The following is a 56,276-nucleotide window of genomic DNA, read 5'->3' as shown; positions in this document are numbered from 1 at the left end:
TCGGCGGCGGACCTGAGGAAGTAGCCGCAGACCAGGGCGAGCAGGCGGTCCACGTGCTCGGCCGGCACGTCGCGCAGGAGCCGGCGCTCCGCGATCACGCGCTCGACGTCGACGCCGTCGCCGCGGGGTCCGATCAGCAGGATCAGGGAGTCGACCCATGCCGCGCCGGCGACCGGCCAGTTCCAGTCGCAGAGCAGGGTCCGGCCGTCGGAGGTGAGCAGCAGGTTGTCGTCGCGGACGTCGGTATGCACGACCGTGTCTCCGATCGCCCCTTCGGCGAACGCCGCCGCCAGCGCGGCCGCCTCGTCCGCGTGCGGCAGCTCCTCCTGCCCGCGCACGTCGTCCCAGAACGCCGGCCAGGTCGCGAGCTCGGCCGCGATCGGCTCCAGCTCCATCTCGTCCGGGACCGGCGTCAGCACGTCCGCGACCAGCTCCAGGGCGTCCAGGCAGCGGTCCAGCTGTCGGGGTCGCCAGGGTCGGCGCGGTGCGGTCGCCTCGACGTGCTCGAGACCGAGGACCACCCAGTCGGCGTCCTCGACCCAGAGCAGCCGTGGGGCGGGCGCCGAGTCCGGGAGGGCACCGAGCTTGCGTGCCTCCTCGCGGTAGGACCGGGCGAACATCGCCTGAGCGGCCGTGGACGCGGCCTTCACGAAGTGCCGGGAGCCGTCGACACCGGTCAGCACCGAGGCGAAGCCGGGGGTGAACCCCGCCCCTTGCGACTGCGCCTGTACCACGGTGGTGCCGCAGCGCTCCTCGACGAGCCGGCGCACAGGGGCCGGCAGATGCTTCCACTCCAGCCGTCGCGCCGTACGTCCGTGAGGGATCGTCGAAGGAGTGGCAACCACCCCGACATCCTGGCTCATCGGCTCCGGGTCACGCCTCCCTGGTAGCGCCGACACGCCCTAGCCTGGCAGCCATGAGCGAGACCAACGTCGAGCGGGAGCGCGCCCGAGACCTGGACCGGTTCCTCACGTTCGTGGACGCGATCGTGGCCATCGCCATCACCCTGCTGGTGCTCCCGCTGGTCGACCTCGCCAGGGAGCTGAACGACGGCGGCTCGGTGTCGGCCCTGGTCGACAAGAACCGGCCACTGATCGGTGCGTTCTTCCTCAGCTTCGCGGTGATCGCCAACCTGTGGCTGACCCAGCACGGGATGCTGCGCCACCTGGTCGCCGCCAACCAGACGATCACCCGCTTGCTGACGCTCTGGACGGTGACCATCGTCTTCCTGCCCTTCCCGACGGCGCTGGTCTCCGCCCGAGGCGGGGTGAGCGACCAGCCGCTGACCAAGGTGCTCTACGTCGGGACCATGGCGCTGAGCTCCCTGCTCCTGGCCCTGGTCTGCGTGCAGGTACGGCGGGACAGGAGCCTGCGGGACTCCGAGGAGTCGCCCGATCCGCTCCGCTCCTTCGGCGTGTGCCTCACCTTCCTGGTCGCGCTGGGCGTGATGTTGCTGGTGCCCGCCCTGACCTACCTTCCGCTCCTGCTCCTGGTGGCCACCGACCAGGTCGTGAACGTGATGAGGAGCCGGCTCGACCGCCGGGCCGGCGTACGGTGAGGTCATGACGACACGCGAGGACGAGCTGGCCGTGCTGGCGCGCGGCCTGGACCAGGCCGCCGGCATCGTGGACACCGTCGACGAGTCCGACCTGGCTCGCTCCACCCCGTGCGCCGACTGGACTGTCTCCGCCTTGGTCGACCACCTGGTGGTCGCGCCGGAGAGGTTCGCCCAGATGGTGCGTGGCGAGGAGGTGGACTGGTCTGGGCCCGCGCCGTCCCGCGGTGACCACAGGGGTGAGGAGCTGCGCCGGGGCGCCGCCGACTTGATGGAGGCCTGGCAGGGCGTGGGCTCGAACGACACGCCGATGGGTCCGGACTGGCAGTCGGCCGAGGTCGCCATCCACACCTACGACCTCGTGGCAGCGCTGGGGCGGCCCACCGACGGGCTGGACCAGGAGGTCGCGGATCGCGGCCTCGCGTTCATGCGGGCCAACCTCAAGCCGGAGATGCGAGAGCCGGCATTCGGGGCCGAGCACACCGCGCCCGAGGACGCGGACGCCTACGAGCGCATCGCGGCCTTCGCCGGGAGAGCGGTAGCAGCAGGCTGAGGGTCCAACGTCAGGCAGAGCGTCGGGTGAGCGCCAGCTTGTCGCCGATCACGATCCGGCCCCGCCCGACGCCGATCACGCCCTCCTCGACGAGCCGGCGCAGGATCTGGTTGACCGTCGGCCTCGCCCCGCCCACGAGCTGGCTCAGCTCGTCCTGGGTGAGCGGGATCGTGATCGGACCGCTCGAGGAGGTGTAGGTGTCGGCCAGCCTGATCAGCCGGTGCAGGACGCGGCTCTCGAGCGAGTCGTACATCGCCTCGACCAGCTGGGCGGAGAGCTCGTCGACGCGGCGGGCCAGGATCGCGGAGACCAGCTGCTCGAGGCGGGGGTTGCGCTCGCGAAGGTCGCGGAAGATCCCGGCCGGGATGCTCAGCGTCCGCATCGGCTCCAGGGCGACGATGCTCGCCGTACGCCGTGGGTCCTCGAGCCCGATCAGCGACACCTCACCGAAGTGGTCGTCGCGGCCGAGGATGTTGACGATGGCGCTCTCCCCGGTGGGTGTGGTGACCCGGACGGCGGCGCGGCCGTCGAGAACGATGTGGAACGAGTCGGCGATGTCGCCCTCGTGCACCAGGACGTCGCGTCGCGCGTAGTTGTTCACCTTCCCGGCACGGAGCAAGATCTTGGCGTCCGAGTCCGGCAAGGACTGCAAGACCTTGGGGACGTTCACATGGACAGTCATATCAGGGGAGAGCGGCCTCCAAGTGTCACGTGAGCAACAGAATCTCTGGGAGTGAGCGGACGTACCTCCCACCCCCCGGTCGTCCTGCTCATCGGAGCCAGTCCGGCGCAGGGACACCCTCTTGCCCTCGTCAGTACGGTGCCGCTATGACGACCGCACCCGACGTCGATCCGGCCCTGGGCCGCTGCGTCGAGGCGACCCGTGCCCTGTTCGGGGCCGCGGCCTGCTCGATCGCCCTGGTCGACCCCGAGGGGGAGACGCTCGCCTTCGTCGCCTCGGACGGTGCGGGGTCGGAGGAGATCGTGGGCGTGAGCATCCCCGTGAGCCGCGGCATCGCGGGCTGGGCCGCGATGTCCGGTCAGCCGATCGCCGTGCGCGACGTCGTGTCCGACGCGAGGTTCGCCCGCGACGTGGCCGAGTCCACGCACTACGTGCCGACGGCGATCCTGGCCGCGCCGATCGTCGATCCCGGCGGGGAGGTCCTCGGCGTCCTCTCGGTGCTCGACCCGGTCGTCGACGAGGCCAGTGACTGGACCCTGAACGTGTTGGGCACGATCGCGGGGCTCCTCGCGATGCTGCTCGACCGGATGAACGCCGCGGGAACCCTCGCCGAGGGTGAGCCGCTGGCCCGCCTGGGCAGCGAGGTGCTCCGCCTCGTGGAGTCGTGGGGGTCGAGACCGGGCGGTCACCGGTGACGCTGGTCCCCGAGTGGTCTCGCGCGTTCGACCGGGCTGCGCTCGAGGAGGTCGTCGCGCTGCCGATCGACGGCGTGCGCGAGTGGGCCTTCGCCGGTGCCACGGGAGCCGGGGTCAAGGTGGCGGTGGTCGACAGCGGGGTGGACGCCGGCCATCCGCGAGTCGGCGGCATCGCCGGCGCGGTGGCCTTCGAGCTCGACCCGGACACCGAGCCGGGGTTCGCCGCCGTCGAGGGCGAGCACGAGGACCTCGTCGGCCACGGCACGGCGTGCGCCGCGATCGTCCGGGCCCTCGCCCCGCAGGCGCTGATCTACTCCGTCCGTGTGCTGGGGGCCAACCTCAAGGGACGCGGCGCCCTCCTGCACGCCGGGGTCCTGTGGAGCGTCGAGCACGGCATGCACGTCGCGAACCTCTCGCTGTCCAGCAAGTCCGACGCGATGTTCGGGCCGCTGCACGAGGTCGCCGACGAGGCGTACTTCGCCGGGACCGTGCTCGTCTGCGCGGCCAACAACCTCCCGGGTCCCACGTACCCCTCGCAGTACGCCTCGGTCGTGTCGGTAGCCGCGCGGGCCGGGGGCGACCCGATGGGGCTGGCCTACAACGCCCGTCCCCCGGTGGAGTTCGGTGCGCGCGGCATCGACGTCGACGTCGCGTGGGCCGAGGGCGGGTCGATCACCGCGACCGGGAACAGCTTCGCCGCTCCGCACGTGGCGGCGATGGTGGCCCTCATGCGCAGCAAGCACCCCTGGCTCACGCCGTTCCAGGTCAAGGCCGTCCTCCAGGCGGCGAGCGTCAACAGCTCCGCTCGCTGAGCGCCCTCCGCGCACCTGACCCGGACGCCGTCGTGCGCGATGGAGTGCGTGGTTCTTCGCCTTCTGTCACGCGCGTGACAGACGGGGCGCCCCGGCCGGCGGCAGGGTGGGACCTGTCGCACGCAGCAGGCGACACCACGGATGTCTCGTCGCTCGACCGGGGGGATCGGACGGCGAGCAGCACGGGGAAACACGGCGGGGAGGCTCCCAGGGGGGTGCGCCTCCCCGCCGTACCCGTGCGTCCTCCTGCGATGGCCCTCGACGAATCCGGGCCGGCGGGGACCGCGTGGAACAATCGTCGAGACCGATCCCACCCGTTTCCCGCAGAGGTCCGCCGTGCCCAACCCGCCCGTGCCCGTGCCTGGTGGCACCGACCCCGCGGTCCTCCGGAACTTCTGCATCATCGCCCACATCGACCACGGGAAGTCGACGCTCGCCGACCGGATGCTCCAGCTCACCGGCGTCGTGGACGAGCGGAGCGCCCGGGCGCAGTACCTCGACCGCATGGACATCGAGCGCGAGCGCGGGATCACGATCAAGAGCCAGGCAGTGCGCATGCCGTGGACGGTCGAGCAGGACAACGACCAGGACACCGCGCCGGGTACCTACGTGCTCAACATGATCGACACCCCGGGCCACGTCGACTTCACCTACGAGGTCTCCCGGTCGCTCGAGGCGTGTGAGGCGGCCGTCCTCCTGGTCGACGCCGCCCAGGGGATCGAGGCCCAGACCCTGGCCAACCTCTATCTCGCCCTCGGCGCCGACCTCCACGTCATCCCGGTGCTCAACAAGATCGACCTGCCCAACGCCAACCCGGAGAAGTACGCCGCGGAGCTCGCCCACATCATCGGCTGCGACCCGGCGGAGGTGCTCCGGGTCAGCGCCAAGACCGGCGAGGGCGTCGCTGCCCTTCTCAACGAGATCGTGCGGCAGACCCCGCCCCCCGTCGGCGACGCGGACGCGCCGGCGCGGGCCCTGATCTTCGACTCCGTCTACGACACCTACCGCGGCGTCGTCACCTATGTCCGCGTGATCGACGGCAAGCTCAGTCACCGCGACCGGATCAAGATGATGTCGACCGGCGCGGTGCACGAGATGCTCGAGGTCGGCGTGATCAGCCCCGAGCCGGTCAAGGCCGGCGACCTGGGGGTGGGCGAGGTGGGCTACCTCATCACCGGGGTGAAGGACGTGCGCCAGTCGCGCGTCGGCGACACCGTGACCAGCCAGCACAACGGCGCGACCACGCCCCTGGGCGGCTACGCGCACCCCAACCCGATGGTCTTCGCCGGCCTGTACCCCATCGACGGCGACGACTACACCGACCTCCGCGAGGCGCTCGACAAGCTCCAGCTCAACGACGCCGCGCTCAGCTACGAGCCCGAGACCTCCGGTGCGCTCGGCTTCGGCTTCCGGTGCGGCTTCCTGGGTCTGCTGCACATGGAGATCGTCCGCGAGCGCCTCGAGCGCGAGTTCGGCCTCGACCTGATCTCGACCGCGCCCAACGTCGTCTACCACGTGACGATGGAGGACGGCACGGAGCACGAGGTGACCAACCCCAGCGAGTATCCCGACGGCAAGGTGGCGGCGGTCCGCGAGCCGGTCGTGCGGGCGACCATCCTCAGCCCCGCCGACTACATCGGCACCATCATGGAGCTCTGCCAGCGCAAGCGCGGATCGCTGCTGGGCATGGACTACCTGTCCGCCGACCGCGTCGAGCTGCGCTACTCGCTGCCGCTGGCCGAGATCGTCTTCGACTTCTTCGACCAGCTGAAGTCGCGCACCAAGGGCTATGCCTCGCTCGACTACGAGCCGACCAGCGAGCAGCTCGCCGACCTCGTCAAGGTCGACATCCTCCTGCACGGCGATCCCGTGGACGCCTTCAGCGCCATCGTGCACCGCGACGAGGCCTACGCCTACGGCGTCATGCTGGCCGGCAAGCTCAAGGAGCTGATCCCGCGGCAGCAGTTCGAGGTGCCGATCCAGGCTGCCGTGGGGGCGCGCGTGATCGCCCGCGAGACCGTGCGCGCGATGCGCAAGGACGTGCTCGCGAAGTGCTACGGCGGAGACATCACCCGCAAGCGCAAGCTGCTGGAGAAGCAGAAGGAGGGCAAGAAGCGGATGAAGATGGTCGGCCGCGTCGAGGTGCCCCAGGAGGCCTTCATCGCGGCGCTGTCCACCAGCCCGGTCGGGGAGAAGGCCGGCAAGAGGTGACCGCGCGGATCCCGCTCGGGGGACCGGGGGCCGGCCCGCGGGCCGTCGCGGTCGTCGCGCGGGGTTCGAAGGTGCTGGTGATCGCGCGCCGCCTCGACGGGCGTGCGTACGCCGTGCTGCCGGGAGGTCGCGTCGAGCCGGGGGAGACGCCGGCCGAGGCGGCCGTACGGGAGCTCGCCGAGGAGTGCACGCTGGCGGGCACGGTCGTGCGTCACCTCTTCGACGACAGCCGCGGTGGCCGCCCCGCGTCGTACTTCGAGGTGGACGTGCCCGAGGGCGATCCGGTGCTCGGGGGCGAGGAGGCCCGCGCACAGTCCGAGCACAACCACGTCCAGCCACTCTGGGCGACCGCCCGAGAGCTACCGATGCTCGGCCTGCTTCCCGACGGGATCGCTGAGCAGGTCGTCGAGGCCGTGTGGCCCCTGCACGTCGAGGCGGCCGCCGAGCCTGACTGGCCCCTCGTCGAGCGCTTGTGGCAGCTCTACCAGCATGACCTCTCGGAGTTCCGACACAGCGCTCCCGGTGCCGAGGGCACCTTCCGCGCGGACCGGCTCCCGGCGTACCGCGGCAACGACGACGCGGTCGCCTACCTCGCCCGGCTCGGCGATGTGCCGTGCGGCTTCGCCCTGGTGCGTGGGCTCGGCCGTGACCAACGGCTGATGGGGGAGTTCTTCGTGACCCGGTCGGTCCGCGGAGGCGGCACCGCCGCGGCGTTCGCGACCGAGGTCCTGCGCCGGCACCCCGGACCCTGGCTGGTCCCCTTCCAGAACGAGAACGCTCGGGCCGCCGCGTTCTGGCGCAGGCTGGCCGCGGTCGTTCTCGTGGACGTCGCGGAGTCGACGCAGGCGATCCCCGGCAAGCCTCACCTCCCAGCGGACGTCTGGCTCACCGGCACCTGCGCAACCATGCGCAACTGATCGCCGACAGCGGTCGTCACAGTGGCAGTTCGTCCCTACCTCGGAGGTCACCATGCGCATCGTCCTCAAGGTCGCCCTCGCCGCCACGCTGGCTGCCGGCACCCTGGCCGCCGGCTCCGCCTACGCCGCGCACGGCGGCTCGTCGCCCGACACGTCTGCCAAGACCCACGTCGTGGTCGTGCGTCCCGTCGACTCGGCCGGGCACCCGGAGTCGGGCTGGGCCGTGCACCGGATGAAGGGCGTGCAGGCCGACTGCGACGCCAGCGCCGCACCGTCCGCCGTCGACGACGGGATCTACGAGTGCTTCCCGAGTGCGGCGTACCTCCCGGCGTGCTGGCCCTCGCGGCACCACACGGTGCTCTGCCTGCGTGATGCCCGGACCAAGAAGCTGGTCCGAGTGAGGTACCACGGGGGGCTGGGCACCGCGACCGCGCCGGCGACGCCGAGCCCGATCGACATGGTCCTCGGCAAGCAGGACTGCGCGCTGCGGGTGGGCGGAGCGTGGGGCACGATCGCGACGCACCCGAAGTGGGTGGGCTTCTACTCGTGCACCCACGGCAGCGTCTACGGTCCGCCGAGGGGCGACGGCGTGGACCGGGAGTCCCAGCCGTGGCGCGTCCGCCTGTGGAAGAGCGGCACCAAGCACACCGTGGTCCGGCGGTCGGTCACCCTGGCCTACGTGGTGGGCACTCACTCCTGAGCCGGACTGTTCGAGGCCGAACCTGCGGGGGAGCCGGGTCCGAGTGCCAACAATCTCTGGGGCTCGATCGCTCGGGACGACCCGTTCTTCCACGATTCTCGTGACACGGTGGCGGCGCCGCCCGGGACTCCGGACGCGCTCGCACGGCACGAGGATGGCCATGACCCACGAGACCGACCCGGGCGCGTCCGGCACGACAGCGCGACGGACCGTCGTCCGGGTCTGCGCGACCACCGCCTGGGTCACCCCTCTGGTGACGCTGGCGGCAGCCGCCCCGGCAGCCGCGGCGGTCTCCGGGGCCACGCTCGCGGTCACCACGGCGACGTACTACGGCGTGTCCCGGAGCCTCGCGCCGCTCGGGCAGGTCTACGAGACCTTCCCCGTCATCACGGTGCGCAACGACGGCTCGGCCGCGGCGACCGACCTGGTGGTGAATGTCGTCTACCCCTCCGCCTACGTCGGTGTCTCGAACGGCGCCCCCTTGATCGGCGGCGACCGGGGCGTCGGCTGGTCGGAGTCCGCCATCTTCAGTGGCAGCGACGGCAGCTTGACGATGCGCTACCGGTTCAGCTCACCCTTGGCAGCGGGCCAGTCGTCCACGATCAGTCCCTCCGGAAGCTACTGCCTGGTGTGGAAGAACCAGGTCACCGACACGGTGCCGCTCACCGCCTCTGCGACCGGATATCCGACGGTCGCGGCCGTGCTGGCCCGCGTCGCCGCACCCACCCCGTAACGCGCGACCTCGTCAGGCGCTGTTGACCGATGCGTAGGGCAGGCCGAGGCCGAGCGCCGTGGCCAGCGCGACGCTCGGCTCCTCGAGCTCGGCCTTGCGCGGCTTGCGCGACCCGGCGAACACCGAGACCGCGAGCGTGCGGTCGTGACCCGCGCCCTCGATCCGCCAGTGGCCGCCGACCCGGCCGTCGACGAGCAGCGGCGCGAGCATGAAGCCGTTGCTCGTGCTCCACAGGAGCGCGTGGTCGGCGGGGGTCACGAAGCGCTCCCGCGCCTTGGGGTCGTAGCCGCAGAGCACGGCGTCGAACTCCGGCAGCAGGCGCACCCCCGGCAGCTCGCTCGGCGGCGGCGCTCCGGGTACGTCGGCGTACGCCGCACCGCCCGGCCCCTCGTGCCAGACCGGGTCGAGCCGCTCGAGCAGCGCGTCGACCTGCCGGAGCCCCAGCCCCGACCACCACGCGACGTCGCGCCGCGTGGCCGGGCCATACGACGACAGGTGCAACCACAGCACGTCGAGCAGTGGGTCGTCCCCGGCCGGCCGGCCGGGGACGAGGGCACTGGCGGTGCGGTAGCCCGCGCCACCCTGTCCGGACCAGTCGCCGCGCAGCGGGCGCCGGACCAGACCGCCGTGGCCGAACCCGAGATAGCGCCCGAGGCCTCGGTCGATCCCGGCGGGCACGGCCTCGCCCCGGGCGACGAGCCAGTCTCCGAGGTGCTCGAGGAGCTCCTCGGGGGTCCGCCAGGCGTCGGCGGCGAACTCCTCGGTGGCCCGCCACACCTCCTCCACCTCGGTGTGCTGGAGAGGCAGGTGGCGCGCCCACAGCGCGCGCTGGCCGACCCGGGTGGCGGCGTCGAGGAGCGGATGGTGCTCGGCGCTGGAGGTGTGCACGGTGCCGCGGATCGTGCTGCCGCGCACGATTCCCCACGTCTCGTAGGCCTCTGACACCGTGTCGTGCGCGACCCCCGGCCGGCGCGCGCCCATCGCGACGTACGGCGAGCGCGCGGTCTGCGACTGGATCGGCCCGATCCTGCGCACCGTCTCGACCACGGCTTCACGGCCGACACCGGGGACCTCCGGGAACTGCCGCGAGAGGGTGAGTGCTCTGAGGTCGTCCCAGTCGTACGCCGCCACGGCACCACCGTAGGGCGCACGTCGGAGGCTCGCCGACCCCGTGTCACGATGGCGGCACCATGCCCGAGCCGCTCATCGTCCTGCCGCCCGGGCTGGACGAGCAGCGCGGGCTCGGGCCGGACTGGGCGCGCTGGCTCGACGGCCTTCCCCGGCGGTTCCGCGACGTCCTCGACGACTGGGCGCTGCGCCGAGACGGCGACGACCTGTGGCACGGCTTCTGCTCCTTGGTGGCGCCGGTGCTCACCGACGACGGCACTCGCGCCGTGCTGAAGGTGGCCTTCGACGAGGACGACGAGTCGCTGCACGAGGCGCTCGCGCTCCAGCAGTGGCAGGGCCGCGGCACGGTCCGGCTGCTGCGCGCCGACCCCCACCGTCGGGCGATGCTGCTGGAGCGCCTCGAGCGCCGCGACCTCCGCGAGCTGGAGGAGTCCGAGGCCTGCGCGGTGGTGGCGTCGCTCTACGCCGAGATCCACGTCCCGGCGCCGCCGCAGCTGGCCGAGCTGGCGTCGTTCGTGGGTCGCTGGCTCGACGACCTGGCCGCCCAGCCCCGCGACATCCCGATCCCGTCGCGCTACCGCGAGCAGGCCCTGTCACTGGGGCGTGACCTGCTCGCCGACCACCCCGCCGCCGGACGGATGATCCACGGCGACCTGCACTACGAGAACGTCCTGGCCGCCCCTGCCGACACCGAGCCCGAGCGTGGCGCGTGGCTGGTGATCGACCCCAAGCCGATGTCGGGCGACCCTCACTACGAGCCCGCTCCGATGCTGTGGAACCGGTACGACGAGCTGGCCGGCGACGTGCGGGCGGGACTGCGGCGACGGTTCCACGCGCTGGTCGACGGAGCCGGACTCGACGAGGACCGCGCTCGCGACTGGGTGGTGGTGCGGATGGTCCTCAACGCCAACTGGTCGGTGCAGGACGCCCAGCGTGCCGGTCGCGACCTCGATGCCGAGGAGCGCGAGTGGATCACCCGGTGCATCGCGATCAGCAAAGCCGTCCAAGACTGATCTGCGAGCCCGCCCGCGCGGCACTAGAGTTCCGGCGACCGAAGGAGGACGGTGAGCGGCGACACCACCCCGGACGCCGTGGTGCTCGAGAAGCGACCACGGTCGCTGGTGCACATGTTCCTCCAGCGCGTCGAGGACACGCCCGACGCCGACGCGTTCTACTACCCGGTCGAGGGCGGCTGGCAGGAGTCGACCTGGACGCACGCCCACGCGCTGGTCGAGGGGCTGGCCGCGGGGCTGCTGGCGCTCGGAGTCGAGCCCGAGGACCGGGTGGCGATGCTGGTGAGCACCCGCTACGAGTGGGTGCTGGGCTACCTCAGCACGCTCTGGGCCGGGGGAGCCGTGACCGCGATCGACCCGTCGGCCGACGACGAGACGATCGCCCGGGTGCTGGGCGACTGCGGTGCGCGCGTCGTCCTGGCCGAGGACTTCGAGACCGTGCGGACCCTGTGGCGGATCCGCGCCGACATCCGCACGGTCGGCAAGGTGGTGCAGGTCGACGGCGACTACCCCGACGAGCGGGTGCTCTCGCTGGAAGGTCTGCTGGCACTGGGTCACGACCATCTCGCGGCCAACCCGCGGGCGCTGTCGCAGCGCCTCTACGCGGTCCGGCGAGACGGCCTGGCCGCGCTCGCCTACACCCGCGACCGGGACGGCGTGCTGCGCGGCGCCCGGATCACGCACGCCGCCCTGAGCTACCGCGCCACGGCCGTGAGCATGCTGGGCCGGCTGAGCCGAGACGACCTGGTCTACCTCCCGCTGCCGCTCACCTCGCCGTACGCCCAGGCGGTGCTGGGGGTGCAGCTGGCGACCGGCTTCGCGCTCGCGGTGGAGGGGCGCGCCGAACGAGCCGTCGACTCCATGCGGACCGTCCATCCCACCGTCGTGACCGCGGGCGTCCGGTTGCTGGAGCAGATCCGCGCCCGCGCCGAGCAACAGGGTGGTGACGGGCGCCTGCGACGGCGCACGACGGAGCGTGCTCTCGACGTCGCCCGGCAGGTGCACGAGGCGCGTGCCGGCGACGAGCCGGTCCGGGGCCGGCTGGCCCGTCAGCACCGCTCGCTGGACCGCAAGGTGCTCGCCGGCGTGCGCGGCCTGTTCGGGCAGCGGCTCCGCTTCGTGGTGGTCTCGGGCGGCGGGGTGGATGCCGAGCTGGCCGACTACCTCGACGTCGTCGGCGTGACCGTCCTGGAGGCCTACGGTCGTGCGGACTCGGGTCCGGTGAGCGTCGCCCTGCCGGAGGACGCCGACAGCCGGACGGCGGGACGGCCGATCCCGGGCACCGAGGTGGCGATCTCCCGCGACGGGGAGATCGAGGTACGCGGGCCTGGCGTCGCCGAGGGCTACCACGGTGTCCGCAGGGCTGGTCCCGAGCTGCTCCGAGACGGCTGGCTGCCAACCGGCGACGCCGGGCTCCTGGACTCCGAGGGACGTCTGCGCGTGCTGGGCCGGCTGGTCCGACGGGGCTGAGCCGCCGGATCGATCGGCTACTCGGGGGTGACGTCCTCGACCAGCGCGGGCCTCCCCGTTCGGCGCCGTAGCGAGCTGGATCTCGCGCCGATCCGGCAAGGCGGACGCGCGACGGCGGGCTGGATGCCCGTCGAGCGCTGAGGACGCAGCCAGATCGGATGCGAAATCCCGCGCAGCAGGCCCCCCGAACTGGGAGACACGGCCTAGGGTGAAGCGGGCTCTGACCGCGCCCCCTTCCCGCTCCAGGAGACCCCGTGCCCGACACCATCGACGCCGGCTTCGTCGACCACATGGCCGCCAACGTCGCCTTGCAGTTCCTCGACCGGGTCGACCTGAGCCCGCGCAGCGAGGCGTTTCGCTACCCCCGCGGCGAGGCGTGGGAGTCGGTCACCTGGGCCGAGACCGGTGCGCAGGTCTCCCGGGTGGCCGCCGGGCTGCTCGCGCTCGGGATCGAGCCGGAGCAGCGCGTCGGCATCGCCGCGGGCACACGCTACGAGTGGATCGTGGCCGACCTGGGTGTGATGTGCGCCGGCGGTGCGACCACCACCGTCTACCCGTCCACCAACGCCGAGGACACGGCGTACATCGTCGGCGACTCCGAGTGCCGCGTGGTGTTCGCCGAGGACGACGAGCAGGTGGCCAAGCTCCGGGCCCACCGCTCCGAGCTGCCCCACCTCGCCAAGGTGGTGACGTTCGACGCGGCCACCTCGTCGGACGACGACTGGGTGATCTCGCTGGCGGACCTCGGCACGCTGGGCGACACCTTCCTGGCCGACCACGGCGGCGTGATCCGCGCGACCGCCGAGCAGATCCGCCCCGACCAGCTCGCCACCCTGATCTACACCTCGGGCACCACCGGACGTCCCAAGGGCGTCCGCCTGCGCCACTCCTCGTGGGTCTACGAGGGCAGCGCGATCCAGGCGCAGGGCATCTTGAGCGAGGAGGACCTGGAGTTCCGGTGGCTGCCGATGGCCCACTCCTTCGGCAAGGTGCTGCTCTCCACCCAGCTCGCGTGCGGATACCCCGCCGCCATCGACGGACGCGTCGACAGGATCGTCGACAACCTCGGCGTCGTACGACCGACGTTCATGGGTGCCGCTCCGCGGATCTTCGAGAAGGCGCACGCCCGGATCCTGACCACGCAGGCGGCGAAGGGCGGCTTCGAGGAGTCGGTCTTCACCTGGGCCATGAGGGTCGGGCTCGCCCGTGCCGCCCTCAAGGCGCAGGGTCGTCAGCCCGGGCCGCTCCTGCAGATCAAGCACTTCGTCGCCGACGCGATGGTGTTCGGCAAGATCCGGCAGCGCTTCGGCGGCCGGGTGCGGTTCTTCATCTCCGGCGCGGCCGCGCTCAACCAGGACATCGCCGAGTGGTTCAACGCCACCGGGATCTTGATCCTCGAGGGCTACGGGCTGACCGAGTCGTCGGCGGGCTCGTTCGTCAACCATCCCGACGACTACAAGATGGGCACGGTGGGCCCGGTCTTCCCCGGGAGCGAGGTCCGGCTCGGCGACAACGACGAGATCCAGATCAGGGGCCCGGGCGTGATGGAGGGCTACCACAACCTGCCCGAGGAGACCGCGAAGACCCTGACCGACGACGGCTGGCTGCGCACGGGCGACAAGGGCGAGCTCGACGCCGACGGCTTCCTCCGGATCACCGGCCGCATCAAGGAGCTGTTCAAGACCTCGGGCGGCAAGTACATCGCGCCGCCCGCGATCGAGTCGAAGTTCAAGGCGATCTGCCCCTACGCCAGCCAGTTCGTGGTGTTCGGCAGCGAGCGGAACTTCTGCGTCGCCCTGCTCACCCTCGACCCCGACCCGCTCGGTGACTGGGCGAAGGAGAACGGCGTGGACGGCGACTACGCCGCCATCGTCGCCTCCGACGCGTGCCGGGCGATGGTGGAGGGCTACGTCACGGAGCTGAACAGTCACCTGAACCGCTGGGAGACCATCAAGAAGTGGACGCTGCTCGACCACGACCTCTCGGTCGAGTCCGGTGAGCTCACTCCCTCCATGAAGGTCAAGCGCAACGTCGTCGAGGACAACTACGCGGACACGATCGATGCCTTCTACGCCTGACCGCCCGGCCGCTCCGGGTCGTCCGCTGGACGGCGGTCTGTAGCCCGGCCTCGAGCGGACGACTCTCTCCGACGCCGCCAGCGAGGATGCGGCAACGCGCTCGGGGACCACGGTCCCGCCGTGGCGCGGCGTCTGCTGGTCGGGCAGCGGGAGGCCGTGCGCCTTGCGCATCCGCACCACGCGGCTCGGCCAGAGAGTGTGCGCCTTCGGCGAGCATCCCGAGCGTCCGCTTGAAATGGCGTCGCCAGCGCAGCGGCCGCAGCCGGCCGATCTCGCGCAGCAGACGCTCAGGAGTCGTCAGGCGCTGCTGGACCACCGCTGCGAGCGGTCCGTGAGCGGCGCATCCCGGCCGCGGCCGGAGCCGGCGACCAGGAGAGCTGCCGGCTCGGTCCGCCAGGTAGGCAACGGCCCGGTCGCGAACAGCCCGACCGGGCGGCGCGTCCCCACGAAGCGGACGCCGGCCAAGGGCGCGAGGTTGTGCGGCTTGGCGAGCAGGACCGTGATCTCCTCGCGGTGCCAGTGCGCCAGTCCGCGACGCTCGAGGGCCGACAGGCCCCCGATGGCGCGGCCCGGCCCGGCGTGGAGCACCCCCACATCAGCCGGTCTCGCGAAAGAGCCGTGTCGTCGACGTGGTCGCTGTCCTACCTCGTCGCCAGCAGCCGACGACCTGGGAGCAGCCCCCGCTGCTGGCCGGCCAGCGAACGCCACGTAGCGGCACGTCGGGCAGACATCACAGAAGAGTGCCCGAACAACGCCGTCGCCGACCCGGAAAGGCCTTACGCTGGCGCGGGCTCGGGCTCGACTGGGACGGGGGAGTGCCGTGAGCGAGAGCGTGGCCGCCGGGGCCAAGGTCGGCGTCGGGGGTGGTGTCGTCGCCTCCTTCGTGCGCGAGACGACCGGCTCGCTGAGATCGGTCTTCGTCAACCGCGACCTGCGGCGGCTCCAGCTGGCCTTCGCCGGCTCCCTGGTCGGCAACTGGGCCTATGCCACCGCGGTCGCGGTCTGGGCGTACGGCGTGGGCGGGCCGAAGGCGGTCGGCATCTTCGCCGCCGTCCGGCTGGCGCTGATGGCGTTCGCGACGCCGTTCGTCTCCACGTTCGCCGACAGGTACCCGCGCAAGCGGGTCATGATCTTCAGCGACCTGTACTGCGCGACGCTGATCTCGGCGGCGACCATCTGCCTCTACCTCGGTACTCCGGCCTGGTCGATCTTCGCCCTCGCCGCCGTCACCTCCTTCGGCAGCTCGTCCTTCCGCGCCGCGCAGGGTGCCCTGACACCGCAGCTGGCCAACACGCCCGACGAGCTGACGGCATCCAATGCCACCGCCAGCACCTTGGAGAGCATGGCGATCTTCGTCGGGCCGGCCATCGGCGCGGGACTCCTGACGATCGCCGACGTGGAGGTCGTGTTCCTGCTCAACGTCGCGTCGTTCCTGTTGTCGATGACGATGGTGTCGGGGATCCGGGTTCCGGTTCGCTCCCCGTCGCCGGGCCCGAAGCCGCACGAGGGGGACGACAGCGGCGAGGTCGGCGACGTGCTCGCCGAGGCGGAGCAGAAGGCGGAGGGGTTCGTCGCCGAGACGTCGGCCGGCTTCCGGACGATCGGCCGCGACCGCGACCTGCTGCTGACCGTTCTCGAGGGCTCGGCGCAGACCGTGCTGGCCGGGGCGACGGCGGTGCTGCCGTTGGTGATGGCGGTGGAGATCCTGCACACGGGCGCGAAGGGCGTCGGCCTGCTCGACTCCATGTCGGGACTGGCGGCCGTGGCCGGCGGCATCTTCGCGATCTCCCGGGCGAGCCGGCATCGGCTCGGCCAGGACCTCACGACCGGCGTCCTGCTCTGGTCGGTGCCGCTGCTCCTGGTCACGATCTGGCCCGCGCCGGTGATGGCCTTCCTGGTGATGGCCTTCCTGGGGTTCGGCAACCCCTTGGTCGACGTCAACGTCTTCACCGTCATCCAGCGCCTGACGCCGGACGCCGTGCTGGGCCGCGTCTTCGGCGCCTTCGAGACGTGCCTGATCGCCACCATGGCGCTCGGCTCGGCGATTACCCCGGTGATGCTGCACGAGTGGGGGCTGCGGACGACGATGGCGGTGCTGGGCCTGGCCGTCGGCGCGGTCGCACTCCTCGGTCTGCCGCGGATGCGCCAGCTCGACCATCGCCTGGAGGCCCCGGCCGGTCTCGCGTTGCTCCAGGCCGTCTCGATGTTCGGGCCGTTGAGCCCGGTCACCCTCGACGCACTGGCGCGCGGGCTGGTGCGCGTGCCGGTCGCGGCCGGGGCGGTGGTCGTCCACGAGGGAGACGAGTCCGACCGGTTCTACATCATCGAGTCAGGCACGGTGCGGGTGACCGCCGCCGACGGCCACGAGCTGCGCGAGGAGGGTCCCGGTGACCACTTCGGCGAGATCGGCCTGCTGCGCGACGTTCCCCGGACGGCGACCATCACCGCCGTCGACGACGTGGTCCTGCTGGCGCTGGCCCGCGAGGAGTTCCTCGAGGCGGTGACCGGACAGGGCGAGGCACGCCGACTCGCCGAAGACGTCGTCACCCGCCGCTTGCGCACGTAGGGGACACTGCCCCTTGACATGATCGCGTGCACGGGCTGCGGCAGCTCCCAACCGGACGGCGCGAGGTTCTGCGGGCAGTGCGGCACCTCGCTGGCCGCCGGCTGTCGCGCGTGCGGCGAGTCCCTGCCACCCGGCGCCCGCTTCTGCCTCGAGTGCGGCACGCCCACCGGTGCGCGGGCCGCCGCCCGGCCTCCGGGTCCTGACTCGCCGGAGTCTGGCTCTCCGGGGTCTGGCTCCCCGGGGTCTGGGCACCCCGAGCCCCGAGCAACGCCGGTGGCGTCGCGGCGGATCACCAGCGTGCTGTTCGGCGACCTCGTCGGCTTCACCTCCTTGTCGGAGACCCGAGACCAGGAGGACGTCCGCGAGCTGCTGAGCCGCTACTTCGAGGAGTGCGCGACCATCGTCGAGCGCTACGGCGGCGTCGTGGAGAAGTTCATCGGCGATGCCGTGATGGCCGTGTGGGGAGTGCCCACGACCAACGAGGACGACGCCGAGCGGTCGGTGCGCGCCGGGCTGGAGCTGATCACCGCGGTCGCCGCGCTGGGTGCCGAGATCGGCCTGGACGAGCTGGCGATGCGCGTCGGCATCGTCACCGGCGAGGTCGCGGTCACCATCGGGGCGCAGATGCAGGGCATGGTCGCCGGCGACCCGGTCAACACCGCCAGCCGGGTCCAGTCCGCCGCGGCACCCGGCCAGGTCTGGGTCGACGAGACGACCCGCCTGCTCACGGCGGCCGCGATCTCCTACGCCGACGTCGGCTCCCACGCGCTCAAGGGCAAGGCCGAGCCGATGCCGCTGTGGGCGGCGCGTGCCGTGATCGCGACCGCCGGCGGCGCCCAGCGCGCCGACGGGCTGGAGGCGCCCCTGGTCGGGCTCGACCGCGAGCTGCGCATGGTCAAGGAGGCCTACCACCGCTGCGAGGAGTCCGAGCGGGCCGCGCTGCTCGTGGTCGCGGGCGACGCCGGCACCGGGAAGTCGCGCCTCGGCTGGGAGTTCTCCAAGTACACCGACGGCCTGAGCACGCCGTGCCGGTGGCACGCCGGCCGGTGCGTCTCCTACGGCGAGGGCGTGGCCTACTACGCCCTCGCCGAAGCGGTGCGCAGCCGCCTCGAGGCCGGATGCGGGCTGGAGGAGCCGCCGGCCGACATCGAGACCCTCATCGACGTCGGCCTCGCGGCGTACGTCGCTTCCGCCGAGGAGCGCGCCTGGCTGGCCCCGCGGCTCGGTGCGCTGCTGGGCACCTCGGGTGCGGCGAGCTTCCAGCGCGACGACCTCTATGCCGCCTGGACGACGTTCTTCGAGCGCGTCAGCGACGGGTCCGAGGTCGTGGTGATGCTCGTCGACGACGCGCACTACGCCGACGATGGGCTGCTGCGGTTCGTCGAGCATCTGCTCGCCGTCGCGTCGTTCCCCTGCTTCGTCGTGCTGCTCACCCGGCCCGAGCTGCTCGCCGAGCATGCCGAGCTGGTGACCAACCGGCGGAGCACCGTGCTCCACGTCGACCCCCTGACCGACCGGGAGATGGCCGGCCTCGTCGACGGCCTGGTGCAGGGCCTGCCGACCACCGTGCGCGACGAGCTCGTCCGCCGCGCCGAGGGCATCCCGACGTACGCCGTCGAGACCGTCCGAGCTCTCATCGACCGCGACCTTGTCGTTCCGCGGGGCGGTGCCTACGTCCTGGCAGATCCCGACGCGCTGGACTTCGACAGCATCGGGGCCCCGACCTCGCTCCAGGCGTTGATCTCCGCGCGGCTGGACCGCCTCACCTCCGACGAGCGCCTCGTGGTCGACCGGGCGAGCGTCGCCGGCGACTCGGTCGACCCCGGCGTGCTGGCCGAGCTGTGCGCCGACATCGCCGACCTCCACCGGGTCCTCGGCGACCTCGTGCGCGCGCAGATCCTGACCGTCGACCACGACCGGCTGAGCAGCGAGCAGGGCCGCTACCAGTTCGTGCAGACCGCCGTGCGGCAGGTCGCCTACTCCACGTTGTCGCGGCGCGAGCGCAAGCAGGCCCATCTGCGGGTCCTCCAGGCCCAGACGGGTCCCGGCTCCGAGGAGCAGGCCTCGGTCGCCGCCCAGCACGCCGTGGCCGCGATCGAGGCGGCCCCCGACGACCCCGACGTGCCCGACCTGACCGCGCGGGCGATCGCGCTGCTGCGGCAGGCCGCGGCCCGCGCGCGATCCCTCGGCGCGCCCGGCGAGGCGGCCGGTCATCTGCGCCGCGCGATCGAGCTGGCCAGTGACGAGCTCGTGCGACCGGTCCTCGAGCTCGACCTGGCCCGGGCGTGCCACGACGCGGGCCACTACGACGAGGCGCTGGCGCACGCCGGAGCAGCCCGGACGGCGTTCCACGGGCTCGGCGACGGCGACCAGGAGGCGGAGGCCGCCGCGGTCGAGGCCGACGCCGTCGTCCGCGGACCCGCCGACTACGACGCCGCGGTGGCCCTGCTGCGGCCCTACTACGACGAGCTGCGGCAGACCCGCCGGCGGTCGCGGGTCTTCGCCGTCGTCCTGGGCTCCTACCAGCTGGCGATGGTGCGGGCCGGCATCGCCGACATGGATCTGATGGCCGAGGCGCTCGCCGTCGCCGACCTGGTCGGAGACCGCTCGATGGTCGCGCGCGTGCTGGGCAACATGTCGTTCCTGATGGCGCGCGCCGACAACCCGATCCTGGTCGACCTCTTCCTCGAGAAGTCCATCGAGGTCGCCCGCGAGGCTCACGACCCCCTCACGATGGCCGTCGGGTTGACCAACATGTCGACCGGCGTCCTCGGCGCCGACGTCCCGCGGGCGCTGGGGCTGCTCGACGAGGCCGTCGACTCCACCCGCCGGCTCGGCAACGTCGAGTGGATCAGCCTGGCCCACGCCAACCGCACCCTGGCCCATTACCTGATGGGTCGCTGGGACGACGTCGAGGCCGCGCCGGGCTACGAGCTGGTCCAGCCCGACCACGCCGCGCTCGTGGTGGCGATGGCCGCGCTCGTCCGCGCCGCACGGGGACACGACCCGGCTCCCACGCTCGCGGCCAGGGGCGAGCTGCGCCAGCAGACCAGCGACTACTGGCACCTCGCCGACCTGCTCGCGCTGTGGAGCGACCGTGACCCCGCCACGGCGAGGCGGCTCGACGAGGTCCTCGACCTGGCCCAGCGGCTCTACGGCGTGAGCGACGACTTCCACATGACCTACGGCGTGGCCGTCGACATCGCGTTGGCGCTCGACGACCGCGAGCTCATCGGCCGCCTGGAGCAGATCGTCGACCAGGCCAGCACGGTCCCGCAGGAGGGTCTGCGCGGGCATCGCGCGCTGCTCGGTGCCGTGACGGCATCCAGGCTCGGGTCCGACGAGCGCGCGGAGGGGCTCTTCGTCGAGGCGGTCCGGTGCTACGACGCGTGGGGCTCGCCGGTGCACGCTGCCCGCGGCCGCGCGGCGTACGGCGCGTGGCTGGCGGGCAACGGCCGGACCGACGAGGCCGCGCCGATGCTCGACGCCGCTCGGGCGACGTACGCATCGCTGGGTGCCGGCGCCTGGCTCGCCGAGCTCGACGACCGGCTGGGTGGCCGGCCGGTGCGCCAGCCGGTCGGTTCCTGATCGGACGAATTCCCCGTAGTGTCAGCAACCTGACAGACGCCGGCTGCGCCAAGGCACACCATGGAGCTGCACGCAGCTAGGGAGAGGACACTGCGATGACCGAGAACACACCCGAGATCGTGTTCGGCAACGAGACCGACCCCACCGACGTCGAGGGCCACTACCTGCCCCTGGACGACGAGGGCAACGTCGACTTCACCCCCCACCGCAACGACGAGGACGTCGAGGGCCACGTGCTGGACCTCGACATCGAGCGCAAGCGCTGAGGCAACCGCGGCTGGCCCTCTCGGGGGCCCCGCTGATGCTTGGATGGGCAGGTGCCCTCCTCGCTGCCCTCGGGCGACCCGGCGCCCGCTGACGGGGCGCTGCCTCGGAGCGCGCTGGCCGAGCTGGGCAGCAGGTCCTTCGGCGTCTACGTGCATGTGCCCTTCTGCACCGTGCGCTGCGGCTACTGCGACTTCAACACCTACACCGCCGCCGAGCTCGGTGACCAGCCGGGCGCCTCGCGCGCGTCGTACGCCGAGGCCGCGATCAGCGAGATCCGGATGGCGCGCAGGGTGCTCGGCGACCGCGACCTGCCCGTGGACACCGTCTTCTTCGGTGGTGGCACGCCGACGCTCCTGGGCTCCGGCGACCTCGCCGCCGTCCTCGCCGCGGTGGCCGCGGAGTTCGGGCTCGCCCCGGACGCCGAGGTGACGACCGAGGCCAACCCCGACAGCGTCGCGGCCTGGGACCTGGAGGCCCTGCGGGAGGCGGGGTTCACCCGGGTCAGCTTCGGGATGCAGTCGGCGGTCGACCGGGTGCTGCGCACCCTCGACCGGACCCACGACCCGCTGCGGGTGCCCGCGGTCGTGGACTGGTCGCGGGCGGCCGGCTTCGCCCAGGTCAGCCTCGACCTGATCTACGGCACGCCGGGGGAGTCGATGGCCGACTGGGCCACCTCGCTGGAGGTGGCGCTGGGCTGCGAGCCCGACCACCTCTCGGCGTACTCCCTGATCGTCGAGCCCGGCACCGCGCTGGCCCGACGTGTCTCGCGCGGCGAGCTGCCGATGCCCGACGACGACGACCTCGCCGACAAGTACCTCCTGGCCGACCGGCTCCTCTCCGGGGCCGGGCTGGAGTGGTACGAGGTGTCCAACTGGGCCCGGGACCGCTCGGCACGATGTCGCCACAACGAGCTGTACTGGACCGGCAGCCACTGGTGGGGGGTCGGGCCCGGCGCCCACAGTCACGTCGGCGGCGTGCGCTGGTGGAACGTCAAGCACCCCGCGGCGTACGCCGAGCGGATCGCGAGCGGGGTCAGCCCCGCCGCGGCGCGCGAGACGCTGGACCCGGAGTCTCGTCGGGTCGAGCGGGTGCTGCTGGAGATCCGGCTCCGCGACGGGCTCCCGGTCCTCGCGCTCGATGCCCACGGTCGCGGCGCGGTCGCCGACCTGGTGGCCCGCGGCCTCGTCGAGCTGGCCACCGAGCGGCTCGTGCTCACCGCCGAGGGCAGGCTGCTCGCGGACGCGGTCGTCCGCGACCTGCTGCCGTAGACCCCCCTCTCGCCGAACGCTCGAGATTTTACGTTTCCCGGACACCGGGCGTGGTGCCGTCCTAGCCTGACTGAGTCCCTTCTCGCCAGGCCGGAGACCATGACTCAGCCCCTGATCAAGCTGCTGCTCCTCGCGGCGATCGCCCTCGTCGGCCACTACGCCGTGCGGGGCGGTCGGCGTGCGCTGCACCGGGTCGTCTGGCGCGGCTTCGTGGTCGCGGGGCTCGCCGCCGCCGTGGTCGTGGTGCTCTACCCCAACTCCTTGACCTGGGTGGCCAACCGGCTCGGAGTCGGCCGTGGTGCCGACCTGCTGCTCTACATCGTCACCGTCTCGTTCATGTTGATCTCGGTCGTGCTGTTCCGGCGGCTGGCCGACCTCGAGCGCCGCTACGTCGACCTCGCGCGTGCCCAGGCCCTTCAGGACGCCCGGATCTCCGCGGCGGAGGCACCGCTGGTCCGCGAGTCGGAACCGACGCGATGACCCTCGCCACGCCAGGCGCCGGCGCCACCGCGTCGCCGGAGCCGTCCGGAGCCGCGCCGTCGCGCCGTACCCCTGAGGGCCGGATGAGCGTCGCGGTCCGCAGGGGGCTGCTCGCCCTGGTCGCCCTCCTGGTCGCCGAGGCGGCCTGGATCCTGGCGGTGCCGCCGTTCCGTGGCTCCGACGAGGTCGACCACACCTACCGCGCGGCCGGCGTCGCCCGCGGAGAGTGGCACCTGACGCAGGGAGCCGCGCACGGGCGCGGAACCCTGGTGTGGGTCCCCACCGACATCGTCTTGGCGGCCCAGGGGCAGTGCCTGTCGTTGCAGTACATGGGCCACGACAACTGCCACGCCGTGGCCACGCGGGACGGCGAGTCGCAGGTCGCGACCGCGGCGGGTGCCTACGACCCCTTCTTCTACTGGGTCGTGGGGACCGCGGCCAGGCCGTTCCACGGAGCGGCCGCCGACTACGCGATGCGGATCGCGACCGCTCTGATCTGCTCGTGCCTGATGGCCCTGGCGATCGGCGTGCTCAGCGTCGCGGGGACCGGACTGTGGGCCAGCCTGGGGACCGTCGCGGCGCTGATGCCCGAAGCGTTCTTCTCCGGCGCCATCCCGGCCCCGAACGGTCCCGAGCTGGCCTTGGCCTTCCTGCTGTGGGCCTCTCTCCTGGCGGTGGTGCGCGAGGGCGACGTGCGCCGTCGAGGGCGACTGCTCTCCTTGGCGTTCGCGGCCGGGACGCCACTGATGTTCGTCCGCCTGCTCGGGCCGCTGTGGGTGGTGGCCATCGTGCTGACGGTGGTCGCCTTCGGCGGCCTGGGTACGACGCGCCGGATCGTGGCCGCGCACCGCCGGGTCGTCACGCTCGGCGTCATCGCCGTCGGCCTGGGCGCGGTCTGGTGGGAGGCCTGGCAGCGGATCGCCGCCCATGCCACCCCCGGGGCGCCCGACAAGGACGTCGTCCGCTGGGTCCTGGCGTTCAACCTGCCGGTCTTCACGATGCAGATGGTCGGGGCGTTCCCCTACCGCGACATCCCGGCGCCGCTGGGTGTCTACCCGCTGGCGTTCTTCGTGATCTGCCTGATGTTCTTCGCGGCCTGGCGCAAGGGCGCGCCGACCCGTGCGCGCCGTACCCTGCTGTGGGTCGGCGTGGCGTCACTGGTGATCCCGATCGTCATCTCCCTGGTGTTCATGCCCAGCGCCGGCGCCGTGTGGCAGGGGCGCTACGAGCAGCCCTTCGTGATCGGCATCCTGCCGCTGTGCGGACTGATGCTCGACGACGCGGGCTTCGCCCCGCGCGAGGGCCGACGGCTGGTCGGACTCGGCGCGGTGTTCCTGCTCGTCGCGCAGGTCGCCTGCGTCTACCACCTCGAGCAGGACGAGCTGCGTCGTGCGGTCTCGGCCGGCGACTCGTCGTGGGTGCATCCGCCGGCCGTCGTGACGGCTCTGCTGATGGCCGTCGGCTGGGTCGTGGTCTGCCTGCTCCTGCCGCTGCGCCGGCCGGCTCGCGAGGCTATCCCCGAGCCCGGCGCAGTCGGCCTCGAACTCTCCACTTGACCACGCGCAGGGCCCATCGTCCCGGCCAGCGAGCCACCTGGTAGCAGGCGGCGACCGGGCGCGCCATGTAGCGCATCCGGACCTGGTCGGCCTCCTCGGCCGATGCCGTCTCCGACTGCACGGTGATCGAGTCGGGATGCCAGCGGAACGACGCGACCGTACGGGGGAGCGCGAGCAGTCGGCCGCGCCTCCGCAGGCGCAGGAAGAGGTCGAGGTCCATGGAGTAGGTCAACGCCTCGTCCAGACCGCCCGCGGCCTGCACGTCGGGCAGCCGCATGAGCGACCCCGGCTGCGGGACCAGGTTGGGGGCGAAGGCGATGCTGCGGCCTGCCAGGCGGCCCGCGCGGCTGGCGAAGATGACGGTGCCCACGTCGTCGACGTAGTCGCACCACCCGAAGGCCATCGAGGCGCCCGGGTCCGCGTCGAGCGCCGAGGTCGTCGCCGCGAGCGAGCCGGGGCTGAGCAGGTCGTCGTCGCCGAGCCAGCCGACGTACGGCGTGCCGGTCGCGGCCGCGGCGAAGCCGGCGTTGAGGGCCCCGGACATCCCGGATCCCGGATCGGGCAGCAGGCGGGCGCCGAAGCGCTCGGCCAGCGCCTCGACCTCCGGGGAGGGTGGGGCGACCAGCAGCAGGTCCAGGCCCGGCACGTCCTGGGACGTGATCGACTCCAGGCACAGCGTGAGGTGAGCGATCCTGCGGCCGAGCGTCGGCACCACCATCAGCACCCGTGGCGTCATGGTCAGACCGTAGACGCACGCACCGCGGGCCGGCCCGCGCCGCGCCCGGCGCGCCCGGCGCGGCCTGCGGAGGTCACCGGGCGACGCGTGGGACGCTGAGCACCGGCGGGTGTTCGGAGCACATCCGGGACTCACGAGCGGGAGAAGCATGGTGCGGCTGCCCAGGACGACGGGGTCAGCGACACTGCTCCTCGGCGCGGGCTTCGGGCTGGTCGCCGTGTCCGGCGCGGCCATCCTGGCGGCCGGGCCGCGGATCCTCTCCCACGCGACGTTCAGCGGCGTCAGCATCGCCTGGGTCGTGTCGGTGGTCTTCGGCTTCGGCGTCGCCACCCCGACCGAGCAGCTGATCAGCCGGCGCCGGAACGCCGGGGACCATGCGCACGGCCGCAGCCCGGCGTACTGGCTCGCGGTGTCGGCCGTCGTGACGATGGCCGGCGTGGCCGTCGTCGTCGGCGGGACAGGCGCCGGCCACCGCTACCCGCTGCTGGGGTGGTCGATCCTCGCCGTGCTGGGCTGGGCCGTCGTCTCGCCGCGGCGGGGCGAGCTCCTCGGCTGCCAGGCCCTGTCCGCCTACGCCGCCACCATGGTCCTCGAAGGCGTCTGCCGGATCGCCTTGGTCGCGCTCGCGGTGGTGTGGAGAGCGCCGGCCGCGACGATCCTGGGGATCTCGATCGGGCTGCCGATCCTGCTCTCGGCCGGCGCTGCCCACATCCTCCTCGGCCGGCGTGCGGCCTCGCCGGCGTCCGTCGGGGTCGCCCCGGGCTTCGAGCACGTGTCGTTCGTGGCGATCGCGCTGGGCTACCAGATCTCGCTCAACCTCCCGCCGATCGTGCTGTCGTGGAAGGTCTCCGAGCACGACCGCGACTTCGTCGGCGCGTTCGTCGTGGCCAACAGCTGGATGCGGCTGCCGACGATCCTGGTCGGCACCATCACCGTCTCGGCGCTGGTCGAGCTGTCCCGCGTGCTGCCGTCGGGCTCGGTGGCGGCCTTCCGTCGGGTCATGTGGCGCAGCGGCGCCGCCTGTCTCGCCATCGGCGTCGGGGGCGGCCTGGTCTGCCTGGTGACCGCTCATCCGGCGACCTCCCTGCTGTACGGCTCGCGGGTGAGGCTGCCGTCGTACGGGTTCGCGTGCCTGGCCCTGTCGACCGTCCTGGCCATCTTGTGCTCCTGGCTGTCGGTGCCGCTGATGGCTCTGCGGCGTTCGGCGTCCGCGGCCTGGGTCTGGGCGCTGGGCTCGGCGCTGGTGGCGGTGACCCTGGTGGCGCTGCCGCCCGACCGGATCGTCACAGCGGGCCTGGTCCTGCCGCTGATCGCGACCACGGCGTTCCTGTCCGTGGCCGCGATGCGCCGCTTCCGCTCCTGGGCCGAGGAGACCCAGCGCTGACTCCACCCCGGCAGGCCGGGTCGTGGTGCGAAGTTCCCACGCCTGGGCGCCGCCCGGGGGTACGGTTCCGGTGGCCGACCAGGAGGGCTCTTTCGTTGTACGACGTACTCATGCTGGGCAGTTCCGGCCAGTCGCGAGAGACGCTCCAGCTGATGAGGGTGCTCGGCCTGTGCGGGCCCGACTCCCGCGTCGCCTTCGCCGACGAGACGAGCGAGGCGGCCCTCCTCGACGAGGTCCGGAGCGGTGCCGCGGTCGGGGCCGTCGCCCTCGGCATCGGGCATCCCGAGGCGCGGCTGCGGGTGTGGCGCACGTGGCACGAGGTGGTCACGGCGGGCTGGCCGGCACTGGTCCACCCCGCGGCGGTGATCGGAGACACGACACGGGTGGGGGAGGGCGCGATGGTGGCGGCCGGGGTGGTCACCACGTGCGACGTCGAGCTCGGGCCCGCGTGCCTGCTCAACACCAACGTCGCGGTCGGCCACGACGTGGTCGTCGGCGAGGCCGCCGTCGTCAACCCCGGGGCCACCCTCGGCGGCGGTGCCGTGATCGGTGCCGGCGCGCTGGTCGGCAGCGGTGCCAACGTCCGGGAGGGGCGTCGGGTGGGTGCCGGAGCCGTGGTCGGCTCGGGCGCTGTGGTCACCAAGGACGTCGCCGACGGCGAGGTGGTCGTCGGGGTCCCCGCGAGGGTGATGAGCCGATGACGAGCCCGCAGGCCGACGGCGTCCCGGTCTCGATGCCGGACCTCGGTCCGGAGGAGGCCGACAACGTCGCGGACGCCGTCCGGTCGACCTGGATCTCGTCCGCGGGGCAGTACCTCGACACCTTCGAGCGCGAGTTCGGGCGACTCTGCGAGACCGAGCACGTCGTCCCGGTGTCGAACGGCACGGTGGCTCTCCACCTGGTGCTCGAGGCCCTCGGTGTCGGCGCGGGCGACGAGGTGATCGTGCCGTCGATGACCTACATCGCCACGGCCAACGCCGTGTCGTACTGCGGGGCGACACCGGTCTTCGTCGACATCTCCGCCGACACGTGGGGCATCGACCCGGGCGCCGTCGAGGCCGCGATCACGCCCCGCACGGTCGCGGTGATCGCGGTGCACCTCTACGGTCATCCCGCCGACATGGACCCGCTGCGGGCGCTCGCCGACCAGCACGGGCTGGCCCTGGTCGAGGACGCCGCGGAGGCGCCGTTCGCGGAGTACAAGGGGCGTCGCGCCGGGTCGCTCGGCGATGTCGCCACCTTCTCCTTCTACGGCAACAAGGTCGTCACCAGCGGCGAGGGCGGCGCGGTCACCACGAACGACGCGGCGCTGGCGGCCAGGATGCGCCTGCTCCGCGGCCAGGGCATGGACCCCGAGCGCCGGTACTGGTTCCCCGTGATCGGCTACAACTACCGACTCACCAACGTCGCGGCCGCCCTGCTGTGCGGCCAGCTCTCGCGGGTCGACGAGATGCTGGCGCGGCGCCGTGCGCTCTACGCGACGTACGACGAGCACTTCCGCGACGTGCCGGGCTTGACGCTCCAGCCGGTCGCCGACTGGGCCGTGACGACGCCCTGGCTCTACGGCCTCCTCCTCGACGACGCCGAGACTCGTGACCGGGTCGCCGGGCGGCTCACCGCGCAGGGCATCGACACCCGCCCGTTCTTCGTGCCGATCCACACGCTGCCGCCCTACCGGGGTCGCTGCGCCTCCGAGCTGCCGGTCACGGCTCGCCTGGGTGACTGCGGGCTGAGCCTGCCCACCTCGAGCGCGTTCGCCCCGGACGTCGCGGCCCGGGTCGCCAGCGCCGTGCTCCGCGGGTTGCCGGCCTAGCGGGCCCGCCCATGCTGCACATCGCGATCGACGCGCGGCTGCCCGAAGGGCTGGCCGGTGGCGTCTCCCAGGTGGTGATCGGCCTCGCGCAGGGGTATGCCGAGCACCCCCACGTCAAGCGGACCTGGGTGGTCTATCCCGGCCACGAACGCTGGCTCGGCCCGTGGCTGCCCGAGAACGACGACGTGGTCGTGCACTCCAGTCTGGTCGAGCGCGTCGGGATGCGCGTCGCGCGGCGCGCTCCGACCTTGGTCAGCCGACTTCGCCCGCACGTGGAGCGGGTGACCCGGGCCTCCGACGACAGGGCGCTGGCGCACTGGGACGCCTTCCTCGCAGACCTCGGTGCGGACGTCGCGCACCTGCCCTTCCAGGACGGCTTCGTGACCAGCCTCCCGAGCGTCTACCAGCCCCACGACCTCCAGCACCACTACCTGCCGGAGCTGTTCACGCAGGCGCAGCTGCGACATCGCGAGGTCGACTGGCGTGCGCGGGCCGAGCGCGCCAGCCAGATCTCGGTGGGCACCCGGGCGGTCAAGGCGGACGTGGAGAGCTTCTGGGACATCGCGGGCGACAAGATCCATGTCGTACCCCTCGCGCCGGTGGCGCTGCCGTCCTCCTCGGCGCCGCTGCCCCGTGACCGCGACCCCCTGGTGCTGTACCCGGCGGCGTTCTGGCCGCACAAGGACCACGTGACCCTGGTGCGCGCGGTCGGCCGCCTCCGGCAGGGCGGGTCTCGGGTGCGGCTGGTGCTTCCGGGGGCGCACATCGGCGAGTACCCGGCGATCCGCAAGGCTGTCGAGGATGCGGGGCTCGCGCCCTCCGAGACCATCCCGGGGTACGTCACCGCCCAGGAGCTGGGGGCTCTCTACGAGCGTGCCTGGGTCGTCGCGGTCCCGTCGTTGTTCGAGTCCGCGAGCTTCCCGGTATGGGAAGGGTTCAGGCAGGGCAAGCCGGCCGTGGTCGCCCGTACGACGAGCCTGCCCGACCAGGTCGGAGCCGGGGGCCTGGTGGTCGAGCAGCGCGACGTCGAGGGCTTCGCGAGGGCGATCGAGACTCTCGTTTCCGACGACGAGCTCGCGGAGCGCATGGGCGAGGCCGGGCGGCACCAGGTGCAGGCACTGAGCTGGCGGCGTACATCCCTGGCCACGGCCGCCCTCTGCCGGCTGGCGGCCGGAGACCTCCCGCGCGACGACGAGGCCGAGGCGCTCGGCGGTCCCTGACGACGCGCGAGGGCGGCTCAGTCGACGCCGACGGAGAACGCCGACTCGAGGTCGTGCCGGGAGTAGGCGCGGAACGCGATGTGGGTCTCGGTCGACTGGACGCCGGGGACCTTGTTCAGCCGGTCGGCCACGACGTTGGCCACGTCGTCGTGGGCGCGCACCCGGACCAGCGCGATGAGGTCGATCTGGCCGGTGACCGAGTACACCTCGCTGACGCCGTCGAGGTCGGCGATCGCCTCGGCCACCTCGGGGATCTGCGCGACGTCGGCCTTCACGAAGACGATGGCGGTGATCATGCCCGCACCCTAGTGCGCGGGGTCAGCGGGTGGGGCGGGAGGCGAGCGGCAGGTCGCGGCGCTCGTCGAACGGCACGAGGTCAAGACGGGACTGGTTGACCGCGTCGTGCAGGGCGAGGTGGCGCGTCGCACCCCCGACCGGACAGGTCCACTCGCCGTCCACCTCGACCAGCCGCAGCCCGGGCGCCTCGAGCCAGCGCAGGATCTTCTCGGTCTCCTCCGCGGTCGCGGCGGGCGCCGGCCCCGGCCCGCCCCGCACGGACTCGCCGCTGGCCACGAGCTCGGCCACGAACTGGTGCGCGTCGGCGCCCGGTGGGATCACGCCCGCTGCTGCGAGCCGGCCGTGGCGCACGACATGGACGGCCCACCGAGCCCGGAGCGTCCCCGAGGCAGGGGACTCCGTCTCCCGTCGCGCGGCGACCAGCTGGGGGATCCGGGTCAGCGCGGTGAGGCGCTGGGTCCGCGATGCGGCACGGACGAACGCCGCAAGCCGGTCGCGGTGGACCCCCGCCTCCTCGAACCGCTCGCCCTCGGCCAGCGCGCTCATCCGGCTCGTGATCAGCTCGACGACGTCGTCGGGTCGCCGCAGCAGGTTGTCGCGGAGCTGCCGCACCACCGCGGCGTACGTCGTCTCGTCGACGCTTCCGTCGCACGGCGACAGGCAGCGCCCCATCTCGGCCAGGACGCAGGCGGTCCCCGACGGGCTGCGGCTGATGCGCTGCGAGCACTGCCGGAGCGGGAAGGTCTCGTGGAGGGCGGCCAGGCACTTCTCCGCGGTCTTCTTGCTGGCGAACGGCCCGACGTAGTCGGCTCCGTCGTCACTGACCCGGCGCACCAGCGACAGGCGCGGCCAGGGCTCGCGGGTGAGCTTGAGGTAGGTCACCCGCTCGGGGAAGCGCGAACGCCGGTTGTACTTCGGCTTGTGCTCGGCGATCAGGCGCAGCTCACGCACCTCGGCCTCGAGTGCGGTGGCGCACTCGATGCCCGAGACCGAGGTCGCGATGGTCACCATCTCGCCGATCCGCGAGCGTGTCTCCGAGGCGGTGAAGTAGGAGCGGACCCGGGTCCGTAGGTCGCGGGACGTGCCGACGTACAGCACGCGGGCCTGCTCGTCTCGGAAGAGGTAGACGCCGGGGGCGTGGGGGAGCCCCTCGGCGAGATGGCGCTTGCGTCGCTGGGCGGTGGAGACCTTGGCGCTGAAGGTCGCCAGCTCCTCCAGGGTGTGCACCCCGAGACCGCCGAGCCGCTCCATCAAGCCGTGCAGCACGTCGACGGTGGCCCGGGCGTCGGACAGCGCCCGGTGGTTGGGCGTGGTCGAGGCGTTGAAGGCCCGGGCCAGCGAGGAGAGCTTGCAGTTGGGCGCGTCGTCGCGGGTGATCACGCGTCGGGCGATCTTGGCTGTGTCGAGCACCTCGAAGGTCGGCCAGGCGATGCCCTGGTGGGCGGCGAACCACTGGAGGAACCCGATGTCGAACGGCGCGTTGTGGGCCACCAGCACCGAGCCGGCGGCGAACTCCAGGAACGCCGGGAGCACCGACTCGATCGACGGCGCCTCGCCGACCATCGAGTTGGTGATGCCGGTCAGGACCGCGATGAAGGGTGGGATCTGGGTGTGCGGGTTGACCAGGGTCTGGAACTCGCCGAGCAGCTCACCGCCGCGCACCCGGACCGCCCCGATCTCGGTGATCATCGAGCCGGCCTCCGCGGAGCCGCCGGTGGTCTCGAGGTCGACCACGCAGAACGTGAGGTCGCGCAGCGGCCGCCCGAGCTCGTCGAAGGAGCGCTGCTCCTCCCAGCGGGACTGCCACCGTGACTGCCACCGCGACGAGCGCGCCACGGCGCCGCCCCCGGGCCCGGGCGGGCTGGACAGCGGTGCGGTGCTCACGTCAACGACGCTAGGGCGGCGCACCGACACCCAGGACCGGGACACGCGGAACATCGCCGCACGGCCACCCCACCCCTGAGCTGTTGAGTTGGCCCTCCCGGCCCGTTGAGTTGGCCCTCCGGGCCGGGAGGGCCAACTCAACGAGCTCAGGGGTTGCCGGTGGGGGGTGTCCGCCGGGATCAGACCTCCCTTCCGGTGCGGACCGTCCGGGGCGGGGCGGGGCGGGGAGGGGAGACTGTCGGTGGGTGCTGCAAGGGTCGTCGGCATGACGACGAGAATCGACTGCGACACCTGCCTGGTGCGGGGCCAGGCCTGCCACGACTGCGTGGTGACCGTGCTGCTCGGCCCGCCGCCCGAGCTGACCCTGGCCGACGACGCCTGTCGGGCGCTGGACCTGCTGGCGGCCGGGGGTCTGGTGCCTCCGCTGCGTCTGGTGACCCCGGTCGACTCGCCGGCGATCGAGTCCGCGTGACGCCCCGCTTTGACAGTGTGGTGACAGCGGGAAGAGAGTGTCTGGTGGGGCGAATGTGACCTCTGTGACAGTGATCCGTCTCAGGTCACGAAATTGTCACGACAGGCCTGGTTGAAAGTTTTGCGGTCTTCCGTGGGTGTGGTTAGGGTGACCGCTCAGATGCCCGTGCCGATGGACCAGTCCGGTGTCCATGCGGGTGTCGCGCCGAGTCATCAGCGTGACTGCTTGGGGTCGCGACGAAGAGCCGGGGAACCAACCCACCTGGGGTGAATCGCCGCCGAGGCGTCCGTGGCCGAGAGTCCGCGGACGAGGAGGCGGTGTAGGGCCTGTCGTGCCCGAACCCGTCAGCTCACCCGGTAGGCGTACGACACAGCAAGGGAGTTCTTCCGCTCGTGCTCAACGGCCGGAGAAGCCTCGTCACGCTCATTGCCAGCGCCGCCATCGTCACCTCCGTGGGGATGATTCCCACCGGTAGCGCGCAGGCCAAGCCCACCGTCCAGGACGTCCAGCACCGCGTGGACCGCCTGTACCGGGCGGCCGAGCAGGCGTCGGAGCGCTACAACCAGATCCACGTCCAGCTCACCCAGATGCGCGGTGACGTCTCCGCGCTGCGGGCCGACCAGGCCCGTCAGCAGAAGCAGACGGAGCAGGCTCGCCAAGTGGTCGCCAACTCGATCGTGCGGCAGTACGAGGGCGACTCGCTGTCGGCCGTCGGCCAGGCGGTGGTCTCGAGCAACCCGAAGGCGTTCGTCTCGCAGCTGACCACCATGTCGGCGTTCAACTCCATGCAGGCGGGGCAGTACTCCTCCTACCTCACCCAGGCCAAGGCGCTGAGCCTGAGGCAGCAGGCGACCCGGACCCAGCTGGCCAAGGTGGCCCAGCTCGAGCAGCAGGCGGCCCAGGACAAGGCGACGATCGACAAGAACCTCGCCTCCGCCAAGTCCCTGCTCGGCAAGCTGAAGGCCGCCGAGCAGCAGCGACTGCTCGACGCCTCCCGCGGGACCCCCCGCATCCCGGCCAACATCCCGGCTTCCGGGCGTGCCGCGATCGCCATCCACTACGCGATGGCCCAGATCGGCAAGGCGTATGTGTACGGCGCCTCCGGCCCCAGCGCCTACGACTGCTCGGGCCTGACCATGCGCGCCTGGGGTGCGGCCGGCGTCGGCCTGGCCCACTCCTCGAGCGCGCAGTTCGGCGAGGGCACCCACATCTCCGCCAGCCAGCTCCAGCCGGGCGACCTCGTCTTCTACTACCACCCGATCAGCCACGTCGGCATGTACATCGGCAACGGGATGATCGTGAACGCCGAGAACCCCTCGGCCGGCATCCGCGTCACCGGCCTGTACTCCATGCCGTACGCCGGCGCCGTCCGTCCTGGCTGAGCCGGCGCCCTCGGCTCGACCACCGGCGCGTCGAACGGCCGACCGCCCCCGCTGGTGGGTGGTCGGCCTTTCGCTGTTCCTGGTCCTCGTCATCGGCCTGACGGTCTGGCTGACCCAGCACGAAGCGACCTACCACGCACCCCTCGACCGCCGTCCGCCGCCGCACGCGGACCCCACGGCCGCGGCCCGCCTGCTGACGCGCCTCCAATCGGCGGTGCGGCACCGCGAGGTCACGGCGGGCGGCACGCTCGGCAGCTCGGACTCGGCGGTCGCCGTCCTGCGCGGGGTGGTGCGCAACGCCGGCGCACTGCACGTCGCGGACTTCTCGCTGCGCTACGTCGACGAGGCCGGAGCCGTATCCCCCTCGGGTGCCTGGGCCGCGGACGTCGCCACGACGTGGCGGTTCGCCGGGTTCGACCGGCGCACCGAGCGGCTGGAGGTCCACGTGCGCTTCGCGCCGGACGGCAGCCATCTGGGGATCGCCGGGATCGGCGGGGGAGACCGGCGCTCGCCGTTGTGGCTGTCCGGATCCCTTCAGGTCCGACGCTCCGCGCGCAGCCTGGTGCTGGTGGCCGGCTCGGCAGCGCGGGCTGACCGCTTCGCGGCGCTGGCACGACGCGCGGTGCCCCAGGTACGTCGGGTGCTGCCTGCCTGGCGCGGTGGCCTGGTCGTGGAGGTACCGGCCTCGCAGGACGGCCTCGACGCCGCGCTGGACGCCCACCGCGGCGACTATGCCGGGATCGCGGCGGTCACCACGACGGTGGACGGGTCGCGGTCGCGGGCGTCGCCGAGCCATGTGTTCGTCAACCCCGAGGTCTTCGATCCGCTCGAGCCGCGCGGGGCGCAGGTCGTGATCACCCACGAGACGACCCACGTCGCCACCGACGCGGCCACCAGCACCGCACCCACGTGGCTGGTCGAGGGGTTCGCCGACTACGTCGCCCTGAGCGCCCAGCGGCTTCCCCTCTCGACCAGCGCCTCGCGGATCATCGCGCTCGTCGGTCGGGACGGCGTCCCGCGCGGACTGCCGACGCAGGCGGAGTTCGCCCCGGGGTCGCCGCATCTGGAGGCGCGCTACGAGAGCGCCTGGCTCGCCTGCCGGCTCCTCGCCGCCGACGGCGGCGTGAATGCGCTGGTGAGGTTCTACCGCGCCATGGACGCCGGTGGAAGCCTCGGACCCGAGCTCGTCCGGTCGTTCGGCTTCGGGCCGGCCACCTTCGTCCGGCAGTGGCGCGGGGTCCTGCAACACTTGCCGGCGTGAGCGAACGCCGCTGGGCCATGGTCACGTTCCTGGTGGCCGGAGCGGCTTTCGTCGCTGTTGCCGCCTGGCGCATCCCGTGGCACCCCGTCCCGGGCGGCACGCCATCCGCGGTCGCGGGGTCCGAGGTGTTCACCCCGACCCAGATCGCCCGCGCCAACGCCTACAGCGACCCGGCCCGCCACCTGGGCTGGGCCGCCCTGGCCGTCTCCCTCGCGGTGTCGTCGGTGCTCGGTCTCACGCCGCTCGGTGCTCGCCTCGCCGGCCATCTTCGGGGCTGGTGGTGGGTGCGGGTGCTCACCGCGGTCGCCGCCCTGGCCGTGGTCGGCCAGCTGGTCGTCACGCCGTTCGCCGTCGTGGGGCACCACCGGTCGCTCGAGTTCGGTCTCAGCGACGAGGCGTGGGGTCCCTGGACGGTCGACCTGCTGAAAGGCCTGGTCTACACGGTGGTGGTCTCGGGCCTGCTGCTCGTCGTCCTGGTCGGGTGCGCGCGTCGTTGGCCGCGCGCCTGGCCGGCCGTGGCCGGGACCCTGCTGGGCGTGCTGGTGATGGCGGGGTCGTTCGTCTACCCGATCCTCGTGGAGCCCGCCTTCAACCACTTCACGCCGCTGCCCGACGGGCCCCTGCGCAGCCAGATCCTGCACCTGGCCGACGTCGAGCATGTCCACCTCGACGACGTGCTCGTGGCCGACGCCTCTCGTCGTACGACGACGCTGAACGCCTACGTGTCGGGGTTCGGCAGCACGCGGCGCGTCGTGCTCTACGACACCGTGCTGCGCGACCTCCCGCGCGACCAGATCCTCGCGATCGTCGCCCACGAGCTCGGGCACGCGCACCACGATGACGTGCTGACCGGCTCGATCCTGGCTGCGCTCGGCACCACGCTGGGCATCGGCCTGCTCGCACTCGCCGTCGAGGTCCTGCGACGCCGGCCAGGGGGGATGCGCGACCCGTCGGTGGTGCCGCTCGTGCTCGCCCTCGCCGCGATCGGGACGCTGCTCTCGAGCCCGGTCGAGAACGGCCTGTCGCGCCGGATCGAGACCAGGGCCGACGTGGCCTCGCTGGAGGCGACCCGCAACCCCGACGCGTTCATCCGGATGCAGCGCCAGCTCGATCTGCACTCCCTGAGCGACGACCCCCCGGCCTGGTCGGAGTTCTGGTTCGGCTCCCACCCCACCACGCTTCAGCGGATCGCGATCGCCCAGCAGCTCGGCCGCCGGATGGGCCTCCCACCTCGCGGCGCCACTCCTCCCACCTCGCGGAAATGACAGAGGCCGCGGATCCCCCATGGACCCGCGGCCGTCGGCCGTACCCGAGAAGTCAGCAGCTGCCGCCGGCCTTGGCTTGGCTGTTGAAGGAATGGCAGGTGTTGCTGAACAGGCTGCTCACCTGAACGCCGAAGGCGTACACGCAGAGCACGATGATCCCGGCGATGCCGGCGATCAGCAGCCCGTACTCAACGGCAGATGCGCCACGCTCGCTCATCCGCGCGATGCGCGCGTCGAGGATGATGCGCAGGTAGTCGAGCATGGTGGTCGCTCCTCTGAGGGTGACGGCGACGTGGGTAGGGCGTTCGACTCAAGTCTCCCGCGTTCGGATAGGGCGCCGGATCCAGCGTTCGCATGGTTCGGCGTGACCCAGTTGGACTAGACCGCGTGGGCGTCGGCGACGACTCGCGCGGTCCGGTCGGACATGCGAATGGCCGCGGACCAGGGGTCCGCGGCCATTCGACGAAGCCGCTTTCAGCAGCTGTTGGTCGCGCCGTTGGCAACGCTCTTGCAGGTGTTCTGGAACACCTTGCTGAGCAGACCACCGAAGGCGAACACGACGACCACGATCAGGGCCGCGATGCCCGCGATGAGCAGACCGTACTCAACGGCAGACGCGCCACGCTCGTCCATCTTGGCGAGGCGGGCGTCCAGCATGATGCGGAGGTAGTCCAGCATTGTCGTTCTCCTATGTGATGACGTTTGGCATTGTTGAGAGCCGAGAAGGCCGGAGGCCTCCGAACCCAAGGATTCCCCATCGGGGCCGATCGCGGACCGGAAATCCGGTTCGAGACGTCTAGTCAATCCGGACCATTCCGCCCACTGCTGTAGGGGGAGATCCGAAAATCCTCTGACACGCGGCCGCAGATGTGCTGCGTGCGAACGGCGCCTAGACCGGCCGCTGGATCGCCGAGAGCAGGCCGATCCGCATGGCGGTGACCAGGGCCTGGGCGCGGTTCTGCGCGCCGAGCTTCTGGTAGATGCGGGCGATGTGCGACTTGACCGTGGACTCGCTCATGTAGAGCTGCTGGCCGATCGCGGCGGCGTTCGCGCCGTCGGCCAGCAGCAGCAGCACGTCGTGCTCTCGGGTGGACAGCCTGGTCGACTCCGCGCTCATCCGGCGCACCATCGCGCCCGCGAGGCCGGTGCACAGGAAGGAGCGTGGGGAGACCGCCGCGTGGCGGGCCGCGCGCACGACCTCGGTGGACGGAGCGTCCTTGCCGACGAACGCCGACGCCCCGGCCTCCATGGCCGCGAAGATCTGGTCGTCACCGGAGTGCATCGTGACGACCACGAGCCCGATCTTCTCGTCGGTCTGGCGCACCTGCCGGATGATGTCGAGACCGGTGCCGTCCTGGAGCTGGAGGTCGGTGACGATCACGTCCAGCGGGTCGGTCGCGTAGACCTTCATCGCTTCGGCAACCGTGCCGACCGACCCGACCACCTCGGTGCTCTCCTCGCGGGCGAAGGCGCCCACCAGGCCCTCGCGGACCAGCTCGTGGTCGTCGACGATGAGCACACGCACGTGGGTGGTGTCGGTAGTCGTCATGGCTCCTCCGAAGTCATGTGAGCAATGTGTCGGCTGACACGGCCGGCTCCGTGGAGGACACGCCGTCGAGGCGGACCGACACCACGGTGCCGGAGGGACGGTTGTCGGAGACGTGCAGCTCGCCGGCGATGAGACCGGCCCGCTCGCGCATGATCTCCAGGCCGTGGGAGTCGTCGCGACCGGGCCCGAGACCGTCGCCGTTGTCGGCGACCACGACCTCGGCGTACGGCGGGGCGACCGAGCACCCGACGTTGATCGCGCTCGCGCCCGAGTGCCGTACGGCGTTGGTCATCGCCTCCTGGGCGATCCGGAGCAGCTCGCTCTCCACCTCGGGGCGCAGGCGCGTCGTCTGCTCGTCGAGGGTCACGTGGATCGGGATGCCGCTGCTGGCGCTGAGGTGACGGGCGAGCGAGCCGATCGCGGTGCCCAGCGAGTCGTTCTCGCCGATCTCGGTGCGCAGCGTCTGCACCGAGCGACGCACCTCGCCCACGACCATCGTCAACCGCTCGCGCAGGAGCGTGAGCTGGCGTTCCTTGGTCGGGTCGTCGCGCTCCTGCTCGACCAGGTTGTCGACGAAGTAGCCGAGCGAGGCCAGCTCCTGGGCGACCCCGTCGTGCATCTCGCGCGCGAGCCGACGGCGCTCCTCCACAGTGGCCGAGTCGCGGAACGCCAGGAACAGCACGGCCGTGTCGAGGCGCACGGTGGCCGGGCTGAGCCGCCGGTCGAGTGCGGACAGCCGTCGCGGCAGGTCCATCACCTGAGGGTCGAGGCCCGGAGCCAGGACGCCCGAGACGACCGCGGCGACGCCGTTGCCGCCGTTCAGCGGGAAGGCGAAGCTGTGGCCGACGACCCGGACGTTCCCGGTCAGCAGGGAGTACTGCGCCAGCTCCTCGCTGATGACGAGGTCCGGGCTCGACAGCCCGGTGTCGCCGACCAGGGGAGTGAGCACCTCGCCGCGCGGGATGTGCACGGTCAGTGCCGTGACCGGGAGCTCGTCGCGCACGGCGCTGGCGATCTGTCCGCCCAGCGCGACGGAGTCGAGTCCCGAGCTGAGGCGTCCCGACAGGGTGATCAGCTCGCGAATGAGCGCCTGGGCGTCGCGGTAGGCGCGCTGCGGGTCGTTGACCTGCAAGAAGGTGTGCCGCAGGAACGACGCGATCAGCCCCAGGCCGAGACCGGTCACCGCCCAGGTGAAGGCACTGGTGCCCTGGTCCTGGGTCAGCGGTCCGTCGGTGAGGCTGATGACGACGTACGTCGTGAGCTCGGCCGAGAGCGCCAGGGAGACGCCCCGGGCTCCACGACTGAGCCCGCCGGTGAAGGGTGGCACGGCGAGCGCACCGAGCACCGCGGTCGTCGAGTGCGACGACAGGCCGGTCACCGACCCCACCAGGGCCGCGTCCATGATCAGCAGCATCGTCAGCGGAAGCCCCAGCAGCTCGCCGGCAGTCACGGCGGCCCAGATCGCGCCCGTGGCGAGCAGCGCGAGCAGGAGCAGCTGGTTGTGCTTGAGGATGAGCGGCATCGCCAGGCTGAGGAGGGCGAACGTGCGCGCTCCCACCGCCAGCCACGTGTGCTGGCGCCCCAAGCCGCTTCGGATCATGGACCTGCCGTCATTTTCGCGAGAAGTTGTCCATGATGTGGATGACGGCCGGGCCCATGACCGCGATGAACAGCGTGGGCAGGATGCAGAAGATCAGCGGGACCGTGATCTTGACCGGCACCTTCTGAGCCTGCTCCTCCGCGCGCTGGCGGCGCTTGGTCCGGATCTCCTGGGACTGGATGCGCAGCACGTTGGCGATCGGGATGCCGAAGCTGTCGGCCTGGACCATCGAGGTCACGAAGCTCTTGACGTCGTCGACCTCGGTGCGCTCGGCGAGGCCACGCAGCGCCTGGGCGCGTCCCTGGCCGATCTGCATCTCGCGCAGCACGCGGGAGAACTCGTCGGCCAGCGGCCCCTCGGTGTTGCGGGCCACCTGCTGGACCGCCGCGTCGAAGGCGAGGCCGGACTCGACGCTGATGGTCATCAGGTCGATGGCGTCGGGAAGGTCGCGCTGCATCCGCTTCGAGCGGTCGTAGACCTTCTGGTACAGGTAGAGGTTCGGGCCGAACCAGCCGATCGCGGTGACGACCAGCACGGCGACCACGCGGACGGTGAGGCCGAGCCCCATCACGCCCGTCAGCGCCAGCGAGATCAAGAACAGCGTGACCGCGCCGATCACCTTCCCGGCCTGAACGCGCTCGACCGTCCATCCCGTCGGGTTGCCGGCGACGTCGAGCCGACGCCGGATCCGCTCGGGCGCGTCGGCACCGGAGAATCGCTTGGCCAGCTTGGACGCCCGCTGCTGGAGCGGCGCCATGATCCGGTCGGCGAACGACTCGTCGAACTCCTTGGTCATGGCCTGGGGCGCGTTGCTCAACGCCTGGACCAGCGCCACGGAGCGGTCGACGCCGGTCGCCGTGTGGCCGCCCGCCGTCGTGCCCGCGGCCGCGGAGGCCAGCACGATGGCGAGCAGCACCAGCGCCGCACCCATGATCAGCAGCAGAGTCATCTCACACCTCGACCTTGACCAGGCGGGACATCCAGAAGACGCCCACCGACAACCAGAATGCACCAGCGCACAGCATCAGGATGCCAAGGGGGCGCTGGAAGAGCACGATCACGTAGGCGTGGTTGGCCACCATGAGGTACAGCAGGAAGCCGGGTGGCAGCCCCCCGAGCACCATGGCCGACAGCTTGCCCTCGGCGGCCAGGGCGGCGACCTGACGACGGATGTACTCACGCTCGCGCATCGTGCTGGACACCGTGGCCAACAGCTCGGCGAGGTTGCCGCCCACCTGGCGCTGGATGTTGATCGCCATCACGACCCAGGCGAAGTCCTTGCTCTGGAAGCGGTCGGCGATGCCTTGGAGCGCCGTCTCGAGCGAGAGGCCCAGCCGGGTCTCGACCAGGACCTTGCGGAACTCGCCGGCCACCGGCTCGGTGCCGTCGCGCACGATCGTGTCGACCGACTGGGCCAGCGACAGACCCGCCGCCAGCGATCCCGCCATCAGCTGGAGCGTGTCGGGCAGCAGACGCTCGAACTTCTTCTTCCGGCGTGACCGGCGGAAGCCGAGGTAGAACCACGGTCCGATGACGCCGAGGATCATGAACAGCACCCCGAAGATGAGGTTGCCGCCACCGATCACGAGCCCGATCAGCGAGATGCCGATGAACAGGGCGGCGTGCATCAGCAGCCACTCCGCAGGACGCCAGCTGCTGCCCGATCCCTCCAGGCGTGCGGCGATCCTGGCCTCCAGTGAGCGGTTGCGCTTCAGCATGCTCGCCGCGGCCGACTTGGCCGACGCGAGGGCCGACTCCTCGGGCCGCGACTTGGGCGAGTCGTACGGCGTGAGTGCGCTCTGTCCGCCGCCGCCGCTCGCGCGTGCGGCGTACTGCACGACCCGCTCCTCGGTCGTCAGCGTGCGCTGACGCGGGATCGCCAGGACCAGCAGGACGAGGAGGGCGACGCCGAGCGCCGCCACCCCGCCGTACATGGTCCAGGCAGGTGGGTCGATGGCCAGGGGGATGAGTGCGTTCACGGGGTCACCGCAGTCCGTCCATCGCGAACAGCATCGGGTCGACGCGCACGTTGGAGTGCTCCATCTTGTCCAGGAACTTCGGGCGCAGACCGGTCGACCGCAAGAAGCCCTTGGCCTTGCCGTCGTCGTCGAAGCCCGCGTCGTGGTCGTAGACGAAGATGTCCTGGAGGGTGATGATGTCGCCCTCCATGCGCTCCACCTCGGTGAGGTGGGTGATCTTGCGCGAGCCGTCCTTGAAGCGGGTCTGGTGCACGATCAGGTCGACCGCCGAGGCCACCTGCTCACGGATCGCGCGGATCGGGAGATCCATTCCCGCCATCAGCACCATCGTCTCCATGCGGGCCAGCGTGTCGCGGGGGCCGTTGGAGTGGAGGGTACAGATCGAGCCGTCGTGACCGGTGTTCATCGCCTGGAGCATGTCGAGCGCGGATGCGTCCCGGACCTCACCGACGATGATGCGGTCGGGGCGCATGCGCAGACTGTTCTTGACCAGGTCGCGGATCGTGACCTGGCCACGGCCCTCGATGTTGGCCGGGCGCGACTCGAGCCTGACCACGTGGTCCTGCTTGAGCTGGAGCTCCGCGGCGTCCTCGATCGTGACGATGCGCTCGTCCTCGGGGATGAACGACGAGAGCACGTTCAACGTGGTCGTCTTGCCGGCGCCGGTGCTGCCGGAGACGATGATGTTGAGCCGGCCGCGTACGCAGGCCTCGAGGAAGCCCGACGAGCGCGTGCTGAGGGAGCCGAAGGCGATCAGGTCGTCGACGGTCAGCGGGTCGGCGGCGAACTTCCGGATCGTCAGCGACGAGCCGTCGACCGCGAGCGGCGGGACGACTGCGTTGACACGGCTGCCGTCAGGCAGACGCGCGTCGACCATCGGGCTCGACTCGTCGACGCGTCGTCCGATGCGGGACACGATCTTGTCGATGGTCCGACGGACGTGCGCCTCGTCGCTGAACTGCGCGTTGGCCTTGAGGAGCTTGCCGTCCTTCTCCAGCCAGACGCTGTCGAAGCCGTTGACCATGACCTCGGAGACGTCGTCGTCGCGCAGGAACGGCTCGATCGGGCCGTAGCCGAGGATGTCGTCGCTGATCTCCTGGGTGAGCCGGTTGCGGTCGGCGTTGCTGATCGGCCGCTCCTGGGAGCTCATCAGCTGGGTCAGGACGACGCGGACGCGCTTGTCCAGGTCGGCCTGGTCCAAATTCGCGTCGTAGAGCTGGGGACCCAGCTGCTTGAGCAGCTCGGCGTGCACGTCCTGCTTGAGCTCCTCCAGGCGCTCGTGCTCGGCGCCACGTCGGGCGCCGGCACGAGTCGGCGTCGTCGGGACCGTCCGCGGACGTGGTCCGGCCTCGCTGTCACCGCCGGAGCCGCCGGAGCCGCTGGAGCCGCCGGCGGACTGGCGCGGCGGCGGCGCGGCCGACGTGGGCTCGTCCTCCGGACCACGCGGGGTCGGAGGAGGCGGCGGGGCGGCGCCGGACTCACTCTGCTTGCGGGCCGCGGCAAGTCGTTCGGCGAGACTGCTCACGATGTCACCTCTTGATCCGGAAGAGCTTGGCGAACCGGTCGTTGTCCGAGTCCGGCCGCCGGCCGTTCTCGGAGCCCTTCGAGCTGCTGACCGGCTCGCCGGCCAGGAGCGTCGACAGGCTGCGGAACGCCGTGCTGGACGGGTGCTGCGGGCTGGCGGCGATGATCGGCGTGCCGGCGTTGGTGGCGGCGGCGATGTCGATCGAGGTCGAGATCTGCGACGCGACGTTCATGCCGAGGATGGTCTCGACCTTCTCGGCACCGATGCCCACGGCGTCGTCGGCGCGGTTGAGCAGCAGGTAGCGGTGGCCGCCGCCGATGTTGAGCATCTCCAGCGTGTCCAGGGCCACCTTGACGTTCTTCAGGGTCGGGACGTCGAGAGTGGCCACGATGATGCACTCGTCGGTCTCGTCCAGCGCGGTCAGCGTCTGCTCGTCGAAGGCCGGCGCGGTGTCGACGACGACGTAGTCGAACATCGTGCGCAGCGTGCGCAGCACCTTGGAGACGAGCAGCGGCGTGATCCGCTCGCGTACGTCGGGATGGCTGGGCGCCGCGAGCACCTTCAGCGAGTCCTGATAGCGGGTCAGCAGCGAGTTGAGCATGGGCGCGTCCAGGTCCTCCTCGGACCCGATGGCGTGCTCGATCGTGTGCGACGGGAACAGCTGGAGCGTGATCGCGACATCGCCGAAGGCGAGGTCGTAGTCGACCAGGCACACCTGGCGCGCACCCTTGTCCGTCAGCGCCAGCGCCAGGTTGACCGCCACCGTGGTCTTCCCGACCCCACCCTTGGGGGAGAAGACCGAGATGACGTGGCCGTTGTGCTTGGACGCGTCGGGCCCGCGCAGCGCCTGCGAGAACTGGTGGGCGCGGGAGACCGCGCCCGCGACGAGATGCAGGTCGTCCATGGCCACGACCTCACGCGCGCCGGCCTGCATGGCGCGGGCGAGCAGCGCGGTGTCGAGCGCGGGGCGCACGAACACCACGCTGGTCGCCGGCCGTGAGACGCGGATGGACTCGCACACCGTCACGCCGTCGCCGAACGAGATGTTCGGCCCCAGCACCACGACGTACTCCTCGGGGTGCTGGGCGAGCCACGGCAGCAGGCGCTCGGTGTTGTCCACCGACTGGCAGCCGGGTGGGAGCGCGCCGAGCAGCCGGCGTGCGGTGGTGCTGTCAGGGTCGACGATGACGGGCATCCGCGATCACTTCCAGAGGTTGGCCGAGGACGTGCCGGGGCCCTTGTGGATTTGGCTGGTGCTGATCAGGAGGCCGAAGGTCAGGCTGTCCGGGGAGGACTTCGAGGCCAAGATGACCTTCTGCGCCTCGGACTGGTCGACCGCCAGCGTGAGCAGGGTGCGCGGCAGTGTCTCGGTGGAGACGTTGCCGGCCTCGTCGGTGGTCGTCGAGGATGCCTGCACCGGGTCGCCGACGTTGAGGACCAGCACGTTGGACAGCATGAGGGCGGTCTCCTCGTCACCGGAGCCGGCACCGGCACCCAGGCCGCTCACCGTGTGGCCCGGTCCGCCGAGGCCCGTGGCGAAGATCGCGACGTGGGACCCCGGGTAGACGTTGCCCGCGACCCGGTCGGGGTCGGAGAGCTGCACCGTGACGGCGATCATGCCCTTCGGGATCGGCAGGTTGCTCGTCGCCGCGATCGAGCTGTTGTTGGCGGTGAACTGGGCGGCGATGATCTGCTGGCCGGGGTAGATCGCCCCTGCCGCGAACTTGCCCTTCAACGCTGTCGTAGACGACTCGTAGCCGTCGTTGAGCTGGCTCTGCGGAACGGGCTGAAGCGAGAGCTTGCCCGCGGCGAGGGCGGTGTCGTAAGACTCGCCCTGGGCGATGTTCTGCGTCGCCTTGAGCACCTCGACGGTGTCGTACTTGCTGTTCGCGCGGTTGTCTGCGCTCTGCACGTAGACGAACACCAGCGCCGTGCCGATCACGGCGACGAACACCGCGAGAATGAGGAGCAACTTGCGTCGGTCCATGGCCGATCTACCTTTCGCTCGGACATCTGCCGTCCGGCGGGTGGCGGGTTGGCAGTACAGGTGGCGCGAGGGTCCGTCTCACTGGACTTGGAGCACTGGTTCGAGGCGGAACTCGCGAGACAGATGGTAGGTAAGGGAACAGGGCGCTCGTGGGCTTTTGGCAAAGAAACCCGGGCTCCGCGAAACCTCTGCGGACGCTGGCCCGGGCCGGTAGTTTGCCCCCCTTGCGGGACGAGTCCGCCTCCTCGTTGAGTTGGCCAACTCAACGGACTAGCGGAAGAGGGCGGCGATGTCGTTCTTGTGCTCGCGGAGGACGACGTTGCGCTTGAGCTTGAGGCTGGGGGTGAGCTGGCCGGCCTCCTCGGTCCAGTCGCCCGGGAGGATCGTGAACGCGCGGATCGACTCGGCGCGTGAGACGGCGGCGTTGGCCTCGTCGATCGCGCGCTCGACCTCGGCACGCAGGTCCGGGTCGTCGACGTTCGCCGCGACGCCGCCACTCTTGCCGTGCGCCTTGGCCCACTCCGGGAAGCTCTCGGGGTCGATCGTGACGAGCGCGGCGATGAACGGCTGGCCGTCGCCGACGACGAGGCACTGGCTGACCAGGACGTGTGCGCGGACGCGGTCCTCCAGCAGGGACGGCGAGACGTTCTTGCCGCCGGCCGTCACGAGGATCTCCTTCTTGCGTCCCGTGATCCGGACGTAGCCCTCGTCGTCGATCTCGCCGACATCGCCGGAGTGGAACCAGCCGTCGGGCTCGAGCACCTCGCGGGTGGCCGCCTCGTCGCGCCAGTACCCGGCGAAGACCTGGCCGCCGCGGAACAGCAGCTCGCCGTCCTCGGCGACGCGTACCTGGGTCCCTGGGAGGGGCTGGCCGACGGTCCCCACCTTGAGGGCGTCGGGACGGTTCACGGTGACCGCCGCGGTCGTCTCGGTGAGCCCGTAGCCCTCCAGGACCGTCACGCCGATGCCGCGGTAGAAGTGGCCGAGCCGGTCGCCCAGCGGCGCGCCGCCCGAGACGGCGAACCGGCACCGGCCGCCCAGCGCCGCGCGGAGCCGTCCGTAGACGAGCCTGGAGAAGGCCGCGTGCCGCGCTCGGAGCGCGACCGGGACCTTCCCGCGCTCCAGCGCGCGGGAGTAGGCGATCGCGGTCTCGGCCGCCCGGTCGAAGACCCCGCCCCGGCCCTCGGCCGTCGCGCGTTGCGAGGCGTTGTTGAACACCTTCTCGAACACCCGGGGCACGGCGAGGAGGAACGTCGGACGGAACTCCCCGAGGTCGGGCACGAGCCTGGTGACGTCCGAGCTGTGACCGAGCCTGACCCGGGCCTTGACCGCGCCGATCTGGACGATGCGCGCGAACACGTGCGCCAGCGGCAGGAAGAGGAGCGTCGAGGCGTCCTCCGCCTCGAACAGCTCCGCGAGCTCGGGCACGGCCACGCCCAGCTCGACCATGAAGTTGCCGTGCGTGAGCTCGCAGCCCTTGGGGCGTCCGGTCGTGCCCGAGGTGTAGATCACCGTCGCGAGGTCGAGCGGGGTCGCGGTCGTGCGCCGAGCCTCGAGCTCGACGTCGGTGATGTCCCCACCGATCCGCCGCAGCACCTCCACGGCGTTGTCGGCCAGGGACCACACGTGGTGCAGCTCGGGCAGGCCCGTCCGCCGCTCGGCCACGCGGGCGGTGTGCTCGGGACCCTCGGCGACCACGGCCACGGCCCCGGAGTCGCCGAGGATCCACTCGACCTGGTCGGCCGAGGACGTCTCGTAGACCGGCACCGTCACCGCACCCGCGAACCAGATCGCGTAGTCGACCAGGGTCCACTCGTAGCGTGTCTTGGAGATCAGGGCGACCCGGTCGCCCACTCCGACGCCCGCGGCGACCAGTCCCCGGGCGACCGCACGCACCTCGTCGAGGAACTCCGCTGCCGTGACCGCCGCCCATCCCTGGGGGGTACGGCGTGAGAAGACCACGGCGTCCGGGGCCTCGGCGGCATTGGCCACGACGTCGTCGGTGAGGTTGCCGGTCGCCGGGATCTCGACGTCCATCGGTGCGGCGAACTCACGCACACTGCCTCCCAGGCTGGCTCGACGCTTGGTCAGGGTCCTGCGTGGGGAGGTTACCGCCGGATGCTCCCACGCCAATCCGATAGTCTCGCCAAGGTTTCCAGCCGAGCCCGAGGGGGTCCCGATGGCCGACCAGACCACGTCATCGATCGTGATCGACGCCTCGCCCAGCGAGGTGATGGCGGTCATCGCCGACTTCTCGTCCTACCCCACGTGGGCCAAGGGCGTGACGACCGCCGACGTGCTCTCCGCGGGCGGCGACGGCCGCGCGGAGCAGGTGTTCTTCAAGCTCGACGTGTCGCCGATCAAGGACGAGTACACGCTGGCCTACGAGTGGTCGGGCGACGACGAGGTCACCTGGACCCTCGTCGAGGGGAAGATGCTGCGTGCCCTCGACGGTGCCTACGTGCTGGCCGACCAGGGTGACGGAACCACCGACGTCACCTACCGGCTCGCCCTCGATGTGTCGATCCCGCTGATCGGGATGCTCAAGCGCAAGGGCGAGAAGATCCTGATCGACACCGCGCTGAAGGGCCTGAAGAAGCGGGTCGAGGGCCTGGCCTGACCCGTGCGGATCCTGCTGTTCACCGGCAAGGGAGGCGTTGGGAAGTCCACCGTGGCCGCGGCCACGGCGGCCCTCGCCGCCGAGACGGGCCGACGCACGCTCGTCCTCTCGACCGATGCCGCCCACTCCCTGGCCGACGCGTACGGCGTGACGGCCGGCGGCGAGCCGGAGCAGGTGGCGCCCGGGCTCCACGTCCACCAGGTCGACGCCCAGCGCCGGTTCGAGGAGTCGTGGGCCGACATCCAGGGCTACCTGCTCTCGGTCCTCGAGGTCGCCGGCGTCGACCCGGTCGCCGCCGAGGAGCTCACGGTCGTACCGGGAGCCGAGGAGATCCTGGCCCTGCTCGAGCTGCGCCTGCACGCGCGGTCGGGGGAGTGGGACGCGGTCGTCGTCGACTGCGCTCCCACCGCCGAGACGCTGCGGCTGCTGGCGCTGCCCGAGGCGCTGGGCTGGTACATGACCCGGGTCTTCCCGGTCGAACGGCGCGTGGTCAGGGCCCTCAAGCCGGTGCTCTCGCGCGCGGCCGGGATCCCGATGCCGGACGACGACGTCTTCTCCGCGGTGCAGCGCCTGCATGCCGAGCTCGACGAGGTGCGGGAGCTACTGACCGGGCCGGACGCCGGCGTGAGGCTGGTCCTCACCCCCGAGCAGGTCGTGCTGGCCGAGGCGCGACGCAGCTTCACCACGCTCTCGCTGTTCGGCTACCGCGTCGACGGAGTGGTCGCCAACCGCGTCTTCCCGGCCGACGCCGCCGACCCCTGGCGCGCGGGCTGGGTGGCGGCGCAGACGGCGGTGCTGGCGCAGGTCGAGGAGTCGTTCGCCGGGCTGCCCCTGTGGTGCTCGGAGTACCGGCCAGCCGAGCCGGTCGGGCTGTCGGAGCTGCGAGACGTCGCCCGTGGGCTCTACGGCGACGCCGACCCGCTCGCCGTACCGGCCGGGCCGGAGCCGCTGCGCATCACTGCGACCGCCGGGGGCGCCGTGCTGTCCCTGCGCCTGCCGTTCGTCGGTCGCGAGGACGTCGACCTGGCCCGTGACGGCGACGACCTCGTGGTGACCGTCTCGTCGTACCGTCGGCTGCTCACCCTGCCGAGCAGCCTGGCCCGGCACCGCCTGGCGGGTGCCAGGGTCGAGGGCGGGGAACTCCAGGTGCGGTTCACCGACGCCGCCCACGGATGACGCGGTTGCCGGAATCCCGGACTTCGGCAGCCCCCGATGTCACGATGCAACCATGGGGGAGCCGCGCGGTGATCGACTCGTCCGGGCGGCACCGTTGGGGCTGCTGGCCCTGGCCCTGGCCTGGATCACCACCAAGGCGGCCGCACGCATCGACGACCCCGACGACTGGTGGCACCTGCGCCTCGGCAACGACCTGATCCACCAGCACTCGCTGTCGGCACCACACCACTGGTCGACCTTCGCCGACCAGTCCTGGGTCCCCACCGAGCCCCTGCCGGAGATCGTCTCGGCCCTGGTCGACCGCTGGCTGGGGCTGCCTGGCCTGGCCTGGCTCTTCGGCCTCTTCCTGATCCTGGTCACCGTCTCGCTGTACGTCGTCAACCGGCAGCGCGCGGCCGCCCTGCCCGCGGTGGTCGTCACCGTGCTGGCGTTCGTGCCGATGTACGGCGCCCTCTCGTCGCGGCCGCAGCTGGTCAGCTTCGTGCTGATCCCGGTGCTGCTGGGTGCGTGGTTCCGCTCCGAGGAGGACCTGCGCCCTCGGTGGTGGCTGGTGCCGCTGTGCTGGTTCTGGTCGCTGTGCCACGGCTTCTGGTTCATCGGCGTCGCCTACGGCTTCGCGGGCGTCGTGGCCGTCATCGTCAGGCGCCGGGCGACGACGCGCCAGGTGGCCTCGCTGGCGGGGGTCGCGGTCGCATCGCTCGCCGTGGTGCTCCTCAACCCGATCGGGCTCGGCGTGCTCCAGGCGCCGTTCGCGGTCAACGGTGGGGCGAAGTACATCACCGAGTGGCAGCACCCGCACCCGCTGACGCCCGAGCCGCTCGGGGCCTGGCTGATGATCGCCCTCACGCTGCTGGTCTGGGGGATCACCCGTCGCGGCGTCACGACGTACGGCGTCCTGCTGCTGCTCAGCGCGGTGTTCTGGGCGTGGTACGCCGAGCGCACCGTGATCGTCTCCGCGCTCGTGTCCGCGCCGGTGCTCGCCGGTGCCCTCGACGCCCTGCTCCGTCCCGCGCGAGCCGACGACAGGGCCGACGACAGGGCCGACGACAGGGCGGATGGTCAGGCGGACGCGCTGAGCAGACCGGGTCGGCCGGGCCGACCGGAACGTCTGGTGATCGGCGTCGCGGCCGCGCTGTCCCTCGTGGGCCTGGCGATCGCCGTGCCGCACACCTCGAGGCTGCCCGGGTCGGTGCCGCTCGCCCTGGACGCGCGGCTGGACCGCGAGCCGCCCGGCAGCCCGGTGCTCAACGACTACGCACTCGGCGGCTGGATCGCGTGGCGCCATCCCGATCTCAACCAGTACATCGACGGCCTAGCCACGCCGTACTCACCCCGGCACGACGAGGACTTCCACACCATCGAGAACCAGGGACCTGGGTGGTACCGCCTGGTCGAGCAGTCCGGTGCCCAGCTGGCGTTGGTCGAGTCGGACACGACGCTCCGGCAGGCTCTCGAGCGGCGAGGCTGGCGAGACGACGGCTCGGACGCGGGGTACGTCCTGCTTGTCACACCGATCTACAACTGAGCCGTCCAGGGTGCCGGTCGGGCGTCGCGTCGCCCGCCGTATCGTCATCTCACGTCGCGCCCGGGCAGGCAGCTCGCACCGGGTCGGGCGACCAGTCAGGAGCGAGACGGCGTGAGCGAGACCGAAGACGAGCAGGAGGCCGTCGGCAGCGTCGCCGACGAGGCGATGAAGCTGCTCGGCGCCCTCTCGGGGTGGGCCAAGGAGCACGGTGACGGGTTCGGCGCCCTGTCCGACGAGCTCCACGCGCACCTGTCCACCGACGCTCCCGAGTGCACCTGGTGCCCGGTCTGCCGGGTCGTCGCCGCTGTCCGGGAGACAAGTCCCGAGGTGCGCTCCCACCTGACCAGCGCGGCCACGTCGCTGGCCGCGGCCGTCTCGGGGATGCTGTCGACGCAGCCGCCCCGCGACACCGGCGTCGAGAGGATCGACCTCGACGACGAGTGGCCGGAGGGGCCCGAATGAGCCTGGCGTGCGGCATCGACGTCGGGGGCACCAAGATCGCCGGCGGCGTCGTCGACGAGCACGGGACGGTCGTGGAGGAGCTCCGCGTCGAGTCGCCGGCCACCGACGCCCACGCCATCGAGGCGGCGATCGAGCAGCTGGTGACCGAGCTGCGCACCCGACACCCGATCGAGGCCGTCGGCGTGGGCGCTGCGGGATACATCGACAAGTCGCGGGCGGTGGTGCTCTTCGCCGCCAACCTCGCCTGGCGCGACCTCGACCTCAAGTCCGACCTCGAGCACAGGCTCGGGCTCCCCGTCGTCGTCGAGAACGACGCGAACGCCGCCGCCTGGGGCGAGTTCCAGTACGGCGCGGGTCACGACGTCGACGACCTCCTGCTGGTGACCGTGGGCACCGGGGTCGGGGGCGGTGTCGTGCTCGACGGGTCGCTCTACCGCGGGGCGTTCGGCGTCGGCGCCGAGATCGGCCACATGCGCGTCGTGCCCGACGGTCTGCTGTGCGGCTGCGGCAACCTGGGCTGCTTCGAGATGTACGCCAGCGGATCGGCGCTGGTCCGCGAGTCCCGCGCCGCCGCCCGATCCGGCTCCCGCCTGGCCGCCGATCTGGTCGCGCGGGCGGGCGGCGACCCGGAGGCGATCACCGGGCCGTTGGTGACGGAGGCGGCCGGCGAGGGCGACCCGTTCGCCATCGAGCAGCTGGCGTCGCTGGGGCACTGGCTCGGCGAGGGCATCGCCTCGCTGACCGCGGTCCTCGACCCCGCTGTCGTGGTGATCGGCGGCGGCGTCAGCGCCGCCGGCGACCTGCTGGTCGAGCCTGCCCGGGCGGCGTTCGCGGCACAGCTCACGGGTCGAGGACATCGGCCCATGCTCGAGATCCGCAAGGCACGCCTGGGCAACCATGCCGGGCTGATCGGCGCCGCCGACCTCACCCGGCACTGACCCGGGGCCGCACCCTGGCTAGAGCCTGGCTCCGTCGTCGTCGGGGTCGCGAGGCTCCATCGTCGCCACCAGGTAGCCGAACGATGCGATGAACGCCACCACCAGGGCCACGCTGAGGATGCCCGGCAGGGCGTAGTCGAGCAGGTTGACCAGCACCAGCAGGAGCGGCGCGGCGACCAGCCCGACCCAGGCCAGCCGGCGTTCCGGCGAGATGACCGCAGGGGGCGGCAGTGGCGGCGGGGTGAACGCCTCGTCGTCCCCGAGGTCCGGGCCCGGCACCACGGGCGGGACGAACGGGTCCGGCTGCTCGAGCGGGGTGGTGAGCTCGACCAGGCCGGTGACGTCGGGCACGTCGCCGTAGTGGTCGACGATCTCGCGCCAGGCGAGCTCATCGGCCTGCGAGCGGTCGCCCGCCTCGTCGTCGCGCATGCTCACGACCCCAGAGTAGGCGCCACTGCCTCAGGCGTCGGCCGCGGTCACCCGGGCCACGAACTCCGCGGACTCGGCGAAGATCCGGTCGGCGTCGTTGTCCAGGGTCGCGACGTGGTAGCTGTTCTCGAGCATCCGCTCCTCGACGTCCTTCGACGAGACCCCGCGCAGCACGGTCGACGACGACGACGCGTCGATGACGTGGTCGTCCGAGGACCGGAAGTAGAGCAGGGGCTGGGTCACCCGCCTCAGCTCGGGAACGACGACCTTCCACATGTCGGTGACGGTGGACAGGCCCTTGAGGGGGAGCCGATCGTAGCCGTGCTCGTCCTGGCCGGGCTTCTTGACGTCGTTCACGACCCCGCGCAACGAGGGAATCACGCGCTTCATGACCGGCAGGACCGCGAGCTCCTTGCGCGTGCTGGAGACGAACGGGTTGACGAGCACGACGCCGGCGATCTGGTCACCGCGCATCTCGGCCAGCCGCAGCACGACCGAGCCGCCCATCGACAGGCCACCCACAACGACGGCGTCGCAGCTGCCGCGCAGCCGGTCCAGCGCGGCCTCCGCCTCGGCGTACCACGCGGTCCAGGAGACGGCGTTGAGGTCCTTCCACTGCGTGCCGTGGCCGGGCAGCAGTGGGACCTCGACGGCGTACCCGCGCTCGGCAAGGGCGTGTGCCCACGGCTTGAGCGAGGCCGGGGACCCGGTGAAGCCGTGCACCAGCAGCACCCCGACCGACCGGCCGCCGGAGCGCTCCGGTCGCGCGGGGAGGGTGAGCGGCGCCGTCGGGTACTGGTGGGAGGGGACCTCGGCCATGCCCGGAATCCTTGCGCACCCGAGGCGCCTTGTCAGGAGCCCATGGTCCCCAGGAGGGTCGGCCACGAGGGCCGCGGGGGTCGCCGACCGGTGCGCGACAAGCACTAGGGTTGGGCCTCAGCCCCGGCGCATGCCTGAGCGAGGCCCGAACGAGGGGAGTACGGGGTGCTCTACTGGTTCCTCAAGTGGATCGCGCTCGGTCCGTGGCTGAAGGTGGTCTTCCGCCCCCACGTCGAGGGCGCCGAGAACGTTCCGGACTCCGGCCCGACGATCCTGGCTAGCAACCACCTCTCCTATGCCGACTGGCTGTTCATGCCGCTGACTCTGCCGCGGCGCGTCACCTTCGTCGCGAAGGCGGAGTACTTCACGACGCCCGGGGTCAAGGGCTGGCTCCAGAAGAAGTTCTTCTCCGGCGCCGGACAGGTGCCGATCGACCGGTCGGGCGCGAGTGCCGCCGAGGGTGCCCTGGCCTCGGCCCGTCGGATCCTGGGCGAGGGCGACCTGTTCGGCATCTACCCGGAGGGCACCCGCTCGCACGACGGCCGTCTCTACCGCGGCAAGACCGGGGTCGCCCGGCTGGCTCTCGAGACCGGTGTGCCCGTGATCCCGGTGGCGGTCCTGGGCACCGACGTGGTGGCGCCGCCGGGCAAGAAGTTCGGCTCCTTCACGCGCCCCGGCGTGCGCTTCGGCGCCCCGTTGGACTTCTCGCGCTACGAGGGCATGGAGAACGACCGCTACATCCTGCGGGCCATCACCGACGAGATCATGTACGAGATCATGCAGCTCTCGGGCCAGGAGTACGTCGACATGTACGCCGGGAAGGCCAAGGAGCTCTCGCAGAAGTCGGCTGCCGAGGCGAAGCGCGCCGAGCGCGAGGGGCGCGAGGACCACGCCGACCCCGGCCAGCAGAAGCAGGCGTCCTGACCGCGTCCGGTCGCACCGGGCTCACCCCGGGACTGCTCAGACCGGCCCGTCCCACCGAGCCGGCCGCGATCGCGGTCGAGGACCGGATGTACCGCTGGCTGGCGGTCCTGCGGTTCGTGCTGGTCGCCAACACGGTCGGGCTCAGCAGCTACCGCGGCGACTTCGACCACGCGGTCGCCGGGTCCCTCGTGGTGGCGGCCCTGGTGGCGTGGACCTTCCTGATCAGCTGGGTCTACTACTCGTTCGCCCGGCGGACGACGGCGTGGGTCGTCGCCGACCTGGTGGTCGCCCTGGCCGCGATCGCCGTGACACCGGCGGTCGAGGCGGCGGGCTTCCACTCGACCGTGCCGGGCTTCTGGGTCATCGCGGCGATGTTCGCCTGGGCCATCCACTGGCGGTTCTACGGCGGGCTCGCGGCGGCGTTGCTGCTCTGCGTCGACGACGTGGCCACCCGTCAGTACCTGTCGGAGACGACGTACGGCGACCTGTTCCTGCTCCTGATCGGCGGGCCCATCGTCGGGTTGATGGTGGACTCGCTGCTCCGCTCCGCGTCGCGCACCGCCGCGGCGGAGCGCACCGCGGCGGCTGCCCTCGAACGCACCCGGCTCGCTCGCGCGGTGCACGACGGGGTGCTCCAGGCGTTGGCCCTGGTGCAGCGCCGGGCGCCCGAGCTCGGTGCCGACGGGGCGCAGCTGGCGCGCCTGGCCGGCGAGCAGGAGCAGGCGCTGCGCTCGCTGATCCGGCGGCAGGATGCCGTGGGCACGGTCAGCGGCACGGTCGACCTGGTGGGCTCCCTGTCGGCGCTCGAGGCCCGGCCCGGCATCACGGTGGCGGGCCCGCCACCGGGCGCCGTACCCGTGGCCGCGGAGCGGGCCACCGAGGTGGTGGCCGTCGTGGCGGCCGTCCTGGACAACGTCGCGGCCCACGTCGGCGTGGACGCGCCGGCGTGGGTGCTGCTGGAGGCGACGGCGGACGACGTCCGGGTCTCGGTGCGCGACGAGGGGACGGGCATCCCATCCGGCCGGCTCGAGGAGGCCGAGCGTCAGGGCCGCCTCGGTGTCGCGTCCTCGATCCGCGGCCGGGTCGCCGAGCTCGGCGGAGTGGCCGAGGTCACGACGGGGCCCGAAGGCACCGAGTGGGAGCTCACCTTCCCCCGCTGACCCTGGCTTGCCGTCGACGAGCCGTCCTCCCAGGCGCTGCCCGGCGCCGAGAGGTCGGACACGGCGGTTCCGTAGGCTTCTCGGCGTGACGATCCACGCCGAGCACCCGTTCCGCGACCCGGACCCCGACCCCGTGCGCCGGTTCCGCGGTCGCGTCGGCGGGACGGTCAGCTTGTGGACGGCGGGGGGCGGCGAGGAGCGCGCGGGGCTCACGGTCAGCTCGTTCCTGGTCGCGGCGGGCGAGCCGGCTCGCGTGCTGGGGCTGCTCGATCCCGACGCCGACCTCACCGATCGCCTGGTCGAGTCCGGCGTGGCCGTCGTCCAGCTGCTCGGCTGGGTCCACCGTGAGCTGGCCGACGTCTTCGGGGCCAACGCGCCGGCACCCGGCGGGATGTTCCGGCAGGCCGAGTTCGTCGAGACGTCGTGGGGGCCGCGCCTGGCGTCGGCGCACACCTGGGCCGGAGTACGCCTGGAGTCTCGGCAGGACGTCGGGTGGTCGACGCTGGTGACCACGCTCGTCGAGCACCTCGAGGTCGCCGGCGAGGGCGAGGAGGAGAACGACGAGCCGCTGCGGCACCACCGCGGCCGCTACGCGCGTTAGGGTCGCCGCATGTCCGACGGGGTGGGCGAGCCCGCGCTCCGGGTCATGGTCGTCGACGACCACCCGATGTGGCGCGACGCGGTCGAGCGCGACCTCCAGGCCGCCGGCTTCGACGTGGTCGCCGTCGCCGCCGACGGCAACCAGGCGATCGCCCGGTTCCGCGCCGCCCGCCCCCAGGTCGTCGTGCTCGACCTCCAGATCCCCGGTCCGGGCGGCGTCGAGGTGACCGCTGACGTCCTGGGCCACGACCCCTCCGCCCGCGTGCTGGTGCTATCCGCCTCCGGCGAGCAGGACGACGTACTGGAGGCCGTCAAGGCCGGTGCGACGGGGTACCTCGTCAAGTCCGCGTCGCGGTCCGAGCTCGTCGATGCCGTACGGCGCGTCGGCAGCGGCGACTCCGTGTTCACGCCCGGTCTCGCCGGCCTCGTGCTGGGGGAGTTCCGTCGCATGACCGGCTCCTCGAAGGAGCCGGGGCCGGACCACGAGCTCACCGCCCGCGAGACCGAGATCCTCAAGATGGTGGCGAAGGGGATGAGCTACAAGCAGATCGCCGACCGGCTGGTGCTCTCGCACCGCACTGTGCAGAACCACGTGCAGAACACCCTGCGCAAGCTTCAGATGCACAACCGGGTGGAGCTGACGCGCTACGCCATCGAGCACGGCCTGGACGACGTCGACGACGATGACCGTGACGATGACGGTGACGGTGACGATGACCGTGACGATGACGCCGCCCACCACGCGTGAGTCGGTGTTCCGGCCCGCCACCGGCGAGGACGCCGACGCCCTGACCGACCTGGAGCGCGACACCGACCTGGTCGCCCTCGGGCACGTCTTCGGGGGCCTGCCGTATCCCAACGACGAGGTCCGGGCCCGCTGGACGGCGCTCCTCGCCGACGACACCGTCCACGTCGAGGTCGCCGGGCCGCCGGACCGGCTGGAGGTCTATCTCGCCTGGGACGACGGGTCGCCGGGGCGCCTGCGACACCTCGGGGT

General features: G+C 71.9%; 54 protein-coding genes, 1 pseudogene and 1 riboswitch (2 of these 56 cut by a window edge). Of the genes and pseudogenes, 36 read left to right on the top strand and 19 right to left on the bottom strand.

All coding sequences use genetic code 11. From position 1 onward, the window contains the following. Positions 1–845: the 5' portion of a phosphotransferase gene (locus VHW64_RS08525; RefSeq protein WP_329650100.1), read on the bottom strand. 97 nt of this gene lie to the left of the window's left edge; only the first 845 of its 942 coding nucleotides appear in the window; its start codon is at positions 843–845; its stop codon lies off the left edge, out of view. Between the two features lie 71 nt (positions 846–916). On the opposite strand from VHW64_RS08525, the gene VHW64_RS08520 reads away from it, so the two are divergent. Together VHW64_RS08520 and VHW64_RS08515 are read left to right on the top strand one after the other, a co-directional pair. Continuing rightward, entirely contained in the window at positions 917–1,558 is a 642-nt protein-coding gene (locus VHW64_RS08520) for a TMEM175 family protein (RefSeq protein WP_329650099.1), read from the top strand. A gap of 4 nt (positions 1,559–1,562) precedes the next feature. Next, entirely contained in the window at positions 1,563–2,108 is a 546-nt protein-coding gene (locus tag VHW64_RS08515) for a maleylpyruvate isomerase family mycothiol-dependent enzyme (RefSeq protein WP_329650098.1), read from the top strand. Positions 2,109–2,118: 10 nt separating this feature from the next. Here the strand turns inward: VHW64_RS08515 and VHW64_RS08510 are convergent, their stop codons facing one another. After that, entirely contained in the window at positions 2,119–2,778 is a 660-nt protein-coding gene (locus VHW64_RS08510) for a Crp/Fnr family transcriptional regulator (RefSeq protein ID WP_329650097.1), read from the bottom strand. 158 nt (positions 2,779–2,936) lie between these two features. Here VHW64_RS08510 and VHW64_RS08505 point away from each other — a divergent pair, with 158 nt between their 5' ends. The 6 genes from VHW64_RS08505 (at position 2,937) to VHW64_RS08480 (ending at position 8,858) form a co-directional block, all read left to right on the top strand. After that, positions 2,937–3,485: a GAF domain-containing protein gene (locus VHW64_RS08505; protein ID WP_329650096.1), complete on the top strand. Its 549-nt coding sequence runs from the start codon at positions 2,937–2,939 to the stop codon at positions 3,483–3,485. After that, complete coding sequence (locus tag VHW64_RS08500) at positions 3,482–4,297, top strand: S8 family serine peptidase (protein WP_329650095.1); 816 nt, start codon at positions 3,482–3,484, stop codon at positions 4,295–4,297. Before VHW64_RS08505 ends, VHW64_RS08500 begins: the two co-directional genes overlap by 4 nt. A 336-nt stretch (positions 4,298–4,633) precedes the next feature. Further along, a complete protein-coding gene (lepA, locus tag VHW64_RS08495) occupies positions 4,634–6,508 on the top strand; it encodes a translation elongation factor 4 (protein ID WP_329650094.1) in 1,875 nt (624 codons plus the stop codon). Beyond that, the gene (locus VHW64_RS08490) at positions 6,505–7,425 is read left to right on the top strand and encodes an NUDIX domain-containing protein (protein ID WP_329650093.1); all 921 of its coding nucleotides are present in this window, start codon (positions 6,505–6,507) and stop codon (positions 7,423–7,425) included. The genes lepA and VHW64_RS08490 overlap by 4 nt, the downstream gene beginning before the upstream one ends. 52 nt (positions 7,426–7,477) lie before the next feature. Further along, positions 7,478–8,125 carry a hypothetical protein gene (locus VHW64_RS08485; protein ID WP_329650092.1) on the top strand — a complete coding sequence of 216 codons (648 nt, stop codon included), beginning with the start codon at positions 7,478–7,480 and terminating at the stop codon, positions 8,123–8,125. A 160-nt stretch (positions 8,126–8,285) separates the two neighbouring features. Then, positions 8,286–8,858 (top strand): hypothetical protein, encoded by a 573-nt coding sequence (locus VHW64_RS08480; RefSeq protein WP_329650091.1) that lies wholly within the window; start codon positions 8,286–8,288, stop codon positions 8,856–8,858. Positions 8,859–8,870: 12 nt separating this feature from the next. On the opposite strand, the gene VHW64_RS08475 is transcribed toward VHW64_RS08480, so the two are convergent. Beyond that, positions 8,871–9,989, bottom strand: a complete 1,119-nt coding sequence (locus VHW64_RS08475) for a DNA glycosylase AlkZ-like family protein (protein WP_329650090.1) — start codon at positions 9,987–9,989, stop codon at positions 8,871–8,873. A 59-nt stretch (positions 9,990–10,048) separates the two neighbouring features. Here VHW64_RS08475 and VHW64_RS08470 point away from each other — a divergent pair, with 59 nt between their 5' ends. The 3 genes from VHW64_RS08470 to VHW64_RS08460 all read left to right on the top strand — a co-directional run bounded on the left by VHW64_RS08470 (position 10,049) and on the right by VHW64_RS08460 (position 14,547). Further along, positions 10,049–10,999, top strand: a complete 951-nt coding sequence (locus VHW64_RS08470; protein WP_329650089.1) for an aminoglycoside phosphotransferase family protein — start codon at positions 10,049–10,051, stop codon at positions 10,997–10,999. Positions 11,000–11,050: 51 nt separating this feature from the next. After that, positions 11,051–12,469 (top strand): AMP-binding protein, encoded by a 1,419-nt coding sequence (locus VHW64_RS08465; RefSeq protein WP_329650088.1) that lies wholly within the window; start codon positions 11,051–11,053, stop codon positions 12,467–12,469. 254 nt (positions 12,470–12,723) lie between these two features. Continuing rightward, a complete protein-coding gene (locus VHW64_RS08460; protein ID WP_329650087.1) occupies positions 12,724–14,547 on the top strand; it encodes a long-chain fatty acid--CoA ligase in 1,824 nt (607 codons plus the stop codon). A gap of 297 nt (positions 14,548–14,844) precedes the next feature. Here the strand turns inward: VHW64_RS08460 and VHW64_RS08455 are convergent, their stop codons facing one another. Next, positions 14,845–15,141: a hypothetical protein gene (locus VHW64_RS08455; RefSeq protein ID WP_329650086.1), complete on the bottom strand. Its 297-nt coding sequence runs from the start codon at positions 15,139–15,141 to the stop codon at positions 14,845–14,847. Between the two features lie 226 nt (positions 15,142–15,367). Here VHW64_RS08455 and VHW64_RS08450 point away from each other — a divergent pair, with 226 nt between their 5' ends. The 7 genes and pseudogenes from VHW64_RS08450 to VHW64_RS08425 all read left to right on the top strand — a co-directional run bounded on the left by VHW64_RS08450 (position 15,368) and on the right by VHW64_RS08425 (position 24,272). After that, positions 15,368–17,113 carry an MFS transporter gene (locus VHW64_RS08450; RefSeq protein ID WP_329650085.1) on the top strand — a complete coding sequence of 582 codons (1,746 nt, stop codon included), beginning with the start codon at positions 15,368–15,370 and terminating at the stop codon, positions 17,111–17,113. 18 nt (positions 17,114–17,131) lie between these two features. Then, positions 17,132–17,260, top strand: a pseudogene (locus VHW64_RS20285) (double zinc ribbon domain-containing protein); the annotation flags it as partial. Between the two features lie 126 nt (positions 17,261–17,386). After that, positions 17,387–20,701: an adenylate/guanylate cyclase domain-containing protein gene (locus VHW64_RS08445; protein WP_329650084.1), complete on the top strand. Its 3,315-nt coding sequence runs from the start codon at positions 17,387–17,389 to the stop codon at positions 20,699–20,701. Between the two features lie 95 nt (positions 20,702–20,796). Then, complete coding sequence (locus tag VHW64_RS08440) at positions 20,797–20,967, top strand: hypothetical protein (protein WP_329650083.1); 171 nt, start codon at positions 20,797–20,799, stop codon at positions 20,965–20,967. A gap of 51 nt (positions 20,968–21,018) precedes the next feature. Next, a complete protein-coding gene (gene hemW / locus VHW64_RS08435) occupies positions 21,019–22,236 on the top strand; it encodes a radical SAM family heme chaperone HemW (protein ID WP_329650082.1) in 1,218 nt (405 codons plus the stop codon). A 99-nt stretch (positions 22,237–22,335) separates the two neighbouring features. Further along, positions 22,336–22,716 (top strand): DUF2304 domain-containing protein, encoded by a 381-nt coding sequence (locus VHW64_RS08430; protein ID WP_329650081.1) that lies wholly within the window; start codon positions 22,336–22,338, stop codon positions 22,714–22,716. Continuing rightward, positions 22,713–24,272: a DUF2142 domain-containing protein gene (locus tag VHW64_RS08425; protein WP_329650080.1), complete on the top strand. Its 1,560-nt coding sequence runs from the start codon at positions 22,713–22,715 to the stop codon at positions 24,270–24,272. The genes VHW64_RS08430 and VHW64_RS08425 overlap by 4 nt, the downstream gene beginning before the upstream one ends. Here VHW64_RS08425 and VHW64_RS08420 read toward each other — a convergent pair. Beyond that, complete coding sequence (locus VHW64_RS08420) at positions 24,229–25,008, bottom strand: glycosyltransferase family 2 protein (protein ID WP_329650079.1); 780 nt, start codon at positions 25,006–25,008, stop codon at positions 24,229–24,231. The two genes, VHW64_RS08425 and VHW64_RS08420, sit on opposite strands and share 44 nt — an antisense overlap. 148 nt (positions 25,009–25,156) lie before the next feature. On the opposite strand from VHW64_RS08420, the gene VHW64_RS08415 reads away from it, so the two are divergent. The 4 genes from VHW64_RS08415 (at position 25,157) to VHW64_RS08400 (ending at position 29,425) form a co-directional block, all read left to right on the top strand. Further along, complete coding sequence (locus VHW64_RS08415) at positions 25,157–26,392, top strand: hypothetical protein (protein ID WP_329650078.1); 1,236 nt, start codon at positions 25,157–25,159, stop codon at positions 26,390–26,392. A gap of 110 nt (positions 26,393–26,502) precedes the next feature. Continuing rightward, the gene (locus tag VHW64_RS08410; RefSeq protein WP_329650077.1) at positions 26,503–27,093 is read left to right on the top strand and encodes a hypothetical protein; all 591 of its coding nucleotides are present in this window, start codon (positions 26,503–26,505) and stop codon (positions 27,091–27,093) included. Beyond that, positions 27,090–28,205, top strand: a complete 1,116-nt coding sequence (locus tag VHW64_RS08405) for a DegT/DnrJ/EryC1/StrS family aminotransferase (protein WP_329650076.1) — start codon at positions 27,090–27,092, stop codon at positions 28,203–28,205. Before VHW64_RS08410 ends, VHW64_RS08405 begins: the two co-directional genes overlap by 4 nt. 11 nt (positions 28,206–28,216) lie before the next feature. Continuing rightward, the gene (locus VHW64_RS08400; protein WP_329650075.1) at positions 28,217–29,425 is read left to right on the top strand and encodes a glycosyltransferase family 1 protein; all 1,209 of its coding nucleotides are present in this window, start codon (positions 28,217–28,219) and stop codon (positions 29,423–29,425) included. A gap of 17 nt (positions 29,426–29,442) precedes the next feature. On the opposite strand, the gene VHW64_RS08395 is transcribed toward VHW64_RS08400, so the two are convergent. Then, positions 29,443–29,721: an Lrp/AsnC ligand binding domain-containing protein gene (locus VHW64_RS08395; protein ID WP_329650074.1), complete on the bottom strand. Its 279-nt coding sequence runs from the start codon at positions 29,719–29,721 to the stop codon at positions 29,443–29,445. Between the two features lie 22 nt (positions 29,722–29,743). Continuing rightward, positions 29,744–31,558, bottom strand: a complete 1,815-nt coding sequence (locus VHW64_RS08390; protein WP_329650187.1) for a DEDD exonuclease domain-containing protein — start codon at positions 31,556–31,558, stop codon at positions 29,744–29,746. A gap of 313 nt (positions 31,559–31,871) precedes the next feature. Here VHW64_RS08390 and VHW64_RS08385 point away from each other — a divergent pair, with 313 nt between their 5' ends. From VHW64_RS08385 to VHW64_RS08370, 4 genes are all read left to right on the top strand, one after another. Next, positions 31,872–32,078, top strand: coding sequence for a hypothetical protein (locus VHW64_RS08385; protein ID WP_329650073.1), 207 nt, complete (start codon positions 31,872–31,874; stop codon positions 32,076–32,078). A gap of 212 nt (positions 32,079–32,290) precedes the next feature. After that, positions 32,291–32,456: riboswitch (cyclic di-AMP (ydaO/yuaA leader) on the top strand. 80 nt (positions 32,457–32,536) lie between these two features. Further along, positions 32,537–33,460, top strand: a complete 924-nt coding sequence (locus tag VHW64_RS08380) for a C40 family peptidase (RefSeq protein ID WP_329650186.1) — start codon at positions 32,537–32,539, stop codon at positions 33,458–33,460. Positions 33,461–33,518: 58 nt separating this feature from the next. Further along, complete coding sequence (locus VHW64_RS08375; RefSeq protein WP_329650072.1) at positions 33,519–34,721, top strand: hypothetical protein; 1,203 nt, start codon at positions 33,519–33,521, stop codon at positions 34,719–34,721. Next, positions 34,718–35,986, top strand: coding sequence for a M48 family metallopeptidase (locus tag VHW64_RS08370; protein ID WP_329650071.1), 1,269 nt, complete (start codon positions 34,718–34,720; stop codon positions 35,984–35,986). The genes VHW64_RS08375 and VHW64_RS08370 overlap by 4 nt, the downstream gene beginning before the upstream one ends. Before the next feature lie 52 nt (positions 35,987–36,038). On the opposite strand, the gene VHW64_RS08365 is transcribed toward VHW64_RS08370, so the two are convergent. From VHW64_RS08365 to VHW64_RS08320, 10 genes are all read right to left on the bottom strand, one after another. After that, positions 36,039–36,248, bottom strand: a complete 210-nt coding sequence (locus VHW64_RS08365) for a Flp family type IVb pilin (RefSeq protein ID WP_329650070.1) — start codon at positions 36,246–36,248, stop codon at positions 36,039–36,041. 212 nt (positions 36,249–36,460) lie between these two features. Then, entirely contained in the window at positions 36,461–36,664 is a 204-nt protein-coding gene (locus VHW64_RS08360; protein ID WP_329650069.1) for a Flp family type IVb pilin, read from the bottom strand. 211 nt (positions 36,665–36,875) lie between these two features. Continuing rightward, the gene (locus tag VHW64_RS08355; protein WP_329650068.1) at positions 36,876–37,535 is read right to left on the bottom strand and encodes a response regulator transcription factor; all 660 of its coding nucleotides are present in this window, start codon (positions 37,533–37,535) and stop codon (positions 36,876–36,878) included. A 13-nt stretch (positions 37,536–37,548) separates the two neighbouring features. Then, on the bottom strand, positions 37,549–39,135 hold the full coding sequence (locus VHW64_RS08350; protein ID WP_329650067.1) for a sensor histidine kinase: 1,587 nt from the start codon (positions 39,133–39,135) through the stop codon (positions 37,549–37,551). Between the two features lie 10 nt (positions 39,136–39,145). Further along, positions 39,146–40,084, bottom strand: a complete 939-nt coding sequence (locus tag VHW64_RS08345; protein WP_329650066.1) for a type II secretion system F family protein — start codon at positions 40,082–40,084, stop codon at positions 39,146–39,148. A gap of 1 nt (position 40,085) precedes the next feature. Continuing rightward, positions 40,086–41,114: a type II secretion system F family protein gene (locus VHW64_RS08340; protein WP_329650065.1), complete on the bottom strand. Its 1,029-nt coding sequence runs from the start codon at positions 41,112–41,114 to the stop codon at positions 40,086–40,088. Between the two features lie 4 nt (positions 41,115–41,118). Continuing rightward, positions 41,119–42,639: a CpaF family protein gene (locus VHW64_RS08335; RefSeq protein WP_329650064.1), complete on the bottom strand. Its 1,521-nt coding sequence runs from the start codon at positions 42,637–42,639 to the stop codon at positions 41,119–41,121. Positions 42,640–42,643: 4 nt separating this feature from the next. Then, on the bottom strand, positions 42,644–43,834 hold the full coding sequence (locus tag VHW64_RS08330; protein WP_329650063.1) for an AAA family ATPase: 1,191 nt from the start codon (positions 43,832–43,834) through the stop codon (positions 42,644–42,646). A 6-nt stretch (positions 43,835–43,840) separates the two neighbouring features. After that, positions 43,841–44,626 carry a Flp pilus assembly protein CpaB gene (cpaB, locus tag VHW64_RS08325; RefSeq protein ID WP_329650062.1) on the bottom strand — a complete coding sequence of 262 codons (786 nt, stop codon included), beginning with the start codon at positions 44,624–44,626 and terminating at the stop codon, positions 43,841–43,843. Positions 44,627–44,896: 270 nt separating this feature from the next. Further along, positions 44,897–46,684 (bottom strand): AMP-dependent synthetase/ligase, encoded by a 1,788-nt coding sequence (locus VHW64_RS08320; RefSeq protein WP_329650061.1) that lies wholly within the window; start codon positions 46,682–46,684, stop codon positions 44,897–44,899. Positions 46,685–46,805: 121 nt separating this feature from the next. Between VHW64_RS08320 and VHW64_RS08315 the strand changes: the two genes are divergently transcribed. From VHW64_RS08315 to VHW64_RS08295, 5 genes are all read left to right on the top strand, one after another. Continuing rightward, complete coding sequence (locus VHW64_RS08315) at positions 46,806–47,246, top strand: SRPBCC family protein (RefSeq protein ID WP_329650060.1); 441 nt, start codon at positions 46,806–46,808, stop codon at positions 47,244–47,246. 3 nt (positions 47,247–47,249) lie between these two features. Continuing rightward, the gene (locus VHW64_RS08310; RefSeq protein WP_329650059.1) at positions 47,250–48,422 is read left to right on the top strand and encodes an ArsA family ATPase; all 1,173 of its coding nucleotides are present in this window, start codon (positions 47,250–47,252) and stop codon (positions 48,420–48,422) included. A gap of 52 nt (positions 48,423–48,474) precedes the next feature. Next, positions 48,475–49,947 carry a hypothetical protein gene (locus tag VHW64_RS08305; protein WP_329650058.1) on the top strand — a complete coding sequence of 491 codons (1,473 nt, stop codon included), beginning with the start codon at positions 48,475–48,477 and terminating at the stop codon, positions 49,945–49,947. 111 nt (positions 49,948–50,058) lie between these two features. Further along, complete coding sequence (locus tag VHW64_RS08300; RefSeq protein ID WP_329650057.1) at positions 50,059–50,409, top strand: hypothetical protein; 351 nt, start codon at positions 50,059–50,061, stop codon at positions 50,407–50,409. After that, positions 50,406–51,347, top strand: a complete 942-nt coding sequence (locus tag VHW64_RS08295) for an ROK family glucokinase (protein WP_329650056.1) — start codon at positions 50,406–50,408, stop codon at positions 51,345–51,347. The genes VHW64_RS08300 and VHW64_RS08295 overlap by 4 nt, the downstream gene beginning before the upstream one ends. A gap of 18 nt (positions 51,348–51,365) precedes the next feature. Here VHW64_RS08295 and VHW64_RS08290 read toward each other — a convergent pair whose 3' ends face one another. Next, the gene (locus VHW64_RS08290; protein WP_329650055.1) at positions 51,366–51,782 is read right to left on the bottom strand and encodes a hypothetical protein; all 417 of its coding nucleotides are present in this window, start codon (positions 51,780–51,782) and stop codon (positions 51,366–51,368) included. Positions 51,783–51,806: 24 nt separating this feature from the next. Then, positions 51,807–52,595, bottom strand: coding sequence for an alpha/beta hydrolase (locus VHW64_RS08285; RefSeq protein ID WP_329650054.1), 789 nt, complete (start codon positions 52,593–52,595; stop codon positions 51,807–51,809). A gap of 165 nt (positions 52,596–52,760) precedes the next feature. On the opposite strand from VHW64_RS08285, the gene VHW64_RS08280 reads away from it, so the two are divergent. The 5 genes from VHW64_RS08280 to VHW64_RS08260 form a co-directional block, all read left to right on the top strand. Next, on the top strand, positions 52,761–53,519 hold the full coding sequence (locus VHW64_RS08280; RefSeq protein ID WP_329650053.1) for a lysophospholipid acyltransferase family protein: 759 nt from the start codon (positions 52,761–52,763) through the stop codon (positions 53,517–53,519). Next, positions 53,516–54,679, top strand: a complete 1,164-nt coding sequence (gene macS, locus VHW64_RS08275) for a MacS family sensor histidine kinase (protein ID WP_329650185.1) — start codon at positions 53,516–53,518, stop codon at positions 54,677–54,679. Before VHW64_RS08280 ends, macS begins: the two co-directional genes overlap by 4 nt. 85 nt (positions 54,680–54,764) lie before the next feature. Further along, positions 54,765–55,280, top strand: a complete 516-nt coding sequence (locus VHW64_RS08270) for a flavin reductase family protein (RefSeq protein ID WP_329650052.1) — start codon at positions 54,765–54,767, stop codon at positions 55,278–55,280. A gap of 9 nt (positions 55,281–55,289) precedes the next feature. After that, positions 55,290–56,027 carry a response regulator transcription factor gene (locus tag VHW64_RS08265; RefSeq protein WP_329650051.1) on the top strand — a complete coding sequence of 246 codons (738 nt, stop codon included), beginning with the start codon at positions 55,290–55,292 and terminating at the stop codon, positions 56,025–56,027. Then, positions 55,975–56,276 carry the 5' portion of a GNAT family N-acetyltransferase gene (locus VHW64_RS08260; protein ID WP_329650184.1) on the top strand. 193 nt of this gene lie beyond the right edge of the window, so 302 of the gene's 495 nt are visible here — the first part of the coding sequence; it begins with the start codon at positions 55,975–55,977; its stop codon lies beyond the right edge, outside the window. The genes VHW64_RS08265 and VHW64_RS08260 overlap by 53 nt, the downstream gene beginning before the upstream one ends.

This window comes from Nocardioides sp., from assembly GCF_036267815.1.
Taxonomy (GTDB): Bacteria; Actinomycetota; Actinomycetes; order Propionibacteriales; family Nocardioidaceae; genus Nocardioides.
The sequence above is the reverse complement of the archived record's forward strand: the minus strand, read 5'-3'. Positions and strand labels throughout refer to the sequence as shown.

What these genes read in the sequence shown, in the direction of transcription:
- VHW64_RS08345 (WP_329650066.1), bottom strand. Translation starts at nt 40,084, where the DNA reads ATGACTCTGCTGCTGATCATGGGTGCGGCGCTGGTGCTGCTCGCCATC.
- VHW64_RS08265 (WP_329650051.1), top strand. Translation starts at nt 55,290, where the DNA reads ATGTCCGACGGGGTGGGCGAGCCCGCGCTCCGGGTCATGGTCGTCGAC.
- VHW64_RS08305 (WP_329650058.1), top strand. Translation starts at nt 48,475, where the DNA reads ATGGGGGAGCCGCGCGGTGATCGACTCGTCCGGGCGGCACCGTTGGGG.
- VHW64_RS08385 (WP_329650073.1), top strand. Translation starts at nt 31,872, where the DNA reads ATGACGACGAGAATCGACTGCGACACCTGCCTGGTGCGGGGCCAGGCC.
- VHW64_RS08355 (WP_329650068.1), bottom strand. Translation starts at nt 37,535, where the DNA reads ATGACGACTACCGACACCACCCACGTGCGTGTGCTCATCGTCGACGAC.
- VHW64_RS08415 (WP_329650078.1), top strand. Translation starts at nt 25,157, where the DNA reads ATGGTGCGGCTGCCCAGGACGACGGGGTCAGCGACACTGCTCCTCGGC.
- VHW64_RS08515 (WP_329650098.1), top strand. Translation starts at nt 1,563, where the DNA reads ATGACGACACGCGAGGACGAGCTGGCCGTGCTGGCGCGCGGCCTGGAC.
- VHW64_RS08360 (WP_329650069.1), bottom strand. Translation starts at nt 36,664, where the DNA reads ATGCTGGACTACCTCCGCATCATGCTGGACGCCCGCCTCGCCAAGATG.
- VHW64_RS08470 (WP_329650089.1), top strand. Translation starts at nt 10,049, where the DNA reads ATGCCCGAGCCGCTCATCGTCCTGCCGCCCGGGCTGGACGAGCAGCGC.
- VHW64_RS08330 (WP_329650063.1), bottom strand. Translation starts at nt 43,834, where the DNA reads ATGCCCGTCATCGTCGACCCTGACAGCACCACCGCACGCCGGCTGCTC.
- VHW64_RS08295 (WP_329650056.1), top strand. Translation starts at nt 50,406, where the DNA reads ATGAGCCTGGCGTGCGGCATCGACGTCGGGGGCACCAAGATCGCCGGC.
- VHW64_RS08350 (WP_329650067.1), bottom strand. Translation starts at nt 39,135, where the DNA reads ATGATCCGAAGCGGCTTGGGGCGCCAGCACACGTGGCTGGCGGTGGGA.
- VHW64_RS08410 (WP_329650077.1), top strand. Translation starts at nt 26,503, where the DNA reads ATGCTGGGCAGTTCCGGCCAGTCGCGAGAGACGCTCCAGCTGATGAGG.
- VHW64_RS08440 (WP_329650083.1), top strand. Translation starts at nt 20,797, where the DNA reads ATGACCGAGAACACACCCGAGATCGTGTTCGGCAACGAGACCGACCCC.
- VHW64_RS08380 (WP_329650186.1), top strand. Translation starts at nt 32,537, where the DNA reads ATGATTCCCACCGGTAGCGCGCAGGCCAAGCCCACCGTCCAGGACGTC.
- VHW64_RS08400 (WP_329650075.1), top strand. Translation starts at nt 28,217, where the DNA reads ATGCTGCACATCGCGATCGACGCGCGGCTGCCCGAAGGGCTGGCCGGT.
- VHW64_RS08395 (WP_329650074.1), bottom strand. Translation starts at nt 29,721, where the DNA reads ATGATCACCGCCATCGTCTTCGTGAAGGCCGACGTCGCGCAGATCCCC.
- VHW64_RS08315 (WP_329650060.1), top strand. Translation starts at nt 46,806, where the DNA reads ATGGCCGACCAGACCACGTCATCGATCGTGATCGACGCCTCGCCCAGC.
- VHW64_RS08365 (WP_329650070.1), bottom strand. Translation starts at nt 36,248, where the DNA reads ATGCTCGACTACCTGCGCATCATCCTCGACGCGCGCATCGCGCGGATG.
- VHW64_RS08480 (WP_329650091.1), top strand. Translation starts at nt 8,286, where the DNA reads ATGACCCACGAGACCGACCCGGGCGCGTCCGGCACGACAGCGCGACGG.
- cpaB (WP_329650062.1), bottom strand. Translation starts at nt 44,626, where the DNA reads ATGGACCGACGCAAGTTGCTCCTCATTCTCGCGGTGTTCGTCGCCGTG.
- VHW64_RS08405 (WP_329650076.1), top strand. Translation starts at nt 27,090, where the DNA reads ATGACGAGCCCGCAGGCCGACGGCGTCCCGGTCTCGATGCCGGACCTC.
- VHW64_RS08420 (WP_329650079.1), bottom strand. Translation starts at nt 25,008, where the DNA reads ATGACGCCACGGGTGCTGATGGTGGTGCCGACGCTCGGCCGCAGGATC.
- VHW64_RS08430 (WP_329650081.1), top strand. Translation starts at nt 22,336, where the DNA reads ATGACTCAGCCCCTGATCAAGCTGCTGCTCCTCGCGGCGATCGCCCTC.
- VHW64_RS08505 (WP_329650096.1), top strand. Translation starts at nt 2,937, where the DNA reads ATGACGACCGCACCCGACGTCGATCCGGCCCTGGGCCGCTGCGTCGAG.
- VHW64_RS08520 (WP_329650099.1), top strand. Translation starts at nt 917, where the DNA reads ATGAGCGAGACCAACGTCGAGCGGGAGCGCGCCCGAGACCTGGACCGG.
- VHW64_RS08285 (WP_329650054.1), bottom strand. Translation starts at nt 52,595, where the DNA reads ATGGCCGAGGTCCCCTCCCACCAGTACCCGACGGCGCCGCTCACCCTC.
- VHW64_RS08485 (WP_329650092.1), top strand. Translation starts at nt 7,478, where the DNA reads ATGCGCATCGTCCTCAAGGTCGCCCTCGCCGCCACGCTGGCTGCCGGC.
- VHW64_RS08425 (WP_329650080.1), top strand. Translation starts at nt 22,713, where the DNA reads ATGACCCTCGCCACGCCAGGCGCCGGCGCCACCGCGTCGCCGGAGCCG.